Origin of the sequence: Pseudomonas sp. 37 R 15, from assembly GCF_900004865.1 — a bacterium.
GTDB classification, from domain to species: domain Bacteria; phylum Pseudomonadota; class Gammaproteobacteria; order Pseudomonadales; family Pseudomonadaceae; genus Aquipseudomonas; species Aquipseudomonas fluorescens_AM.
Map to the genome: position 1 here is coordinate 499628 of NZ_CVTV01000049.1, position 56742 is coordinate 556369.

The following is a 56742-nucleotide window of genomic DNA, read 5'->3' on the forward strand; positions in this document are numbered from 1 at the left end:
TTCGTCGAGTATTTCCGCCAGTCCACACCGGAGCAGGAGCTGGGCCGTTTGCCGTTGGGCAGCCGCCCGGCCAAGCGGCGTGCCGGCGGTATTGAAAGCCTGCGCGCGATTCCCTGGATCTTCGGCTGGACCCAGACCCGCTTGATGCTGCCCGCCTGGCTCGGCTGGGAAGCGGCATTGAGCAAGGCCCTGGAGCGCGGCGAGGGTGAGTTGCTTGGGCAGATGCGTGAGCAGTGGCCGTTCTTCCGCACGCGCATCGATATGCTGGAAATGGTGCTGGCCAAGGCCGACGCCGATATCGCCCGCCTCTATGATGAGCGTCTGGTGCAGCCGGACTTGCTGCCACTGGGCGCGCATTTACGCGACCTATTGTCGCAGGCCTGTGAGGTGGTGCTTGGCCTGACCGGCCAGTCGCAACTGTTGGCCCACAGTCCGGACACCCTGGAGTTCATCCGCCTGCGCAACACCTACCTCGATCCCCTGCATCTGTTGCAGGCTGAATTGCTCGCACGCTCGCGCCAACGCGAAGCGGCGCAAGACAGCCCTCTGGAACAGGCGTTGCTGGTGTCCGTCGCTGGTATTGCTGCAGGTTTGCGCAACACCGGTTGAGGTTTTTCGCGTGTTCTCAACGGCTTGCGAATGAACGGCGACGACCGCCCTGAAAAGGGCGGTCGTTGTTTGAGGGGCAGGGTTGCGCTCAGGCAAACCCGTTGGCCGACGCAGGCCTGGCGCGGGTTTCTCCTACTTTTGGCGGCTTGTGTGGCAAGGGCCTGCTGTGTATCTTGATCAGCCTTTGGCCGTTTGATCGGCCTGGAACCACATTTTTACGAGATTGGCCCCACGCGGCGAATCCGAGCGTCATCTCTATAAAAAATTGAGGAGCACATCGATGCGCGTCATTCTGCTGGGAGCTCCCGGGGCCGGTAAAGGTACTCAGGCTAAGTTCATCACTGAAAAATTCGGCATTCCACAAATCTCCACCGGCGACATGCTGCGCGCGGCCGTCAAGGCCGGCACCGAACTGGGCCTGATCGCCAAGAGCGTGATGGACAGCGGTGGCCTGGTCTCCGATGACCTGATCATCAACCTGGTCAAGGAACGCATCAGCCAGGAAGACTGCAAGAACGGTTTCCTGTTCGACGGCTTCCCGCGCACCATTCCCCAGGCTGAAGCCCTGGTCAAAGCCGGTGTCGAGTTGGACGCCGTGGTGGAAATCGCCGTTGAGGACGAAGAAATCGTCCAGCGCATTGCCGGTCGTCGCGTTCACGAAGGCTCGGGCCGCGTGTACCACGTCGTCTACAACCCGCCGAAGGTTGAAGGCAAGGACGATGTCACCGGTGAAGACCTGGTACAGCGCAAAGACGATACCGAAGAAACCGTGCGTCATCGCCTGTCGGTCTACCATTCCCAGACCAAGCCGCTGGTGGACTTCTACCAGAAGCTGTCCGCTGCCCAGGGCAAGCCGAAATACAGCCACATCCCTGGCGTCGGCTCCGTGGAGGCGATTACGGCCAAGGTGCTGCAAGCACTGAGCTGATGCGTTGATCGGCTGCATTGACAACGGCCCGCTTGCGGGCCGTTGTTGTTTATACTGGCGCACTTTTTTCGACTTGGACATCCACACCCATGAGCACCCTGCTGGCCCTGGACACCGCGACTGAAGCTTGCTCGGTTGCCTTGCTGCACGATGGCAAAGTAACCAGCCACTACGAGGTGATCCCGCGCCTGCACGCGCAGAAGCTGTTGCCGATGATCAAGCAACTGCTGGAAGACGCCGGCACCAGCCTGGCCGCCGTGGATGCCATCGCTTTCGGCCGTGGCCCCGGCGCGTTTACCGGCGTGCGCATTGCCATTGGCGTGGTGCAGGGCCTGGCGTTTGCGCTGGAGCGTCCCGTATTGCCGGTCTCCAACCTGGCGGTACTGGCCCAACGTGCGCTGCGTGAACATGGCGCCTCGCAAGTGGCGGCGGCGATCGATGCGCGGATGGATGAAGTGTATTGGGGCTGCTACCGCGAGACGGCGGGCGAGATGCGCCTGGTCGGCGTGGAAGCGGTGCAGGCACCGGAATCATCCGTACTGCCCGACGATGCGCTCGGTGATTGGTTCGGCGCTGGCACCGGTTGGGGATATGGGGCGCGGATCGGTGTCCAACTGGCTGGCCAGGACGCCACGATGCTGCCCCATGCAGAGGATTTGCTGACCTTGGCGCGCTTTGCATTCGAGCGTGGCGAGGCCATCGCGGCAGATCAGGCGGCGCCGGTGTACTTGCGCGACAAGGTCGCGCAAACCAAGGCGGAACGCGGGATTATTTGACGCCAAAGATGATGGCATTTTGAGTTAAATTTCGCCAATCGTCAGAATTCGCACCGGTTTTTAAACCTTTTACCAATTATGTGTTCTAGTTATCACCAGAGCATTTGCGCGCTACGGATCGCGCCACTAAAATGCCATTACTGATAGCGAGTTCGCGCCTATGCGTATTGATGGCTTTTCCTCACAGTCGTACCCGATCAAGCGTAAGCCGCGCAAGGCGAACGCTACGGTGGACGATTTGGTCGAGGACTCGCCGGACTTCATTGAAGTCCAATCCGACGCGCAGGCCGGTACCCAAGCTCGTATCAGCGGTCTTCCCGCCCGTCAGCAAGACATGGTCTTCCCCCGCTCCATGAGCAAAAGCGTAGCGACGGCCCTGGCCAGCTACCTGACCACCGCCGGTTTTGTCGAATGGGATATGGAAGTGCTGGGTCTCGATATCCACATCTGATGCGCCTGCCTTACTACATCGGCTGCCCGTCCTGGAGTGAAAACGCCTGGCGCGAGTACCTGTACCCCGCCGATGCACGTTCCAACGATTACCTCGGGCTCTACGCCCAGGTCTTCAACGCCGTTGAAGGCAACACCACTTTTTATGCTCGACCCTCGGCCGCGACCGTGCAGCGCTGGGCCGACATCATGCCCGATGACTTTCGCTTCACCGCCAAATTCCCGGGTGATATCAGCCATGCCGGTGACTTGCGCGAACAACTGCCGGCGGCGGAAAGTTTTATCGGCTTGATGAGCCCGCTGGGCGAGCGTGTGTCGCCGTTGTGGCTGCAACTGTCGAAGGGTTTTACCCCGCACCGCCTCGGTGAGTTGGCCGGGTTCCTCGATGGCATTGATCGTCCACTGGCGGTTGAAGTGCGTCACGATGAGTTCTTCGCCAAAGGCGAGGCCGAGCGCATGCTCAACCGCCTGTTGCGTGACCGTGGCGTCGAGCGCGTGTGTCTCGATCCGCGCGCGCTGTTCAGTTGCACCTCCACCTCGGCGGCCGTCCTGCATGCCCAATCGAAAAAGCCCAGGGTGCCCCCGCGTCCGGCGGCGTTGACTCAATGTCCCCAAGTGCGCTTTATCGGGCACCCCGAGCTTGAAGCCAACGATCCGTTCCTGATGCCCTGGGTTGAAAAGATCGCCAGTTGGATCGAAGAGGGGCGCACCCCCTACATGTTCCTGCACACCTCGGACAACCGCCTCGCTGCCCAATTGGCCTTGCGTTTCCATGACCAACTGATGGCACGTTTGCCGGGGCTTGCGCCGCTGCCGACCTTGCATCGAGAACCCGTGGCGGAGCAACTGGGGTTACTCTAGGGCTCTTTTCCCCGCCAGGAGCCCGTCATGGATGCCCAAACCCTTCGCGCCGAAAGCTTCAAAGCCCTGCACGCGCGTGACCGTGCCTTTGTGATGCCCAACCCGTGGGATGCCGGTTCCGCCATCATGCTTGCCAGCCTGGGCTTCGAAGCGTTGGCCACCACCAGCGCGGGCTTTGCGTTCAGCCTGGGGCGGCCGGATGCCGAAGGCGCGCTGTCGCTGGAGGACACCCTGGGCAATGCCGGCAGCATCGTCCGGGCGACTGCGCTGCCGGTCGCCGCTGACTTGGAAAACGGTTTCAGCGACACCCCCGAAGGCTGTGCCCAGACCATTCTGCGAGCTGCCGCCACCGGTATCGTCGGTGGCTCCATCGAAGACGCCACGGGCGTTGCCGCCGACCCAATCTACCCCTTCGACCTGGCCGTCGAGCGCGTCGAGGCTGCCGTTGCTGCCGCCCGCAGCCTGGCATTTCCCTTCACGCTGACGGCTCGCGCAGAAAACCTCCTGCATGGCCGCCTGGATTTGCCCGACACCATTCGCCGCCTGCAAGCCTACGCCGAGGCGGGCGCCGATGTGCTGTATGCGCCGGGCCTGCGCAGTGCCGAGCAAGTGCTGGCGGTGGTCAAGGCCGTCGCGCCCAAGCCGGTGAATGTATTGATGTCCGGTGGCTTGAACCTCAGCGTCGCGCAGTTGAGCGAACTGGGCGTGCGCCGCATCAGCGTGGGCTCGGCCCTGGCCCTGGCGGCCTACGGCGAGTTCTATCGGGCGGCACAGGAGGTCTACGGGTTGGGCACCTTCACCTTTACCGAGCGCAAGATGCCGTTCGATCAGGCCAACCAATTCTTCAAGGGCTAAGCCGTGCGATCGATCGGATGGATGGGCACGTTGCTGCTGCTCGGTGGCGCTGTTGCGGTGGGCGTATGGCGGGGCTGGGTGCCGGTGCCGGACGAGTGGAACCCCTGGGCACCGCTGGATGTGCGCGCCAGTCCGAACCTGTTGACGCGCTACAAGTTGGGGCGGCTGCAGGATGATCCGTTGCTGTGCGACCAGGTGCTGAAAACCTCGGGGTTGCGGGTGATCCGCCAGGCGGACTCAGCCCCCGACGCCGCCTGCCCGTTGCGCAACACGTTGCGGGTACAGGGCGGAGAGGTGGGCTTGAGCAGCAGTTTTCTGGCCAGTTGCCCGTTGGCCGTAGCCTTTGCGTTGTTCGAGCGGCACAGCCTGCAGCCGGCGGCTCAGGCGATCTATGGCGAAGCGGTGACGCGGGTCGACCACCTGGGCAGTTTTGCCTGTCGTAATATCTACAACCGCGCCGAAGGCCGCCTCAGTCAGCACGCCTCGGCCAATGCCCTGGATATCGCCGGGTTTCGCCTGGCCGATGGACGCCGTATCAGTGTGCTCAAGGATTGGCCGGGCGACGGCGCTGACGCACGGTTTCTGCGCCAAGTGCGTGACAGTGCGTGTAACGCTTTCAACGGGGTGTTGAGCCCCGACTACAACGCCGCACACCGTAACCATTTTCATCTGGATATGGGGCGCTGGTGGGTGTGCCGCTAAGCGTCAGGCGGCCAGGCGCAAGTTGTTGACGATCAACGGGCGTGCCCAGTGGTAGTCAAAATCCAGGGCCTTCTGTTGTTCGACCAGATCCTGTTCAGTGAACGGGGTCGCGGGCGGTGGCAGCAAGTCCAGCTCGAACTCGGCAATCGGCAGCTGCAGCGGGCGGGGTTGCGGCGCCGGGCCGGGTTCAGCGACGGGTTGGCCCGCGTTCAGGACAATCGGGCGTACCCAGCCGCTTTCGAAATGCTGCTGGCGTTGCTGGGCGATGATCTCTTCGTCAGGGAACGGCGCGGGCGCGGGGGGCAGCAGCTCGGTCTCGAATTCGGCAATCGGCAGGAACAGCGGCTCAGGCGGGGCGACCTCGGTGTCTTTCACGTCACACTCACGCTGGGTGAGGATCTGCGCCAGCAGGTCGGCGCCTTCGCTGGGTTCCACCGCCGAATCCTGCGGTGCAGGCGCCGTGGCGGCCAGCGCGCCCGGCGTAGCACCGAGCTGTTCGGCCAGGGCACGGGCGAAGAAGTCCTGCCACACATGGCTCACCCCGGCCAGCGCTTGAGTATTGCGCAGGCCGTAGTGGTTGTGGGTCGGCAGTACACCGATAGTTAGGGGAAGAATGTCTGACATTTTTCTCGGTCGACGCTCAGCTCTGGCAAAATACCTGACTGTTGTTTTTATCGGCCGGTATTGGCCGATCCTTAATATTTTCGAGCGTAGCGATTGATGAGCGAACAACCAGCGGCCAGCCGCATTCGGGTCGAGGCCTTGGCCGAAGAATTCCAGGCCCGCGCCGAGCAGTGGGCTGCGCTGCTGGGCTTGCCTGTGCAACTCGATGCGGCGGATTTTTCCCTGCAGGTCGGGGAACAGGGCCTGCAATTGCAACAGCTCGGGCCGGACGCGCCGGGCCCGGTGCGGGTCGACTTTGTCGAAGGTGGCGCGGCGCACCGGCGTTTATATGGCGGTGGCAGCGGGCAGATGATCGCCAAGGCGGTGGGCGTCGCCCAAGGCGTGCGTCCCCGTGTGCTGGACGCCACGGCGGGCTTGGGCAAGGATGCATTCGTATTGGCAAGTCTGGGCTGTGAGATGAGCCTGATCGAGCGTCAGCCGTTGATTGGTGCGCTGCTTGAAGACGGCCTGGCACGCGCCGCGCAGGATTTTGACGTGGCACCGATCGTGGCGCGCATGAAGCTGCACAAGGGCAATGCCATTGATGTGATGCTCAATTGGCAAGGCGAGCCGCCGCAAGTGATCTACCTGGACCCGATGTTCCCGCACCGCGAGAAAACCGCCCTGGTGAAGAAGGAAATGCGCCTGTTCCGGCCACTGGTCGGTGATGACCTGGATGCACCGGCCTTGCTCGCGGCGGCCCTGGCCCTGGCCAGCCACCGCGTGGTGGTCAAGCGCCCGCGCAAGGCACCGTGCATTGACGGGCCCAAACCGAGCCATGCGCTGGAGGGCAAGTCCAGTCGTTATGACATTTATCCCAAGAAGGCGCTCAAGGTTTAGGTTTCAAGCCTTAAGCCTCAAGCCTCAAGCCTCAAGCCTCAAGCTGCAAGCTGCAAGCTGCAAGCAAAGGCGCCTTTCACTTGCAGCTAAACGCTTGCGGCTGCCCCCCTCCCATACGCCCGCATGAACAACCCCACTACCTCCCGAACATGCTCTTCGGCAGCTTCTTCGCTCAGTTGCCCGCCGCAGCCATACAGCAAGCGGAAATTCGCCGTGCCCTTGAGCAGGCAAAAAAAGTGCTCCGCGGCCTTGAAGGGGTTGTCGATGCTCAGTGCGCCGCCCTGGTCAATCTTGCCGAGCAGGCGCTCCATGCCTTGCAGCATGCGCATGGGGCCGGCTTCAAAGAAGATTTGTGAGAGTTTTACGTCCTGATTGCCGGTGGTCATCATCAAGCGATGCAGGTTCACCGACTCCTCACTGTTGATCAACCGATGGAAGCCCCGCGCGATGTTCAGCAGCACGGTCTCCACAGGCATGCCTGCAGGCAGCTCGAAGTACATCACCGGCAATTGCTCTTCACACTTGGCCACCACCGCTGCGGTGAACAGGTTCTCCTTGTCGGTGAAGTGGCTATAGACGGTGAGTTTCGATACCCGGGCCGCAAGCGCGACGGCGTCCATGCTGGTATTCGCGTAACCCTTGCTCAGGAACAACGATTTGGCGGCCTCGAGGATTGCCTGGCGTTTTGCCATGTCCTTGGGGCGCCCGGGACTAGGGGTGTTCACAGGATTGTCGGACATTTTCACCTTTAATACTGGACTGGTGAGTTTGGTATTAATAACATACCGGCCAGTATAATTATTCCAAGCCTCATTTGCGAAAGGTCCCACAGCATGCGCAGCACTTTCCTGCCCTTTGCGTTGCCTGTCAGCCTGATCTTCCTGTTGGCCGCCTGCGGCCATGAAGAAGCGGCCCCCACTGCCCCCCGCCCGGCCATGGTGGTGCAACCCCAGCCCCTGGCGCAGTCGATGGACAGCTATCCCGGTGAAGTGCGCGCCCGCTATGAGCCGGACCTGGCTTTCCGCATCAGTGGCAAAGTCAGCAAGCGCCTGGTGGAAGAGGGCGAGCGGGTCAAGGCCAACCAGCCGTTGGCCGAGCTCGACCCCCAGGATGTGCGCCTGCAACTGGAAGCCAGCCGTGCCCAGGTGGCTGGCGCCGAGGCCAACCTGAGCCTGGTGCGCGCCGAGCGTGACCGCTACAAGACCCTGATGGACCGTCAGATGGTCAGCCGATCCCAGTACGACAATTCCGAAAATCTTTATCGAGCGGGTGTTGCGCGCCTCAAGCAGATCAAGGCTGAGTTCGACGTGTCCAGCAACCAGGCCGGGTATGCCGTGCTGCGTGCGCCCCAGGACGGTGTTGTCGCCAAGCGTGCGGTTGAAGTGGGCCAGGTCGTCTCCGCCGGCCAAACCGTGTTCACCCTGGCCACCGATGGCGAGCGTGAAGTACTGATCAGCCTGCCGGAGCAAGGCTTCGGCCGCTTCAAGATCGGCCAGCCGGTATCGGTTGAGCTGTGGAGTCAGCCGGATCAACGCTTTGCCGGACGCATTCGCGAGCTGTCGCCCGCCGCCGATCCGAAGTCGCGCACCTTCGCTGCACGGGTGGCGTTCACTGGCGGCAAAGTCCCTGCAGAACTCGGACAGAGCGCTCGGGTATTCATACCGATCAACGGTGTGATGCCTCTGTCGGTGCCGCTGTCTGCCCTGAGTGCGGAGAACGGCGCGTCTTATGTCTGGCGTGTGGCGCCGGACAACACCCTCAAGCGCACCCCCGTGCGCATCGGCGCATTTGGCGAGAAGAACGTGCCGGTACTCGAAGGCCTGGCGCCCACCGACTGGGTGGTCGCGGCGGGTGTGCATGTGCTCCATGAGGGCCAGCAAGTGCGCCCGGTGGATCGCGCCAACCGCGTGGTGAATCTGGCGGCCAAGGAGTAGTCCCCGATGGGTTTCAATCTTTCCGAGTGGGCGTTGCGTAATCGCCAGATCGTACTGTTCCTGATGATCCTGCTGGCGGTCGTCGGCACCTTGTCTTACACCAAACTGGGGCAAAGCGAAGACCCTCCCTTCACCTTCAAGGCCATGGTGATCAAGACCAACTGGCCAGGAGCAACCGCCCAGGAAGTGTCACGCCAGGTCACCGAGCGCATCGAAAAGAAACTGATGGAGACCGGCGAGTACGAGCGCATCGTCTCGTTCTCGCGGCCCGGCGAGTCCCAGGTGACCTTCATAGCCCGCGACGCCATGCACTCGGCGCAGATTCCCGAGCTGTGGTACCAGGTGCGCAAGAAGATCAGCGATATCCGTCAGACCTTGCCAGCGGATATCCAGGGGCCGTTTTTCAACGATGAGTTCGGCACCACGTTCGGCAATATCTACGCCTTGACCGGTGACGGTTTCGACTACGCCGTGCTCAAGGACTACGCCGACCGTATCCAGATTCAGCTGCAGCGGGTGCCGGACGTGGGCAAGGTCGAGCTGCTCGGCCTGCAGGATGAGAAGATCTGGATCGAGCTGTCCAACCTCAAGCTCGCCACCCTCGGCCTGCCATTGGCCGCTGTGCAGCAAGCCTTGCAGGAGCAGAACGCGGTGTCGACCGCCGGCTTCTTTGAAACCCCGAGCGAACGGGTGCAGTTGCGGGTGTCGGGCAACTTCAAGAGCGTGGAAGAAATCCGTAAATTCCCTGTTCGGGTGGGGGACCGAACCTTCCGGATCGGCGATGTCGCCGATATCCAGCGTGGGTTCAACGACCCACCGGCACCGCGCATGCGTTACATGGGCGCCGACGCCATTGGCCTGGCCGTGGCCATGCGTGATGGCGGCGACATTCTGGTGCTGGGCAAGGCACTGGAGCGTGAATTCGCACGCTTGCAGAAGAACCTTCCGGCAGGCATGGAGTTGCGCAAGGTCTCGGACCAGCCGGCAGCGGTGAAGACCAGCGTCGGCGAATTCGTCCAGGTACTGGCCGAAGCCTTGGCCATCGTGTTGCTGGTGAGCTTCTTTTCCCTGGGCGTCCGCACCGGCATGGTGGTGGCCCTGGCGATTCCGCTGGTGCTGGCCATGACCTTCGCCAGCATGTATTACCTCGGCATCGGCCTGCACAAAATCTCCCTGGGTGCCTTGGTGCTGGCCCTGGGCTTGCTGGTGGATGACGCGATCATCGCGGTGGAGATGATGGCGATCAAAATGGAGCAGGGCTTCGACCGGATCAAGGCCGCAAGTTTTGCCTGGACCAGCACCGCCTTCCCCATGCTGACCGGCACGTTGATCACCGCCGCGGGTTTTTTGCCGATTGCCACCGCGCAATCGAGTACCGGCGAGTACACCCGGTCGATCTTCCAGGTGGTGACCATTGCACTGCTGGCCTCATGGGTCGCTGCGGTGGTGTTTGTGCCGTATCTGGGCGAAAAGCTGCTGCCGGACCTGGCGAAAATACATGCGGCCAAGCACGGCACCGACGGTCCGGACCCCTATGGCACGCCCTTCTACCAGCGTGTAAGACGGTTGGTGCAGTGGTGTGTACGTCGGCGCAAGACCGTGATCGTCCTGACCCTGTTGCTGTTTGTCGGCGCGGTCGGGTTGTTTCGTTTCGTGCCGCAACAATTCTTCCCGGCCTCGGGTCGCCTGGAGCTGATGGTCGACCTGAAACTGGCCGAAGGTGCCTCCCTGAGCAACACCGCCGACCAGGTCAAACGCCTCGAGGCCTTGCTCAAGGAACACGCCGGCATCGACAACTACGTGGCCTACGTGGGCACCGGTTCGCCGCGTTTCTACCTGCCGCTCGACCAGCAACTGCCGGCTGCCAGCTTCGCGCAATTTGTGGTGTTGGCACACACCATCGAAGAACGCGAAAACCTGCGCACCTGGCTGATTGGAACCCTTGACGAACAGTTTCCTGACCTGCGTTCGCGCGTTACCCGCCTGGAGAACGGTCCGCCCGTGGGCTACCCGGTACAGTTTCGCGTGACCGGTGAGCACATCGAAGAAGTCCGCGCCCTGGCGCGCAAAGTCGCGGCCAGGGTTCGCGAGAATGCCCACGTGGTCAATGTGCACCTGGACTGGGAAGAGCCGAGCAAGATCGTCTATCTGAATATCGACCAGGACCGCGCCCGGGCGCTTGGCGTGAGCACCGCCAACCTGTCGAAATTCCTGCAAAGCTCCCTGACCGGCGCCACCGTCAGCCAGTACCGGGAGGACAACGAGTTGATCGAGATTCTTCTGCGCGGCACCGTCCATGAACGCACCGAGTTGTCGCTGCTGCCAAGCCTGGCGGTACCGACCGATAACGGTAGAAGTGTGGCCCTGGCGCAGATTGCAACCCTCGAGTATGGCTTTGAAGAAGGCATCATCTGGCACCGTAATCGCCTGCCGACAGTGACCGTGCGCGCCGATATCTACGGCAAGGAACAACCCGCGACCCTGGTCCAGCAGATCCTCCCGACCCTGGAAGACGTGCGCGCCGAGTTGCCTGACGGCTATTTGCTGGAAGTCGGTGGCACGGTTGAAGACTCTGCGCGCGGACAGAACTCAGTGAAGGCCGGCGTGCCATTGTTCATCGTGGTAGTGCTGACCTTGCTGATGCTGCAACTGCGCAGCTTCTCACGCACGGTGATGGTGTTTCTGACCGCGCCCCTGGGCTTGATTGGCGTCACGTTGTTCCTGCTGGTGTTTCGTCAGCCGTTTGGTTTCGTGGCCATGCTCGGCACTATTGCCCTGTCGGGGATGATCATGCGTAACTCGGTGATATTGGTGGACCAGATCGAACAGGACATCAAGGCGGGGCTGACGCCCTGGCAGGCGATTATTGAAGCCACGGTCCGCCGCTTCCGGCCGATCGTTCTGACGGCACTCGCGGCGGTACTGGCGATGATTCCACTGTCACGCAGTGTGTTCTTCGGGCCGATGGCGGTGGCAATCATGGGCGGGTTGATTGTGGCGACGGCGCTGACGCTGCTGTTTCTACCGGCGCTTTACGCGGCGTGGTTCAGGGTTAAACAGGAATGACGATGGTTATGGCGAGGAACGTTTCTTAAGGTTTCGCCACTCATGGACTACCTGATTACAGGTATCCGGCCCGTCGGACTTCACGCCGGCTGGCCGGATCTCAAATCTGATGATTCAAGGAGCAACCAATGGGACTATTCATCGGTAAATCGTTGAGCGTTTCGGTCAACAGCAGCTTTGGCGGGGGCAACTGCGCCAAACCCAAACCACCAGCAGATGACTGCAATGACAATTGCAAACCCAGGCATGACAGTCATGGCGGTGGCGGCTCGATCAAGTTCGGTTTGAGCGTGATGCCACTGGGCGCAGTGATCTTTGGCGGGCTGGCCGGCAAGTTGTTTTAACGGTGCAGTAAGTCAGTGGGCCCGGGCAGGTGATCTTTCCCCACCTGCTCGGGTGCCCACAGGTGTTTACAAGGCGCCAAACACTTTCTTGGCAAGGCTGGTGGCGGCAGCTGCCGGATTCTTGCGAATCGTTTCTTCCTGCTGCGCGATCATCTTGAACAAGCCGTCCAGTGCCTGTTCGGTCACGTAGTTTTCAACGTTGGCGCTTTTGGCATCCACTGCGCCGAACGCCGCTGCCTTGCCGGCGAGCGCGTTGTACTGCTGGGCCACGCCGACCTTGTCGGTTGCGGCCTTGACGATGGGCAGGAATTTGGCGCGGATTTGTTCGCGGCTGCTCGTGTTCAGGTACTGGGTGGCTGAATCCTGACCACCGCTGAGGATGCCTTTGGCATCGGTCACGCTCATGTTTTTCACGGCATTGACCAGGATCGGCTGGGCCTGGGTCACAGCGGTTTCCGCAGCTTTGTTCATACTGGTTTCCAGCTGGGTGACCTGATCGCCCATGCCGAACATCTTCAGCTTGTCAGCGACCTTGCCCAGCTTGCCCGGCAGGCCGATTTTCACCTCGGGGTTATTGCTGAAACCCCCGGGCGTGCCCAGTTGTTTCACCGCGATCTGTGCGCCTTGGGTCAAGGCATCCTTCAGGCCGCCGCTGGCGTCGCCCTGGGACAGGCTGCCAAGGTCCAGTGCCATGGCGTTGGCGCCCAGTAGCAGTCCGGCGAACAGGGCGGTGAGGCGAAGAGGGTTACGGAGCATGGGCGCTTCCTTATGGTTGAATTCAGTGGGCTGGCGCGTCGACACGCAAGCGCAGTGGCTGTGGGTCCTGGCCGTTGAGTTGAACTGCATGGCGCTGCGTGGTGATGAACAGTAGCTTGCCATCCACCTCGATGCGAGCGCTGACCGAGTAGCTGTGACCAGGCTTGACCTGCGCCGGGTCATAGCTCAGGTGAAACGGCAGCGGTACCTGGCCCTTGATCGGGCCTTTCTGTTCGGCCAGGACTACGGCGGGAGCATCCATCAAGGACACATCCTGCAGGCTGACGCTCAAGGTGGCGGTTGGCGGCAGTGCGATGCGTTGCAGGTAGAACACTTCGCCGTCGAGGCTGGCCTTTGGGGCGGGGGGCATGGATTGGCAGGCTCCGAGCAGGGCGGTGAGGCCCAGGAGGATAATCTTTTTCATGGTGCAGCTCCTTTTCAACGGCGCCGGAAACCGCCCGGCGCCTTGTTCAATCTAGCGGGTTTGCGCAGGTTCCACCGCTTGCTCGGCCACGCCATCGACGCGATGCAGCGCCACCTGGCGAATCGACAGGCGAATGTCCGCCGGCAGTACCCGTTTCGCCGCGCCTTCCGCCAGTTCGCCGAGCAGGTCGTGGTAACTCAGCTTGCCGGCTTCATCGCGGCGCAGCACATCTTGCTCCAGCAAGGTCTGGATGAAATGTCGGAAAAGGCTCTTGTCGAAGAATTCCGGGGCATTGAGGCCATGCAGGATCGACAGGCGCTGGGCCATGATTGTGCACAGGTCCTCCAGTTCTTCGGCGCTGATGCTGTTCCGGCCGCTGTTGAGCAGCAGCGAAATCGCCATGTAGAAGCGCTGCAAGGTTTGGGCGATGCTCTTGGACAGCAGGGTCAGCAGTACAAAGTGCCGCGAACTCGGCGCCGCGCGCAGATACACGTTGTTTTCAAAGCGCAGCAGGCCCTGTTCGACAAAGGCCTCCAGCCACTGGTCAACCACGCCATCCAGCTCTTCCAATGACCAGCGGATAAACAACTCCGATTGCAGGTATGGATAGAGCGCCTGGGTATAGCGCAGGATCTGCTCGCGGCTCATCCGCGAACTGCTCTGGAAAAAGCTCGCCAGCAGGGCTGGCAGGGCGAAGATGTGCAGCACGTTGTTGCGGTAATAGGTCATCAGGACGGCATTTTGCTCATCCAGATAGACAATCTTGCCCAGGGCATCGCTTTGCTCCGACAGCAGGTCCATGTCCTTGACGTGCTTGATCAGCGCCAGGCCATCGCCCTCCGGCAGGGTGGTGTGGGGTGAATAAGGCACGCGGCGCAGCAGCGCCAGGTATAGGTCCAACTGGCGGGCCATGGCTTGTTCATCCAGGGCCAGGCGGGTGGTCGACAGCAGTGCCAGTGCCACCAGGTTCACCGGGTTCACCGCGGCGGCTTCGTTGAGGTGGCGGGCCACCTTTTCGCTGAGGCGGTGGGTGGTTTCATTCAGCCACGCCGGCTTGAAGTTCGGGCCCAGTTCCTGGGCGCGCCAGTCCGGTTGCTCGTGGTCGAGAAACTCCGCCAGCTTGATCGGCTCGCCGAAGTTGACCGCGACCTGGCCGAAGCGCTGCTTGAGCGCGCCGACGACTTTGAAGATATCGAAGATCGACTCTTTCTTCTTGCTCGCACCGCGCAGTTCGCCAAGATAGGTGCGGCCTTCGAGCACGCGTTCGTAACCGATGTACACCGGCACGAACACGATGGGCATGCGCGAAGAGCGCAGGAAACTGCGCAGGGTGATGGCCAGCATCCCGGTTTTCGGCTGCAGCATGCGACCGGTGCGCGAGCGGCCGCCTTCAACGAAGTACTCCACCGGGAAGCCCTTGGTAAACAGGGTGTGCAGGTATTCGTTGAACACCGAGGTGTACAGCGGGTTGCCCTTGAAGGTGCGGCGCATGAAAAACGCACCGCCACGGCGCAGCAGGCTGCCGATCACGGGCATGTTCAGGTTGATGCCGGCGGCAATGTGCGGCGGGGTCAGGCCGTTCTTGAACAGCAGGTAGGACAGCAGCAGGTAGTCGATATGGCTGCGGTGGCACGGCACGTAGATTACTTCGTAGCCTTGGGCAACCTGTTGCACGCCCTCGATGTTATTGACCTTGATGCCGTCGTAAATCTTGTTCCAGAACCAGCTCAGCACCACTTCCAGAAAGCGGATCGCCGTGTAGGTGTAGTCCGAGGCGATTTCGTTGCCATAGCGCAGGGCCAGGGCCTTGGCTTTTTCCGGCGATATCTTTTCGCGCTCGGCTTCATCGGCAATGGCCTGGCGCACCAAGGGCATATTGACCAAACCCTTCACCAGATTGCGCCGGTGGGACAGGTCGGGGCCGATCACGGCGGTCTTGAGGTTACGAAAGTGCACACGCAGGATGCGCTGGGCCATTCTTACGGTGCGTTCGTGCCCTTTATTGTGCTCGATCAATTCACGCAGGTTGATGGGCGCGGAGAATTGCACGCGGGTCTTTCGGCCGAGGATCAGGATGCTCAACAACCGGCGCAGACGCCCGGTGACCGCCCAACTGTCGGCGAACAACAGCTTCCAGGGGCTGGACTCGCTTTCGGGGGATTGGCCCCAGAACACGCTGACCGGAATGATTTGTGCATTCTCTTCGGCATGTTCGCTCAGGGTGTTGACCAGGCGCGTCAGGGTTGGCGGTGCGCCGCGCTTGTCCTGGCGCCCGAGCCAGTCCGGCTCCGGCGTGAGGTAGAAGAACGCCGCAGGTTCCATCAACGGGCCTACCGATACCGGCAGCACCGGGCGCGGCAGGCCAGCCTTGGTGCACTCGGCATCGACCACGGCCAATTCGGTCAGGGAGGGCGATTGCAGGACGTAAAACACCGGCCGGCTGCGGTCCAGGTTAAGGGTTAGGGACGACTGGTTGATCGTCTCCGAGCGAACCCAGAGGTACAACAGTCGGCGCAAGGTGCCAAACACCAGACGGCGGAACGGGGAGCGGGTCATAGGCGAACTGCTTCAAGTGGAAAAAACCGAGCAGGCGCTCGGGCGGGTAGTGTGCCGTATTCGCCGAAAATCGGCAAAAAAGCAGCGATGTAAAGTTGAGTTGATGGTTTTTGAGCGTGTCTTATACTCGGCAGTTCAACGCCAGCGACTCAATAATAAAAACCAGTGGGAGTGAACAGATGACAACGCGCGAAACCGGCAATGTGAAGTGGTTCAACGATGCAAAGGGCTACGGCTTTATCCAGCGTGAAGATGGCAAGGATGTGTTCGTGCACTACCGCGCCATTCGCGGTGACGGGCACCGCTCGTTGGCCGAGGGCCAGCAGGTGGAGTACGCCGTGGTGACGGGCGAGAAAGGCTTGCAGGCCGAGGATGTGGTCGGCCTGTAAGGCCGAGCTGCAGGTAACAAGCTTCGAGCTGCAAGCTTCAAGCTTCAAGCTTCGAGCTGCAAGCTGCAAGCAGATTGGCTTCAGCTTGCAGCTTGCAGCTTGCAGCTTGCAGCTTGAGGCTTGAGGCTTGAGCCTTGCAACCGCCTTAAGCCGTTTTCCAGGTGATTTCTTCTTCACCGTCCGCACTGATGCGCATCCAGCGGTCAGCACTTTCCTCGCCTTCTTCCTCAACCCAGGTCCCCGGTGCGCAGCGCACTTCAACGTTCAGCGCGGCAAACGCGGCGCGGGCGCAGGCGATGTCGTCGTCCCACGGGGTCTGGTCGCTTTCCAGGTACAGGCTGTTCCACTTGCCGACGGCTTTTGGCAGCCAGGTCACTGGTACGTTGCCGGCCTTGCACTTGTAGGTCTGGCCCTTCTGGACCCAGTCGGTGCATGGGCCCAGGGCGGCGCCCAGCCAGGCGGCGATGGCCCTGTAGTCGACGTCGGCGTCCTTCAGGTAAATCTCGATATCGGGTTGGCGCATGGATGTTCCTCGTTGCGGGATTCGAAAATCCATTCGCGGATGCTGAAAAAAGTTTATTGAAGCACGAAATAATCGTAGCGCATCGACACTGTGACCTGCAGCGGCTCGGCGGCCTCGATGACCTCGCTGCGTCGCTCTGCACTGGCACGCCAGCCGTGTGGGGTCATGGCCAGCAGGTTGGCGCGGTCCCTGGGTTCGGCCAGGCTCAGTGTGAACTCAAGGGTTTCGCTGTGTGCCAGGTGCATGCCATCCGGCACCAGGGCCAGATGCTTGTCGTCGGTGTACGCGCGCACTTCGTCGTACAAGCGCTCGCGCAGCTCCATCAGATGGCCACGTGTAGGACCGACCTTCATCAGGCCGCCGCCCGGGCTGAGCAGGCGCTTGGCTTCCTGCCAGTCCAACGGGCTGAACACGCTGGCGAGAAACTGGCAACTGGCGTCGGCCAACGGTACACGGGCCATGCTGGCGATCAACCAGGTCAGCGCCGGGTTGCGCTTGCACGCACGCTTGACCGCTTCCCTGGAAATATCCAGGGCGTAGCCGTCGGCGTGGGGCAGGGCGTCGGCGATCTGCGCGGTGTAGTAACCCTCGCCGCAGCCGATGTCCACCCAGCGTTGCGGCGCGCGTTCAGCGGCCAGCTCGGCCAGGCGCCTGGCGACCGGGGCGTAGTGGCCGGCGTTGAGGAAATCACGGCGTGCCTCGACCATGGCGAGATTATCACCTGGGTCGCGGCTGTTCTTGTGCTGCACCGGCAGCAGGTTGAGGTAACCCTGGCGGGCGCGGTCGAAACGGTGCCCGGCGGGGCAGGCCACGCCATTGTCCACCGCACTGAGCGGGGCATTGCAAAGGGGGCAGGCCAGCATCAGGCGAGCAACTTGATCAGGGTCTGGTAGTAGATTTCGGTCAACACATCGAGGTCGCTGGCAAGGATGCGCTCGTTGACCTGATGGATCGTCGCATTCACCGGGCCCAGCTCGACCACCTGGGTGCCCAGGGTGGCGATGAAGCGCCCGTCGGAGGTACCGCCACTGGTGGACGCCTTGGTCTCACGCCCGGTGATCGCCTTGATGCTGGCCGATACCGCGTCGAGCAATGCGCCCGGCTCGGTGAGAAAGGGCAGGCCCGACAGCGCCCAGTCCACATGCCAGTCCAGGCCGTGTTTATCCAGAATCGCGGCGACTCGCTGTTGCAAACCTTCCACGGTGGACTCGGTGGAGAATCGGAAGTTGAACACCGCCGTCAGGTCGCCGGGAATCACGTTGGTGGCGCCGGTGCCGGAATTGAGGTTGGAGATCTGGAAACTGGTCGGCGGGAAGAAGCTGTTGCCGTCATCCCAATGCTCGGCGGCCAATTCAGCCAGGGCCGGCGCGGCGAGGTGGATCGGGTTCTTCGCCAGGTGCGGGTAGGCCACGTGGCCCTGTACGCCGCGTACGGTCAAGGTAGCGCCGAGGGAGCCGCGACGGCCGTTCTTGACCACGTCGCCCACCAGGGTGGTGCTCGACGGTTCGCCGACGATGCACCAGTCCAGGCGCTCCTTGCGCGCGGCCAGGCGTTCGATCACGGCCTTGGTGCCATGGTGCGCCGGGCCTTCTTCATCGCTGGTGATCAGGAAAGCCACCGAACCCTTGTGGTCCGGGTAATCCCTGACGAAGCGCTCCGACGCCACCAGCATCGCGGCCAGGCTGCCTTTCATGTCCGCCGCGCCACGTCCGCACAGCATGCCGTGTTCGTCGATCAGCGCGTCGAACGGATCGTTCTGCCAGGCCTGCACCGGGCCGGTGGGGACCACGTCAGTGTGGCCGGCGAAGCACAGCACCGGGCCGTCATGTTGGCCATGGGTGGCCCAGAAGTTATCCACGTCCTCGATGCGCATCGGCTCGAGCGCAAAACCGGCGTCGCCCAGGCGCTGCATCATCAGCTTCTGGCAATCGGCATCGATCGGCGTGACCGATGGGCGACGGATCAGGTCGATGGCGAGTTGAAGGGTCGGCGAAAGGTCGGCATGGGCCGTCATGGGGAAACTCCGGAAAGCGTGTAATGGGCGCAGGACGAATGTGCTGAAACGGCGCAGATTCAATGTGGGAGGGGGCTTGCCCCCGATGGCGGTTTATCAGCAACAAATTAGCTGACTGACACGCTGCTATCGGGGGCAAGCCCCCACCCACATGAAGCAATCGGTGCTTGCCTGATCCAACAAAACGGCCGTTATCTTATAGCAAAACGGCGGCCAGAGGCCGCCGTTTAGTGCATTACGCAAGTTTTTACACCGCAGTGACTGGCTCGGCCTTCGGTGCCGGTTTGGGCAGCGACGACAGGAACGCCATGATCAAGGCGGCCACATACGGCAGCGACTGCACCAGCAGCATCACCACCCAGAAGCGCATGTCATTGCTCGGCAGGCCTTGCACCAGGTAGATACCCAAGGCCGCGCCCCACAACAGCAGCATGATGAACATTTCTTCGCGAGCCTCGGAAATCGCCACCCAGAAGCCATGGTTGTCGGCGTTTTTCGGTGTACGAAAAAACGGAATGCTGGTGGTGAAGAAACCGTACAGCACCGCCTTGGCGATGGTGTGCGATAACGCCAGGCCGGCCAGGGCCGCGCAGAATGCATCCTTGAGGTTCACCCCGACCGCACGGCGGTACAGGAAGATGATCTTGCCCACCTTGAACACGAACAGCGCCAGCGGCGGGATCGCGAAGATCAGCAACGGCGGATCGACGCGGGTCGGCACGATGATCATCGCCGCCGACCACAGCAGCGCGCCGACGGTGAAGAAGATGTTCATGCCATCGGCCACCCACGGCAGCCAGCCCGCGAGGAAGTGATAGCGCTGGCCACGGGTCAGCTCGGTATCTTTGCCGCGCAACAGGCTGGCGGTGTGGCGCTTGATGATCTGGATCGCACCGTAGGCCCAGCGGAAACGCTGTTTCTTGAAGTCGATAAAGGTATCCGGCATCAGGCCCTTGCCATAGCTGTCGTGGTAATACGCCGCCGACAGACCCTTTTCGAACACGCGCAGGCCCAGTTCGGCATCTTCACAGATGCACCAGTCGGCCCAGCCCAGTTCTTCGAGCACCGAGCGACGGGTCATGGTCATGGTGCCGTGCTGGATAATCGCGTCGCGGTCGTTACGGGTGACCATGCCGATATGGAAGAAACCCTTGTATTCCGCGTAGCAGAGCTTCTTGAACGTGCTTTCGTTCTGGTCGCGGTAATCCTGCGGCGATTGCACCACGGCGATTTTCGGGTCGGCGAAGTGCGGCACCATGTGCTTGAGCCAATTGGGCGACACGCAGTAGTCGGAGTCGATCACCGCGATCACTTCGGCGTCCTTGGCGGTGTGCGGGATCAGGTAGTTCAACGCGCCGCCCTTGAAACCGGCCAGGGGCGCGACGTGGAAGAACTTGAAGCGCGGGCCGAGGGTCTGGCAGTAGTCGCGCACCGGCTCCCACACCGCCGGGTCCTTGGTGTTGTTGTCGATGATCAGGACTTCGTAGTCCGGGTAATCGAGCGCCGCGAGGGCATCGAGGGTCTGTTTGACCATGTCCGGCGGCTCGTTGTAGCACGGCACATGGATCGACACTTTGGGCCGGTAGTCCGATTCCCCCTCGACCGGCAGGAATTCACGCCGGCGCTTGTGGGTCCACACCGCTTCCGCCAGTTCGTGGGCTTCGGTCAACAGCACGATAAACACGCCCAGGGCGCCGAGGGCCAAGAGGATGCCGACGGTGACGCTGAACCAGGTGCTGTATTGCTGGCTGTAGTCGTAGCCGATCCACACCAGCACCGAACCGCACAGGAACGCGATAAACGTGAGGAAAGTGCGGCCACGCTGGCGCAGGGCAGAGCCGTCGATCATCAGCAGGGTCAGGGACAGCAGCGCCAGCACCACCGAGCCGATGGCCAGTACCCGCCATTGCGGGATCGCGACCACCGGGCCTTCAAAGTTGAATTTCTGCTGGCGTGCGGCGTTGAATACGCCCCAATAGGCGCCGGCCGAGCCTTCGTCGCTGACCTTCCAGGGCTGATCGAAGGCTTCGATCACGAAATAGTTGAACCCTTGGCGGTTCAGTTTGTTAACCAGGGTGCGCAGGTAAACCGCCTGGTCCGCTGGCGACGTTTCATTGCCACCGCGCATGCGCCCGTTGCTCGGCCAGCCAACCTCCGACAGCAGCAGCGGCTTTTTCGGGAACAGTTTCTTCAGATCCCTGGCGCGGTCGAGTACGTACTGGCCGGCCTTGTCCATCGGAATGAATTCCCAGAACGGCAGGATGTGCGCGGCGATCAAGTCGACGTGCTTGGCCAGTTGCGGGTTCTTTTCCCAGATGTGCCATTGCTCGGAGGTGGTCACCGGCACTTTTACCGCAGCGCGCACCCGGTCCAGCAACACGATCAGCGCTTCGGGGGTGATTTCCTCGCGGAACAGCGCCTCGTTACCGACCACCACCCGCACCACACTGCGCGAGCTGTTGGCGATTTCGATGGCGCGCTGGACTTCGCGCTCGTTACGCTCCAAGTCCGGGCTGATCCAGATCCCCAGGGTGACGCGCAGGCCGAACTCTTCGGCCAGCTTGGGAATGTCCCCCAGCGTGCCGTCGACCGAGTAGGTGCGGATGTTATCCGTCAGCTTGCTCATGATCGCAAGGTCCTGACGCATCTGCTCGTCGGTGGGGTACTGGTCTTTCTGAGGGTACTGGCCTTGCTGGAACGGCGAGTAGGAAAAACCGGAGATCTGCTCGGGCCAGTTGGGGGCGGTAACCGGGCGGTTGATCAGCGCCCAGAAACCCGTGAACAGCGCGGCAATTGCCAGCACGATCACCAGGTTGAGTCCAAATTTACGCGATGCCATGGTTATGTCGGGTTCCAAAGGGTGTGGAACGAAAAGAGGTGTCGGCCTACGCCAACCGGCGCGCATCCTACACTGGCCTTTCCCTGAGCGTACAGCAAGCCGAGAAAAACCGGACATTGGGCAGCGAAAGTGTCTCTAAGTTCTTAACGTGTAGCTTGTGGCTTAAAACTTATCGCTGCGTAGCCCATAATGCGCGCCGGTTTTTAGGGTAATGGTCATGAGCACAGAAGATCCGCGGTTTGCAGGCGTCGCCCGTTTGTATGGCATTGAAGGCCTGGAACGCTTGAAAGCGGCCCATGTGGCGATCGTCGGTGTCGGCGGCGTGGGCTCGTGGGCGGCGGAAGCCGTGGCCCGTTGCGGGGTGGGCGAGATTTCGCTGTTTGACCTGGACGACGTCTGCGTCAGCAACAGCAACCGCCAGTTGCATGCACTGGACAGCACCGTAGGCAAACCCAAGGTTGAAGTAATGGCCGAACGCCTGCGTGGCATCAACCCTGCGTGCACGGTGCATGCGGTGGCGGACTTCGTTACCCGCGACACCATGGCCGAATACATCACGCCAGACATCGATTGCGTGATCGACTGCATCGACGCGGTCAACGCCAAGGCGGCGCTGATTGCCTGGTGCAAGCGCCGCAAGATCCAGATCATCACCACCGGTGGCGCCGGCGGGCAGATCGATCCGACGCTGATCCAGGTGTGCGACCTCAACCGCACCTTCAACGACCCGCTGGCCTCGAAAGTGCGCTCCACCCTGCGCCGTGACTATGGTTTTTCACGCACGGTGACCCGCCATTACAGCGTGCCGTGCGTGTTTTCCACCGAGCAGCTGCGCTATCCCAAGCCGGACGGCAGCATCTGTTTGCAGAAGAGTTTCGTCGGCGATGGCGTGAAGCTGGACTGCGCCGGAGGGTTCGGTGCGGTGATGATGGTCACCGCCACGTTCGGCATGGTGGCGGCGACCAAGGCGGTGGACAAGATTGTGGCAGGGGTGCGCCGGCCGTCGGAGCGCATCAAGCCCACCTGAATCTCAGGACTTTACACAGTTCAAAATGTGGGAGGGGGCTTGCCCCCGATAGCGATGGATCAGCCAATAAATTTTTGGCCGACACACCGCATCGGGGGCAAGCCCCCTCCCACATTTAGTACTTTATCTGGCTCAATGCCCGCATGCGCTGCAAGACGGCATTCAAGCCATTGCTGCGCGACGGTGATAACTGGCGCGACAGACCCAGTTGATTGAACCACTCCGGCAGATCAACCGCCTGCAATTCAGCGGCCGACAGCCCATTGACCCGCACCAGCAGCAACGCCACCAACCCACGAATCATCCGCGCATCGCTGCTGGCGGCAAACTGCCAATGGCCGTCCTGCAAGCGGCCGACCAGCCACACCAGGCTTTCGCAACCGTGTACCAGGTTGGCGTCGACCTTGTCTGCGTCCGCCAGCGCCGGCAGTCGCTCGCCCCATTGCATCAACAGGCGCGCACGTTGCTCCCAGCCGCCTACGGCTTGAAACGCCTCAAGTGCAGTTGCTGCCTGTTCCGGCAAGCTCATCGCAGCATGTCCAGCGCCTGGTCAAGCGCTTCAAAAAAGCGCTCCAGGTCATTGGAGTCGTTATACAGCGCCAGTGACACGCGAATCGCTCCTGATAACTGCAGTGTCTTGAGCAACGGCATCGCACAGTGATGACCGGCACGCACGGCAATCCCCTGCTCGGTCAGCAGATGCGCGAGGTCGGCGTTGTGCACGCCTTCGACCACAAAACTGGCCAGTGCCACCTGCGGCGCACCCAGTACGCGCACACCATTGCGTGCTTTCAAGCCGCGCAATAAATAGTCGTGCAGCGCCGCTTCATGGCTGACCACCGCCTGTTGATCCAGCGAAGCCAGGTAATCCAGCGTCGCCCCCAGGCCGATCACACCGGCAATCGGCGGCGTGCCGGCTTCAAAACCCAGCGGGGCAGGGCGGAAGCTGGCGCTGTGGTAGTCCGCCTGTTGCACCATCTCACCGCCAAACTGCCAGTGGCGCAGGTGATGCAAGGCGTCGTGGCGACCGTATAGCACGCCGACACCGTCCGGGCCGTACAGCTTGTGGCTGGAAAATACGTAGAAGTCGCAGCCCAGGGCCTGCACGTCGTGGCGCCCATGCACGATGCCCTGGGCGCCGTCGACCACCGTCAGCGCGCCGTGCAGGCGAGCCAGCCCCAGCAAGGCGTCGAGGGGCTGCCAGGCGCCGAGTACGTTGGATAACTGGCTTACCGCCAACAGTCGCGTGCGCGGGCCGATCAGTCGGGCGGCGGCCTCGAGGTCAATCAAGCCGTGACCGTCCAGTGGCAATACCACCAGTGTCAGTGCGCGACGCTTGGCCAGTTGCTGCCAGGGCAGCAAGTTGGCGTGGTGCTCCAGGGCGCTGATGGCAATCTCATCGCCCGCATTGAATAAGTGCTCCAGGCCATAGGCCAGGAGGTTCAGCGCAGAGGTTGCGCCGTGGGTAAACACCACCTGCCCGCTGTCGCCCGCATTCAACCACTGCGCCACCTTGCTGCGACTGTCTTCAAACGCTTGGGTCGCATGGGCCCCCGGCAAATGCTGGGCACGGTGCACATTGGCTGCGCCATTGGCGTAGTAATGGCTGATCGCGTCCAACAGGGCTTGAGGTTTCTGCGTGGTGGCGGCGCTGTCCAGGTAGGTCTGGTCTTGCCGTTGCAGGTTGGCGATGGCTGGAAAGTCAGCGCGCCAGGGGGAGGGCACAAGCATGATGTTCAAAACTCGTATAGGCGAGCCGCAACCGAAGGTACGACCCGCCAGGGGGCATCGAGTGGCTGCTTAGTTGTGAGCGTGCAGCGCTTCGTTCAGTTCGATGGCCGATTTGTGGGTTTTGCACTCCACGGCACCGGTCTCGGAGTTGCGGCGGAACAGCAGGTCCGGCTGGCCGGCCAGTTCACGCGCCTTGACCACTTTGACCAGTTGGTTCTTCTCGTCCAGCAACGCAACTTTGGTCCCGGCGGTCACATACAGGCCGGACTCCACGGTGTTGCGGTCGCCCAACGGGATACCGATACCGGCATTGGCGCCGATCAGGCAGCCTTCGCCGACCTTGATCACGATGTTGCCGCCACCCGACAGGGTGCCCATGGTGGAACAGCCGCCGCCCAGGTCGGAACCCTTGCCGACGAACACGCCCGCCGATACGCGGCCTTCGATCATGCCCGGGCCTTCGGTGCCGGCGTTGAAGTTGATGAAACCTTCGTGCATCACGGTGGTGCCTTCGCCGACGTAGGCGCCCAGGCGCAGGCGGGCTGCGTCAGCGATACGCACACCGCTCGGCACCACGTAGTCGGTCATTTTCGGGAATTTGTCCACCGAGAACACTTCCAGCAGCTCGCCACGCAGGCGCGCTTCCAGCTGGCGTTCGGCCAGTTCAGCGATATCGATGGCGCCCTGGCTGGTCCATGCCACGTTCGGCAGTTGCGGGAAGACACCGGCCAGGCTCAGGCCGTGAGGCTTGACCAGGCGATGGGACAGCAGGTGCAACTTGAGGTACGCCTCAGGCGTGGAGGTCAGTGCGGCGTCTTCGGCCAGCAGCGTCGCGACCAGCGGGGTGTGGCTCTCGGCGAGTCGGTTGAGCAGTGCTGCTTGGGTAGCATCGACATTTTTGAGCGCATCAGCCAGTTGCAGCGCTTGGCTGATGGTAAAAGTGATCGCTTGATTACCTTCGGTGTAACCCAGGATCGGCGCGATGGCCGCGACGATTTCAGCCGACGGGTTGAGCAGGGGCTGTGCGTAAAACACTTCCAGCCAAGCACCTTGGCGGTTCTGAGTGCCGACGCCGAAGCCCAGGCTGAACAGGGAATGGGACATGCTGTTACCTCTACAAAAATGGAAGGGCTGGCCTACTTGAGGGCCGCCGAATAACTATCTGGCTTGAAGCCAATCAGGGTTCTGTCACCGAGATCGAGCACCGGGCGCTTGATCATCGAGGGTTGTGCGAGCATCAACTCAATGGCTTTCGACTGATCGAGATCGGCTTTGCGTTCGTCTTCGAGTTTGCGAAAGGTGGTGCCCGCACGGTTCAACACCACCTGCCAACCGTGCTCGTTGCACCATTGGGTCAAGTGTTCGCGATCAATACCGGCTGTTTTGTAATCATGGAACTCATAAGTCACCGCGTGCTCATCGAGCCAGGTGCGCGCCTTTTTCATGGTGTCGCAGGCTTTGATGCCGAAAAGGTGCAAGGTTTTGCTTGAAGCAGTCAAGGAATTGCCCCCCTTTGGACGAATGAAAAATGGAAGATCGCGGATTATGCCACGCTCAGCGCGTTTCGGCGTCGCCCGTCAGCAGGGTGCGACTTTTGTGTAAACGCCAGTGCGCGGCACAGACGGGTAACATAGCCGGGCAACATAGCCGAGTAAGATAGCCGGGTTATATGGCACTTCAACGGCCAGTTGTTGCCTGATGCCTGTCATTGCAAGTCGATTGTCCGGGAAATCCGCGTTATGCAAACCGCTTACACCGTTCTGATCCTGCTGATGCTGGTCAGCGTTTCGCGCCTGGTCGGGCGCATCATCCCACTGCCGTTGCCGTTGTTGCAGATTGCCGCCGGGGCCCTCCTGGCCTGGCCCACGTTGGGCCTGCACGTGGCGCTGGACCCGGAGCTGTTTCTGTTTCTGTTCTTGCCGCCGCTGCTGTTTTCCGATGGCTGGCGCATGCCCAAGCGTGAATTGTGGCGCTTGCGCGGGCCGATCCTGACACTGGCGGTGGGGTTGGTGCTGTTCACCGTGGTCGGTGCCGGCTACTTCATTCATTGGCTGTTGCCCTCGATTCCCTTGCCGGTGGCTTTTGCCCTGGCAGCGGTGCTGTCGCCCACGGACGCCGTGGCGGTGTCCGCCATTTCCCAGAACCGTTTGCCCAAGCCGCTGATGCACATGCTTCAGGGCGAGGCCTTGATGAATGACGCATCGGGCCTGGTGACCTTCAAATTTGCCCTGGCGGCGGCGTTGACCGGTGTGTTCTCGCTGGCCGATGCCAGTTTGACTTTTGTACTGGTGGCGGTGGGCGGCCTGGCGATCGGGGTGGCGCTGAGCTGGCTGGTCGGCCGCCTGCGCGCCTGGATGATTGCGCGGGGCTGGGATGACCCGGCGACCCATGTGGTGTTCATGTTGTTGCTGCCCTTTGCTGCCTATGTACTGGCCGAACGCCTGGGCGCGTCCGGCATTCTCTCGGCGGTGGCGGCAGGCATGATGCAAAGCTGGCTCGACCTGTTGCCGCGCCAGACCAGCACGCGCTTGCTCAACCGCAGCGTGTGGTCGTTGCTGGAGTTTGCCTTCAACGGTTTGATTTTCCTGCTGCTCGGTCTGCAACTGCCGGACATCATCAAGGCGGTGGTCAGCCATGAAACCACGCTGTGGCCCACCTTGATGTATCGCTGCCTGGAAGTGGTGGCGATCTTCCTGGTGCTGGTGGTATTGCGCTTTATCTGGGTGCAGAGCATCTGGCGGCTGTCGGGTCTGCTGCGCAGGCTGCGCGGCAAAAATGCGCTGACCCTGGTGCCGACGGCCCGTTCCTGCTGGTTGTTGACCGTCGGCGGTGTGCGCGGTGCGGTGACGTTGGCGGGGGTCATGTCGGTGCCCTTGCTGCTGGCGCCGGGGCAGGACTTCCCCGAGCGTGACCTGCTGATCTTTATCGCTGCCGGGGTCATCTTGTTGTCCCTGGTCGCTGCCTGTATTGCCCTGCCATTGCTGCTGCGGGGTGTCGAGAAAGGCCCGGATGAGAAGCGCCACAACGAAGTGCGCGAGGCCTGGAAAAAGACCGCCGTGGCGGCGATCCACGCGCTGGAGGTCGAAGAACCCGCCGAAGCCGAAACGCCGGACGCCGCTCAAGCGGCATTGGCCACCGAGCTCAAGGCGCGGCTGATGGCGGAGTATCGTCATCAGTTGGACGTATTCAATGACTCGGCCGAGGCTCAGGCACTGGCGCTGCAAATGGATCAGTTGGAGCGCAGGCTGAGGCTCAAGGCGCTACGCGCGCAGCGTCTGGAACTCTACCGTTTGAGTCGCCAGCACCAGATTGGCGACGATGTACTGCGCGAAGTGTTGGCGGACCTGGACATGAGTGAAGCGAACTTGGGTAGTGTTAAGTAGTGGCGTGGCTGATCATTGCCCGGATACCTGAATTGAGCACTTTACCCAAGAGTGTTTTGTCTTCTGGATAAAGCGACTGAATGAACGTTTTATCGCCTTCAGACAGGTTGAAGTTGCGCGGGATGGGGTTACCGGTGTTGAGTCTTGAGGCGGAAAAGCCATAGTGCATGATGGATTTGTCATCATAGTTTTCAGAGGCCGTTACTTGAGGGCGTGAAAAAGTGCGGATGATATTGTCATCGGCGTGGTAGCGGAATTCCCCCCGCAATTCGTACTCGTCGTAGATGTTCTGGTTGTTCAAGTCCAACGTCCGGTCAGGGTGCTGATGCTCATGTCTGAGGCCCAAAGCATGGCCGAACTCATGCTGGATCGTGGCGGCTATGCTATCGGGAGAGCGTGTGAAGCCGATGCCCATGGTGGGCTTGGACAGTGGAACGTTTTTGGCGTCGGTACCCACTTTTGACCATCCAGGGCCATTGTCATTGTCTGCCGTGATGCGTATGTCGCCGTTGGGGCTGTCAATGAACTTGAAATAGAGATTGGTGTGCGGCGCCCATTTATTGATGTTGTGCTTTACCAGATCCTTTTGTTCTTGTGTCATGTTCAGTCGCGAGATGGTCAGCACCGAATGTTGAGGCCATAGTTTGTTCGGCGTGGCGACGCCGCGTTTAGTTCTACTGAGAGGTGCGCTCACGGAGTGCGCAGGAACGGGATGGGTGGGGATCGTGAGGGTCATGTCGTTCACCTGAGCGTTTGTACCAGATGAACGTGGGTGGAACATTTAAGAGGCTTTGTTCCCATTTATGGGTTGCAAGATACATCCGTCATGGCCGCTCCCACGGTATGGGAGCGGCGTGAACCTCAACTGCGGCGCTGAATGAAAGCGCGTATCCGCTCAGCCGCTTCGACGCATTCGGCCAATGGCGCAACCAATGCCAGGCGTACACGGCCGGCACCGGGGTTGAAACCGTCCACTTCGCGAGACAGATAAGAGCCCGGCACCACCGTCACATGCTCTTGCACAAACAAATCGCGGCAGAAGTCCGCGTCGTCACCGTTCACATTCGGCCACAGATAAAAGCCGCCGTCCGGGCTTTGCACATCCAGCACCGGCTTGAGGATCGCCAGCACTGCGTCGAATTTTTCGCGATACAGGTCGCGGTTGGCCAGTACGTGGGCCTCGTCCTGCCAGGCTGCGATGCTGGCCAACTGGGTTTGCACCGGCATCGCGCAGCCATGGTAGGTGCGGTACAGCAGGAATGCCTTGAGGATATCCGCGTCACCCGCCACGAACCCGGAGCGTAGGCCCGGCAGGTTGGAGCGCTTGGACAGGCTGTGGAACACCACGCAACGCTTGAAGTCCTGGCGACCCAGTTCGACGCAGGCGCTCAGCAGGCCCGGCGGCGGGGTTTGTTCGTCAAAGTACAGCTCGCTGTAGCATTCGTCGGCGGCAATCACGAAGTCGTGCTCGTCGGCCAGGGCGATCAGCTTTTTCAGGGTGTCCGCCGGAATCAGCGCGCCGGTCGGGTTGCCCGGGGAGCACAGGAACAGGATCTGGCAACGTTTCCAGATGTCCGGCGACACGGCATCGAAGTCCGGGTTGAAACCATTGGTGTCCAGGCACGCCAAGTAATGCGGCTTGGCCCCGGCGAGGAACGCGGCGCCTTCGTAGATCTGGTAGAACGGGTTCGGGCTCACCACCAGCGCGTCGTCACCGCGATTGACCACGGTCTGGGTAAAGGCGAACAACGCCTCTCGCGTACCGTTGACCGGCAGGATGTTGCGCGCCGGGTCCAGCCAGCCTTGCGGGACGTTGAAGCGGCGCTCGCACCAGGCTCCAATCGCCTCGCGCAGTGCGGGGATGCCCAGTGTGGTCGGGTACACGGCCATCTGATCGAGGTTGTTACTCAACGCTTCGGCGACGAAGGTCGGGGATTTGTGCTTGGGTTCGCCGATGGACAGCGCAATCGGGCGTTTGTCCGGGTTCGGTGTGACGCTGCCGAGCAGGGCGCGCAGTTTCTCGAACGGGTAAGGCTGCAGCTGGTTCAGAGCGTTGTTCATCGCAAGTCTCGTCAAATTCAGTTGTCGGCACGCGGTCTGGTTGCCGGCGAAAATTCAATGTGGGAGGGGGCTTGCTCCCGATTGCGTTGTGTCAGTCAGCTGATCTTTATCTGATCCACTGCTATCGGGAGCACGCCCCTCTCACATAAGCCTGTGTTCATAGGGTCAAGCGTGTCAGCTCGACGCCCGGTTCCTGGGTCACGCTCAATTGCTCCACGATCGCCTCCTGCAAGCGGCGGCACAGCTCAGGGTCGGACAGCGGCTGGTTGTCGGCGTCGGTGATGAAGAACACGTCTTCCACGCGCTCGCCGAGGGTCGCGATCTTGGCGTTTTGCAGCGACAGGTCGAATTCCAGGAAAATCCCTCCGATCCGTGCCAGCAGGCCCGGGCGATCCGGCGCGCTGAGCTCCAGTAAGGTGACCGGGCGCTGGGCGTCGTTGGAAATAGTCACTTGGGGGGCAAAGGCAAAGTGCTTGAGCTGGCGCGGTACGCGGCGCTGGATGATGGTCGGATAATCATCCGGGTTGCGCAGGGCTTCGGTCAGGCCTTCGCGGATCTTCTTCACACGCACCGGATTATCGCCGATCGAGTCGCCATCGGTGTCGAGCACAATATAGGTGTCGAGGGTGAACTGGCTGCTGGAGGTGATCACCCGGGCATCATGAATGTTCAGGTTGAGCTGGTCCATGGCCGCCACGGTTACGGCGAAGAAGTCGTGCTGGTCCGGCGCGTAGATGAAGATCTGCGTGCCGCCTTCGAATTCGCGCTGGGTGGTTTCCTTGATCAGTACCAGCGGGCCACCATCGGCCGGCTGTTGAAGGATGGCGTCAGTGTGCCAGGCGACGTCGCCGGCGGTGTGGCGCAGGAAATAATCGTCACCCAGTTGCGACCACAATTGTTCGACGTCATCCGGGTCGTTGCCCCCGCGCACCAGGATATCCAGGGCCGCGCTTTGGGTGCGACGGATCTGCTCTTCACGGTCCACCGGGTTTTCCAGGCCGCGGCGCAGGGCGCGCTTGGTCTCGGTGTACAGCTGGCGCAACAGGCTGGCGCGCCAGGAATTCCAGAGCGTAGGGTTGGTGGCGTTGATGTCGGAGACGGTCAGCACGTAGAGGTAGTCGAGGCGGGTCTCATCGCCCACGATCTGCGCGAAGTCGTGGATGACTTGCGGGTCGGACAAGTCCTTACGCTGGGCAGTGGTCGACATGACCAGGTGGTTCTGCACCAGCCAGACAATCAGGCGGCTGTCCCACAACGGCAATTGGTGACGCTGGCAGAACGCTTCGGCATCGACTGCGCCGATCTCCGAGTGATCGCCGTGCCGGCCTTTGCCGATGTCGTGGTACAGGCCGGCCAGGTAAATCAGTTCCGGCTTGGGCAGCTTGGCCATGAGCTTGCTGGCCAGTGGGAATTTCTCTGACACCTGGGTGTACTGCAACTTACGCAAATGCTTGATCAGGTTCAGGGTGTGCGCGTCCACGGTATAGATGTGGAACAGGTCATGCTGCATCTGCCCGACGATAAAGCCGAACTCGGGCAGGTAGCGCCCGAGGATGCCGTAGCGGTTCATCCGCCGCAGGTTGCGGTGGATGCCGATCTTGCACTTGAACAGTTCGATAAACAGGCTGGTGTTGCGGATGTCGTGACGAAATGCCTCGTCGATCAGATGGCGGTTTTCCCGCAGCAGGCGGATGGTGTCGGCGCGCACGCCTTTGATTTCCGGCTGCTGGGCCATCAGCACGAAGATTTCCAGCATGGCGAACGGCGTGCGGCGGAACACGTTGTCGTTGCGCGCCTCGATATAGCCATCATGCAGTTGGAAGCGTGCGTTGATCGGCTGCGGCGGCGCTTCGTCTTCGGGCGCCAGGATCACTTCTTCGAAGTGCTGGATGATCAGGTCGCTGAGCTGGGCGATGCTCATCACCACCCGGTAATACTGCTGCATGAAGCTTTCGATGCTGGTCTTCGCATCTTCGCCTTCGAAACCCAGCAAGGTGGCGATGGAGCGCTGGTGGTCGAACAGCAGGCGGTCCTCGGAGCGCCCGGCGAGCATGTGCAGGGCGTAGCGCACCTTCCACAGGAACTCCTGGGACGAGGCCAGCAGCGCGTTTTCACTTTCCACCAGAAAGCCCTCGCCGGCCAGGGCGCGCAGGTTCAGGGTGCCGTACTGACGACGGGCGACCCACAAGATCGTCTGGATATCGCGCAACCCGCCCGGCGAACCTTTGACGTTGGGTTCCAGGTTGTATTCGGTGTCGTTGTATTTGTGGTGCCGTGCCTTTTGCTCGGCGTGCTTGGCCAGGAAAAACTCCTTGCTTGGCCACATGTGCGCGGTGCTGGTGACCTCGAGCATGCGCTGGCGCAGGCGCTCGGGGCCACAGATGGTGCGGCTTTCCATCAGGTTGGTGACGACCGTCAAGTCGGCGCGGGCCTCTTCGGCGCACTCTTGGACCGAGCGTACGCTCTGGCCGACTTCCAGGCCGATGTCCCACAACAGCGTCAGAAAGCGCTCGATGGAATCGCGAAAAATCTCATGGTCGGCGCTGTCCAGCAGGATCAGCAGGTCGATGTCGGAGTAGGGGTGCAGCTCGCCACGCCCGTAGCCGCCGACCGCCACCAGGGCGATATCCGCCTCGGTGCTCCAGCTGAACTGTTCCCAGGCTTTTTGCAGGATATTGTCGACGAACCAGGCGCGGTCCTCGATCAGCCTGCGTATGTCGCGGCCGCTGCGAAAGCGCGCGTCGAGCACGTCGCGCGCCTGGCGGATCGCTTTCTTGAACGCGGCGATGGGGCTTGCCTTCAACGCCAGTTCGGCCTGGAACTGGCCACGGTCGAAGAGTTCGGGATCCACCTGGGGCATCGATCGGCTTTCCTTTCTATCTGTCAGTCAGTCATTACACCGTTGGGAAAACCTGCCCGGCCTCTACGCCGAAACGCGTGGAATCGTGTCATCGGCGCGCAGGGTGAAGATCTCGTAGCCGGTCTCGGTGACCAGCAGGGTGTGTTCCCACTGCGCCGAGAGCTTGCGGTCCTTGGTGATGGCGGTCCAGCCGTCGCCCAGCACCTTGGTATCGGCCTTGCCCTGGTTGATCATCGGCTCGATGGTAAAGGTCATGCCAGCCTTGAGTTCCATGCCGGTGCCGGCGCGGCCGTAGTGCAGGATCTGCGGTTCTTCGTGGAAGACGGTGCCGATGCCGTGGCCGCAGAACTCGCGTACCACCGAGAAACCGTTCTTTTCGGCGTGTTTCTGAATCACTTCACCGATATCGCCCAGGCGGCAGCCGGGCTTGACGATCTCGATGGCCTTGTACATGCATTCCTGGGTCACCTGGGATAGGCGTTCGGCCCAGGGCGCCACGGTGCCGACATGGAACATGCGACTGGTGTCGCCGAAGTAACGGTCCTTGATCACGGTGACGTCGATGTTCAGGGTGTCGCCATCCTTCAGCGGCTTGTCACCCGGAATCCCGTGGCAGACCACGTGGTTGACCGAGGTGCAGATCGACTTGGGGAAGCCCTTGTAGTTCAGCGGAGCAGGGATGGCGCCTTGCACGTTGACTATATAGTCGTGGCAGATCTGGTTCAGTGCTTCAGTGGTGACGCCGGGCTTGACGTGTTCGGCGATCATTTCCAGCACGTCGGCAGCCAGCTTTCCGGCAATGCGCATGCCGGCGATGTCTTCGGCGGTTTTCAAACTCACGGTCATACAGGCTCTCTCTAGCGCAATACGCTGAAATCAATTCGGTTGACGGGCGTGCGACAAAAAGCTTGCAGGATTCGCACAAGCCACAAAAAACGCGATTCTAACAGACGATGGCGTCAAATCATGAGCCTCTGATGATCGCTTCTCTCTATAAGGTAGGGGTAGGTCGGCTCTGTTCAAGGGCTTGCGCGAGCGCGGCGCGCGGCAAACGTGAATGCGTGTTCCGTTTTTGCCGATGCTGTGGTATAAAATGCGCCGCTTTCCGGGGATACCCCGCAGAGCTTAAATCCACACACGTGTCGACACGATGACTTGGGTGCCGGAGGCCTTGATGCCGCTGGTTGGTCATTGGGATACGTGGAGGCCAAACCCGACTTATTAAGGAACTATCATGTCCCAAGTCAACATGCGCGATATGCTGAAGGCCGGTGTGCACTTCGGTCACCAGACCCGTTACTGGAACCCGAAAATGGGTAAGTACATTTTCGGCGCACGTAACAAGATCCACATTATCAACCTTGAAAAAACCCTGCCTATGTTCAACGAAGCGCTGACCTTCGTAGAGCGCCTGGCTCAGGGCAAAAACAAGATTCTGTTCGTCGGCACCAAGCGTTCCGCTGGCAAGATCGTTGCTGAAGAAGCAGCACGTTGCGGTTCGCCGTACGTCGATCACCGCTGGTTGGGCGGCATGCTGACCAACTTCAAAACCATCCGTGCTTCCATCAAGCGTCTGCGTGACCTTGAAGTGCAAGCCGAAGACGGTACTTTCGCCAAGCTGACCAAGAAAGAGGCGCTGATGCGCACTCGCGACCTGGAAAAGCTCGATCGTTCCCTGGGTGGTATCAAGGACATGGGCGGTCTGCCTGACGCACTGTTCGTTATCGACGTTGATCACGAGCGCATCGCGATCACCGAAGCCAACAAGCTGGGCATCCCTGTTATCGGCGTAGTCGATACCAACAGCAGCCCGGAAGGTGTTGACTACATCATCCCAGGCAACGATGACGCAATCCGCGCTATCCAGCTGTACATGGGTTCGATGGCTGACGCTGTAATCCGTGGTCGTAACCACGTTGCTGGTGGTACCGAGCAGTTCGTTGAAGAAGCTCCGGTCGCTGCCGCTGAGTAACTGACGCCCTGGCGTTGACTCAGTAAGCAAAAAGGGGGCTTGGCCCCCTTTTTGCCACCTCGAAAACCGTTTGTCGGCGCCCATTTGTAGCAGCGCAACATTGCGACTGTAACGTGCAGCAGCTAACAACGGTGGTTCGGGAAGAATTGATCCCCCGTTCGATCGGGTGGAATGGTTGAAAACCTATCCAAGAGGAATTTGAAAATGGCAGCAATTACTGCAGCGTTGGTTAAAGAACTGCGTGAGCGTACCGGCGAAGGCATGATGGATTGCAAGAAAGCCCTGGAAAAGGCTGACGGCGACATTGAAAAAGCCATTGATGACATGCGTGCTTCCGGCGCGATCAAGGCTGCCAAGAAAGCAGGCAACGTAGCTGCTGAAGGCGCTATCGCTCTGAAAGAAGACGGCAAATCCGCCGTTCTGCTGGAAGTGAACTCGCAGACCGACTTCCTGGCTCTGCAGGACGACTTCAAGGCATTTGTTGCTGCCAGCGTTGATAAAGCGTTCGCCGACAAGCTGACTGATGTCGCTCCGCTGATCGAGGCTCAAGAAGCTGCACGCCTGGTTCTGGTTGGCAAGGTTGGCGAAAACGTCAACATTCGTCGCCTGACCCGTGTGGAAGGTGATGTTGTTGGTGGTTACCTGCACGGCAACAAAATCGGTGTAGCGGTTGTTCTGAAAGGCGGCGACGTTGAGCTGGCTAAAGACATCGCCATGCACGTTGCTGCAAGCAACCCTGAGTTCCTGCTGCCTTCGGAAGTGTCTGCCGAAGCGATCGAGCGTGAGAAAGCTGTGTTCCTGCAGCTGAACGAAGAAAAAATCAAAGGCAAGCCAGAAAACATTGTTGAAAATATGGTCAAGGGCCGTATCAGCAAGTTCCTGGCTGAAGCAAGCCTGGTTGAGCAGGCGTTCGTCAAGAACCCTGAAATCAAGGTGGGCGAACTGGCCAAGAAAGCCGGTGCTGAAATCGTTTCCTTCACCTACTTCAAAGTAGGCGACGGCATCGAGAAGCCGGTCGACAACTTCGCTGAAGAAGTTGCTGCCCAGCTGGCTGCCGCCAAGCAATAAGACAGTTTTCAACTGTCGCCCGAAAGAGGCTGCCCGCTCACGCGCGCAGCCTCTTTTCAAATGGGAAGGCTAATTTTATTTGGCTTCCCCTTGGAACTGGCTTACAAAGCCGTGTTCCGATGGCGCTGTGATAGCGTCCAGCTAGAGTGAACGCAAGCCGTAAACGGCTCGCCAAGAATTTTTTAAGAAAATACGCCGCAGGAGAGATTCGCAATGGCTCAGCAGGGCAGTGGTTATCAGGCTCGCTATAAACGCATTCTACTCAAGCTCAGCGGCGAGGCCCTGATGGGCTCGGAAGAGTTCGGGATCGACCCCAAGGTGCTTGACCGCATGGCGCTCGAAGTCGGCCAATTGGTCGGTATCGGTGTTCAAGTGGGCCTGGTGATCGGCGGTGGCAACCTGTTCCGCGGTGCGGCGCTGAGTGCTGCCGGCATGGATCGGGTCACTGGCGACCACATGGGCATGCTGGCCACTGTGATGAACGCCCTGGCCATGCGTGACGCCCTGGAGCGCGCCAATATCTCGGCCATCGTGATGTCGGCGATTTCCATGGTCGGCGTGACCGATCACTACGATCGCCGCAAAGCCATGCGCCACCTGAACTCCAAGGAAGTGGTGATCTTCGCCGCAGGCACCGGTAACCCGTTCTTCACCACCGATTCGGCCGCGTGTCTGCGCGCTATCGAAATCGACGCCGACGTGGTGCTGAAGGCGACCAAGGTGGATGGCGTATACACTGCAGATCCATTCAAAGACCCGCATGCCGAGAAGTTCGATCATCTGACCTACGATGAAGTACTGGATCGCAAGCTGGGTGTGATGGACCTGACGGCTATCTGCCTGTGCCGCGACCACAAGATGCCGCTGCGCGTATTTAACATGAACAAGCCCGGCGCCCTGCTGAATATCGTACACGGCGGCGCGGAAGGGACTCTGATCGAGGAAGGCCAACAATGATCAACGAAATCAAGAAAGACGCTCAAGAGCGTATGCACAAATCCCTGGAGTCGCTCAACCATGCGTTCGGTCAGATTCGTACCGGCAAAGCGCACCCGAGCATCCTGGGCAGCGTGATGGTGCCGTACTACGGCACGGACACGTCCATCACCCAGGTGGCCAACATCACCGTAAAAGACTCGCGCACCCTGCAAGTCGTGGCCTTCGAGCGCAACATGCTCGGTGCTGTCGACAAGGCCATCCAGAGCGCCGGCTTGAACCTCAACCCGACCAACCTGGGCGAGTTGCTGCTGATTTCCATGCCTGCCCTGACCGAAGAAACCCGCAAGGGCTTCACCAAGCAGGCGCGCAGCGCGGCTGAAGATGCACGCGTGGCCGTGCGCAATATCCGTCGCGATGCTTTGGGTGATCTGAAGAAGCTGGTCAAGGACAAGGAAATCAGCGAAGACGAAGAACGTCGCGCCGTTGCCGATATCGATAAGCTGACCAAGGATGCGGAGGCCCAGATCACCAAGGCCACCGAAGAAAAAGAAAAGGACCTGATGGCCGTATAAGGGGTCAGGACGCCTTCATGGAAAAGACCAAGCAGACTGTGCCCTCTGTGGTGCCGCGCCATGTCGCGATCATCATGGATGGGAATAATCGCTGGGCGAAGAAACGCTTTATGCCGGGTGTTGCCGGGCATAAAGCGGGTGTCGATGCGGTGCGCGCTGTCATCGAAGTGTGTGCCGAAGCCAAGGTCGAAGTGCTGACGCTGTTTGCCTTTTCCAGTGAGAACTGGCAGCGGCCTGCCGAAGAAGTCAGCGCCTTGATGGACCTGTTCTTCAAGGCGCTGCGTCGCGAGGCCAAGCGCCTCAATGATAACAACATCAGCCTGCGTATCATTGGGGATCGCTCCCGGTTCCACCCGGAGCTGCAAGCGGCCATGCGTGAAGCCGAGGCGATCACTGCCGGCAGCAACCGTTTTGTGCTGCAGATCGCAGCCAACTACGGCGGCCAGTGGGACATTGCCCAGGCTGCGCAGCGACTGGCCCGCGAAGTGCAGGCCGGTCATCTGCGGCCCGACGACATCACGCCCGAACTGTTGCAAACCTGCCTGGTGACCGGCGACTTGCCGTTGCCGGACTTGTGCATCCGTACCGGTGGCGAGCATCGCATCAGCAATTTCCTGCTGTGGCAGCTAGCCTATACCGAGCTGTACTTCTCCGACCTGTTCTGGCCGGACTTCAAACACGATGCCATGCGCAATGCGCTGGCTGATTTCGCTTCCCGTCAGCGTCGCTTCGGTAAAACGAGCGAGCAGATCGAAGCTGGAGCCCGGGTTTAAATGCTTAAACAACGAATCATCACGGCACTGATCCTGCTGCCGATTGCCTTGTGCGGTTTTTTCCTGCTCGAGGGTTCCGGGTTTGCGCTGTTCATCGGCCTGGTCGTCACGCTCGGCGCATGGGAGTGGGCGCGCCTGGCGGGGTTCAGCGACCAATTGCCCCGTATGGCATATGCCGCAATCGTCGCGCTGTTGCTGTTCCTGATGTACATCCTGCCCGATATCGCGCCCTGGGTGCTGGGGGCGGCGGTACTGTGGTGGGCCACGGCGACGTTCCTGGTGCTGACCTATCCGCGTACCAGCGGCCAGTGGTCCAGTGTGGCGTGCAAGTTGGTGATTGGCTTGCTGATCCTGCTGCCGGCCTGGCAAGGACTGGTGGAGATCAAGCGTTTCCCGAACGGCAACGAATTGATCCTGGCCGTCATGGTGCTGGTCTGGGGGGCTGACATCGGCGCCTACTTTTCGGGCCGTGCCTTTGGCAAGCGTAAACTGGCGCCTGCGGTCAGCCCGGGCAAGAGCTGGGAAGGCGTATACGGGGGCCTGGCCTTGACGCTACTGATTGCGTTGGTGGTCGGTGTGCTGCGTGACTGGTCGGTGAAGCAGATTATCCTGGCCTTGCTGGGGACTGCCGTGGTCGTATTCATTTCGGTGGTGGGCGACCTCACCGAAAGCATGTTCAAGCGTCAGGCCGGGATCAAGGACAGCAGTAACCTGCTGCCAGGTCACGGTGGCGTGCTGGACCGTATTGATAGTCTCACCGCTGCGTTGCCGATCTTTGCCGTGTTGCTGTGGATGATCGCTTCGTGAGCCGCTTGCAACAGGTCACCGTGCTGGGAGCGACGGGCTCGGTCGGGCTGAGCAGCCTGGATGTAATCGCCCGTCATCCTGACCGTTATCAGGTATTTGCCCTGACTGGCTTCACGCGTATGAGCGAACTGCTGGCGCTGTGCGTGCGTCACTCGCCGCGTTTTGCGGTGGTGCCGCAGGCAGCTGCTGCGCGAGGGCTGCAGGATGACCTGCGCGCTGCCGGCCTTGCTACCCAAGTGCTGGTGGGCGAGGAAGGTCTGTGCCAGGTGTCGGCGGATGCCGAAGTGGATACGGTCGTGGCGGCGATAGTCGGGGCGGCGGGTTTGCGTCCCACACTGGCCGCAGTCGACGCGGGCAAAAAGATCCTGCTGGCCAATAAAGAAGCCCTGGTCATGTCCGGCGCGCTCTTCATGCAGGCTGTGCGCAAGAGCGGTGCGGTCCTGTTGCCCCTCGACAGTGAGCACAACGCGATTTTTCAGTGCATGCCCGCCGATTTTGCCCGCGGCTTGAGCCAGGTGGGTGTGCGTCGGATTTTGCTCACGGCTTCCGGTGGACCTTTCCGGCAAACTCCGCTGGATGAGCTGGAGTATGTATCGCCGGACCAGGCGTGTGCGCATCCGAATTGGTCCATGGGGCGCAAAATCTCCGTGGACTCGGCAAGCATGATGAACAAAGGGCTGGAGCTGATCGAGGCGTGCTGGTTGTTCGATGCGCGGCCCGACCAGGTGGAAGTGGTGATTCACCCTCAAAGTGTGATTCATTCCCTGGTCGATTACGTAGACGGCTCGGTACTGGCGCAATTGGGTAACCCCGATATGCGCACACCGATCGCCAATGCCTTGGCTTGGCCGGAACGGATTGACTCCGGTGTGGCGCCGTTGGACCTGTTTGCGATTGCGCGCCTGGACTTTCAAGCGCCGGACGAGCAGCGCTTCCCGTGCCTGCGTCTGGCCCGGCAAGCGGCCGAGGCGGGTAACAGTGCGCCAGCCATGCTTAATGCAGCCAATGAAGTGGCCGTGGCAGCGTTTCTCGAACGGCGCATCCGCTTTCCGCAGATCGCGAGTATCATCGAGGACGTTCTGAATCTTGAGCCGGTAGTGGCTGTGAATGATCTGGGAGCAGTGTTCGAGGCGGATACCAAGGGTCGGGCCCTGGCCGAGCAATGGCTGGACCGCAACGCGCGTCAGGTTGTGGGCGGGTGAGCGCCTTCAGGCATCGGATTGAAATGCGGAGAAATTAGATGAGTGCGCTCTACATGATTGTCGGCACCCTGGTTGCTCTGGGCGTGCTGGTTACCTTCCACGAATTCGGCCACTTCTGGGTGGCGCGTCGTTGCGGCGTCAAGGTATTGCGCTTTTCCGTCGGTTTCGGCATGCCGCTGGTTCGCTGGCATGATCGTCGTGGCACTGAGTTCGTGATCGCAGCTATCCCGTTGGGTGGCTATGTGAAGATGCTCGATGAGCGAGAAGGCGAAGTGCCTGCGGATCAGTTGGACCAGTCCTTCAACCGCAAGACCGTTCGTCAGCGGATCGCCATCGTGGCTGCCGGCCCGATCGCCAACTTCCTGCTGGCGATGGTGTTTTTCTGGGTCCTCGCCATGCTGGGCAGCCAGCAGGTGCGCCCGGTCATCGGTGCGGTCGAGTCGGGCAGTATTGCGGCCAAGGCCGGGTTGGTGGCAGGGCAGGAAATTGTTTCCATTGATGGCGAGCCCACCACCGGTTGGGGCGCGGTCAATTTGCAGTTGGTGCGTCGACTGGGCGAGAGCGGTACTGTCAATGTGGTGGTGCGCGAGCAGGACTCCAGTGCCGAAAGCCCGCGTGAGCTGGCGTTGGACCGTTGGCTTCAAGGCGCTGACGAGCCGGATCCGATCAAATCCCTGGGCATTCGTCCCTGGCGTCCGGCGTTGCCGCCAGTACTGGCCGAGCTGGATCCCAAGGGCCCGGCCCAAGCCGCGGGTCTTAAGACCGGCGATCGGCTGTTGGCCCTTGATGGCCAGGCACTGGGTGACTGGCAGCAAGTGGTCGATCTGGTGCGTGTACGTCCTGATACCAAAATTGTGCTGAAAGTTGAGCGTGAAGGTGCTCAAATCGACGTCCCCGTGACCTTGTCGGTTCGTGGGGAGGCCAAGGCCGCCGGGGGTTACCTGGGTGCCGGGGTCAAAGGTGTCGAGTGGCCGCCATCGATGGTGAGAGAGGTCAGCTTCGGGCCGTTGGCCGCGATTGGCGAGGGTGCTAAACGCACTTGGACCATGAGCGTGCTGACCCTCGAATCCCTCAAGAAAATGTTGTTCGGCGAGCTCTCGGTAAAAAACTTGAGTGGACCGATAACCATTGCTAAAGTGGCGGGCGCTTCTGCCCAGTCGGGTGTCGCGGATTTCCTGAATTTCCTGGCTTATCTGAGTATCAGCCTTGGAGTTCTGAATTTGCTGCCCATTCCAGTATTGGATGGGGGGCATCTGCTGTTTTATCTGGTCGAGTGGGTGCGTGGTCGCCCCTTGTCGGATCGGGTGCAGGGTTGGGGGATACAGATCGGTATCAGTTTGGTGGTCGGAGTGATGTTGTTAGCTCTGGTCAACGATCTGGGACGACTGTAACGCTTCGCTGAATTGCGAATCTGCCGCATTTTGCGGCAGTTTGTTTATTGCCAGTTGGAATAAGAAAGGACTTCATGAAACGTCTGCTGCTAACTGCGGTTCTCACCGTATTGATGATCGCCGAAGTTCACGCCGAGTCCTTCACCATCTCCGATATTCGCGTCAACGGCCTCCAGCGGGTTTCCGCGGGTAGCGTCTTTGGTGCCTTGCCGTTGAACGTCGGGGAACAGGCTGATGATCGTCGCCTGGTGGAATCCACTCGTGCGCTGTTCAAAACCGGGTTCTTTCAAGATATCCAACTGGGTCGCGAAGGCAATGTCCTGGTCATCACCGTCGTCGAGCGGCCTTCCGTCGCGAGTATCACGATCGAAGGCAACAAGGCCATCTCCACTGAAGACCTGATGAAAGGGTTGAAGCAGTCGGGCCTGGCCGAGGGCGAAATCTTCCAGCGCGCCACCCTTGAAGGTGTGCGTAACGAACTGCAGCGCCAGTACGTTGCCCAGGGCCGCTACTCGGCGAGCGTGGAAACGGAAGTGATCCCGCAGCCGCGTAACCGGGTAGGCCTGAAGGTCAACATCAACGAAGGCACCGTGGCGGCCATCCAGCATATCAACGTGGTGGGCAACACCAAGTTCGCTGATCAAGACCTGATCGACCTGTTCGAACTCAAGACCACCAACTGGTTGTCGTTCTTCAAGAACGATGACAAGTACGCCCGTGAAAAATTGTCCGGCGACTTGGAACGCCTGCGCTCCTACTACCTGGACCGTGGCTACATCAATATGGACATCGCTTCGACCCAGGTGTCCATCACCCCGGACAAGAAGCACGTCTACATCACTGTCAACGTCAACGAAGGCGAGAAGTACAAGGTTCGTGACGTCAAGCTCAGCGGTGACTTGAAAGTGCCTGAAGACCAGGTCAAGTCCCTGTTGCTGGTCCAGAAGGACCAGGTGTTCTCGCGCAAGCTGATGACCACCACCTCCGAGCTGATCACCCGTCGCCTGGGTAACGAAGGCTATACCTTCGCCAACGTCAACGGCGTGCCGACCCCGAACGATGAAGACCACACCGTGGACATCACGTTCGTCGTCGATCCAGGCAAGCGTGCCTACGTCAACCGCATCAACTTCCGTGGCAACACCAAGTCCTCGGACGAAGTGCTGCGTCGTGAAATGCGCCAGATGGAAGGCGGTTGGGCGTCGACTTACCTGATCGACCAATCCAAGACCCGACTTGAGCGCCTGGGCTTCTTCAAGGAAGTCAACGTTGAAACCCCGGCCGTACCGGGTGTGGATGACCAGGTCGACGTGAACTACGCCGTTGAAGAACAAGCCTCGGGCTCGATTACCGCCAGCGTCGGTTTCGCCCAGAGCGCCGGTTTGATCCTGGGGGGTTCCATTACCCAGAACAACTTCCTCGGTACCGGTAACCGTGTCTCCATCGGTCTGACCCGAAGCGAATACCAGAGCCGATACAACTTCGGCTACACCGACCCCTACTGGACTGCAGATGGTGTGAGCCTGGGCTACAACGCCTTCTATCGCACCACCGATTACAAAGACCTCGACGTTGACGTTGCAAGCTATGCGATCGACAGCCTCGGTGCCGGTGTGAACGTGGGTTACCCGATCAGCGAGACCTCGCGTCTCACCTTCGGCCTGACCGCGCAGCAGGATGAGATCAAGACCGGTGTGTACACCGTGGATGAGATTTTCGACTTCACCCGCCGTGAAGGCGACAAGTTCCTGAACTTCAAGGCGTCTGCCGGCTGGTCCGAGTCGACCCTGAACAAAGGTGTACTGGCAACCCGTGGCCATTCCCAGAGCCTGACTGCGGAAGTCACCACGCCGGGCAGCGACCTGTCGTTCTTCAAGCTCGATTATCGCGGCCAGTTGTTCCAGCCGTTGAGCGACAACTACACCATGCGCCTGCACACCGAGCTGGGCTATGGCGACGGCTATGGTTCGACCAACGGCTTGCCGTTCTATGAAAACTACTACGCGGGTGGCTTCAACTCGGTACGTGGCTTCAAGGACAGCACCCTGGGTCCTCGTGGTACGCCGAGCCGTGGCGAGGCGCTTACTGGTAACCGGGGCACTGTAGCTGACTCGGACAACGACCCGCTGCCGTTCGGCGGTAACGTACTGATCCAGGGTGGTGCGGAAATTCTGTTCCCGCTGCCATTCGTGAAAGATCAGCGTTCCCTGCGTACTTCGGTCTTCTGGGACGTGGGTAACGTGTTCGACTCCAAATGTGAACAGGTCACCAACCCGAACGGTTCGCGGTCCAACACCCAGTGCAATGACGTGAGCCTCAGCAATCTGGCGAGCTCCGTGGGTGTGGGTGTGACCTGGGTGACCGCGCTTGGCCCATTGAGCTTTGCTCTGGCCATGCCGATCAAGAAACCGGATAACGCTGAAACCCAGATTTTCCAATTCTCCCTTGGCCAGACGTTCTAAGCGTCTGACCTAAGATAACGACAACGGATTCTGTAGGAGTACATCGTGCGTAAGTTGACTCAATTGGTCTTGCTGGCCACTGTGCTGGTAACCACCCCGGCCTTCGCCGAAATGAAAATCGCCGTGCTGAACTATCAGATGGCCCTGCTGGAATCTGACGCGGCCAAGCGTTATGCCGTGGATGCCGAGAAGAAATTCGGTCCGCAACTGACCAAGCTCAAGACCCTGGAAAGCAGCGCCAAGGGCATCCAGGACCGCCTGGTTGCCGGTGGCGACAAGATGCAGCAAGGCGAGCGCGAGCGTCTGGAGCTTGAGTTCAAGCAAAAGGCCCGTGACTACCAGTTCCAATCCAAGGAGCTGAACGAAGCCAAGGCGGTTGCCGACCGCGAAATGCTCAAGCAGCTCAAGCCCAAGCTCGACAGCGCTGTGGAAGAAGTCATCAAGAAGGGTGCCTTTGACCTGGTGTTCGAGCGCGGCGCCGTGATTGACGTCAAGCCTCAATACGACATCACCCGCCAGGTGATCGAGCGCATGAACCAGCTGAAGTAAACCATGACTGCGACTATCAAGCTCGGCGAGTTGGCCGAGTTCCTGGGGGCCACCTTGCGTGGCTCCAAGGAGAAGGAAATCACTGGGCTAGCCACCTTGCAGGAGGCTGGCCCAGCTCAGTTGAGCTTCCTCGCAAACCCTCAATACCGTAAATACCTGGTCGATTGCCAAGCCGCAGCCGTGTTGCTCAAGGCCGCTGACGCCGAAGGGTTTATCGGGGATGCGCTGGTGGTGGCTGATCCCTACCTGTGCTACGCGAAAGCATCGCACCTGTTCGATCCCAAGCCGAAGGCGGCGGGTGGTATCCATCCGTCAGCGGTGATCGCGCAGGATGCGCAGGTCGATCCTGCGGCCAGCATTGGCGCTTTCGCGGTCATCGAGAGTGGCGCGCGTATTGGCGCTGGCGTCACCGTAGGCGCGCATTGCTTTATCGGTGCGCGCTGCGAAATCGGCGCCGATGGCTGGCTGGCGCCTCGCGTTACTCTTTACCACGATGTGCGTATCGGGCAGCGGGTGGTCATTCAGTCAGGTGCAGTGATCGGCGGTGAAGGCTTTGGCTTTGCCAATGCCAAAGGTATCTGGCACAAGATTGCCCAGGTCGGCGGCGTATTGATCGGTGACGACGTGGAAATCGGTGTCAACACCGCGGTCGATCGCGGGGCCCTGGCCGACACCGTGATAGGCAATGGCGTGAAGCTCGACAACCAGATCCAGATCGCCCACAACGTGCAGATTGGCGACCATACCGCCATGGCTGCCTGCGTGGGGATTTCCGGCAGCACTAAAATCGGCAAGCATTGCATGCTTGCCGGTGGCGTGGGGCTGGTGGGGCATATCGATATTTGCGACAACGTCTTCATCACTGGCATGACCATGGTCACTCACTCGATTACCGAGCCAGGGGCTTATTCATCCGGTACCGCCATGCAGCCTGCGGCTGAATGGCGCAAGAGTGCGGCGCGTCTGAGACAGCTCGACGACATGGCTCGACGTCTCAAACAGCTGGAAAAGCGTGTTGGGGACGTGACCCCTGGCGGTGATGCTTCATCAGAAGGCTGATACCATTTCCATATCAAGTGTGCACAGCCGATAGACTGCCTCCTTGATTTGCTAGCGGGGCGTGCTTTTAGTCCGCCCGCCCCCAATCTTTATTACAGGCTTCCCCCCGAAATGATGGACATCAACGAGATTCGCGAATACCTGCCTCACCGTTATCCGTTCCTGCTGGTGGATCGTGTAGTGGACCTCAATGTTGAGGAAAAGCGCATTCGTGCCTACAAGAATGTCAGCATCAACGAACCGTTTTTCAATGGTCACTTTCCTGCGCATCCCATCATGCCGGGCGTGTTGATCATCGAAGCAATGGCCCAGGCTGCCGGTATCCTTGGTTTCAAAATGCTTGACCTCAAGCCTGCCGACGGCACGCTTTACTATTTCGTGGGTTCCGACAAGTTGCGTTTCCGCAATCCGGTCACTCCGGGTGACCAGTTGATCCTGGAAGCCAAGTTCATCAGTTGCAAGCGCCAGATCTGGAAGTTCGAATGCCAGGCTTCGGTGGATGGCAAGCCGGTGTGCTCTGCCGAGATCATCTGTGCGGAACGCAAACTATGAGTTTGATTGACCCTCGCGCAATCATCGATCCGTCGGCCGTACTGGCCGCCGACGTTGAGGTCGGCCCCTGGTCGATCGTCGGCGCAGGTGTGGAAATCGGCGAGGGGACTGTCATCGGGCCACACGTGATCCTCAAGGGTCCGACCCGCATTGGCAAACACAATCGTATCTACCAGTTTTCCTCGGTAGGCGAAGACACCCCGGACATGAAGTACAAGGGTGAAGAAACACGCCTGGTCATCGGTGACCACAACATCATCCGTGAAGGCGTGACCATTCACCGTGGCACCGTGCAGGATCGAGCCGAGACCACGCTGGGTGATCACAACCTGGTGATGGCCTATGCGCATATCGGCCACGACAGCGTGATTGGCAACCATTGCATCCTGGTCAACAACACCGCGTTGGCCGGGCACGTGCATGTGGATGATTGGGCGATCCTGTCCGGTTTCACCCTGGTGCATCAATATTGCCATATCGGCGCCCACAGCTTTTCCGGCATGGGCACCGCCATCGGCAAGGATGTCCCTGCATTCGTCACGGTGTTCGGCAATCCTGCCGAAGCCCGCAGCATGAATTTCGAAGGCATGCGCCGTCGCGGTTTCAGCGACGACGCAATCCAGGCCCTGCGCCGCGCCTACAAGACGGTTTACCGTCAAGGGCTGACGGTTGAGCAGGCCCTGATCGAACTGGCCGAGCCGGCAGCGTCGTTCCCGGAAGTCGCGGTGTTTCGTGACTCGATCCAGGCGTCGACTCGCGGCATTACCCGCTGATCATGGCCAAGTTGCGTATCGCATTGGTCGCCGGGGAAGCTTCCGGCGATATCCTCGGCGCCGGCCTGATGCGGGCTCTGAAAGTCCGGCACCCCGCAATCGAATTTATCGGCGTGGGTGGCCCCTTGATGCAGGCCGAAGGCCTCACCTCCTACTTTCCGATGGAGCGCCTGTCGGTCATGGGGTTGGTCGAGGTGCTGGGGCGCCTGCGTGAATTGCTTGCTCGGCGCAAGCTACTGATCAAGACGCTGATCGATGAAAGGCCCGACGTCTTTATCGGTATCGATGCCCCGGACTTCACCCTCAACATTGAACTCAAGTTGCGCCAGGCCGGGATCAAGACCGTGCACTATGTCAGCCCGTCCGTATGGGCGTGGCGACAAAAGCGTGTGCTGAAGATTCGCGAAGGCTGCGACTTGATGCTGACCCTGCTGCCATTCGAGGCCAGGTTCTACGAAGAGCAGGGCGTGCCGGTGCGGTTTGTCGGCCATACCCTGGCCGATGCCATTCCTTTGCACGCTGACCGTGACGCGGCGCGTACCGAACTGGGGTTGGCCGCCGGCCCGCTGGTCGCGTTGATGCCGGGTAGCCGGGGAGGGGAAGTCGGACGTCTTGGCAGCCTGTTTTTTGATGCCGCCGAACGCCTGCAAACACTCAAGCCGGGCGTTCGTTTTGTGCTGCCGTGCGCCAGCCCGCAGCGTCGCGCGCAAATTGAAACATTGCTGGAGGGGCGCAACCTGCCGCTGACCCTGCTCGACGGCCAGTCGCACCTGGCCCTGGCCGCCTGCGAAGCTGTATTGATTGCGTCGGGTACCGCAACCCTGGAGGCCCTGCTGTACAAACGTCCGATGGTGGTGGCCTATCGTCTGGCGCCGCTGACCTTCTGGATTCTCAAGCGCATGGTCAAAAGCCCGTACATTTCCTTGCCTAACCTGCTGGCTCAACGGTTGCTGGTGCCGGAGTTGTTGCAGGACGATGCTAAGCCCGAAGCGCTTGCGCAAACGCTACTACCCTTGATTGATGGCGGCGAAGAGCAGACCCGTGGTTTCGACGCTATTCACCGCACCTTGCGCCGTGATGCCTCGAACCAGGCGGCGGATGCCGTGCTGAACCTGATCGGCCAAAAACAGGAAGCTTTATGAGTACGCAGATGGGCCTGGATTTCAGCCTGGTTGCACAGGCCCACGAACTGGTGGCGGGTGTCGACGAAGTCGGGCGCGGCCCGTTGTGCGGTGCGGTCGTAACGGCGGCGGTGATCCTCGACCCGAACCGTCCGATCCTGGGCCTTAATGATTCGAAAAAACTCACTGAAGCCCGTCGTGAAAAACTCTATGACGAGATCTGTGAAAAGGCCTTGAGTTGGCATATCGCCCGGGCGGAAGTCGAAGAAATCGACGAACTGAACATCCTGCACGCCACCATGCTTGCCATGCAGCGTGCAGTTGAAGGGCTGCATATCACCCCCAGGCTGGCGATGATTGACGGTAACCGTTGCCCCAAACTGGCGATGCGCGCCGAGGCCGTGGTCCAGGGTGACAGCAAGGTGCCGGCCATTGCGGCGGCGTCGATCCTGGCCAAGGTCAGCCGCGACCGCGAAATGGCGGCTTTCGATCTGGTTTACCCGGGCTACGGCATGGGCGGCCATAAAGGCTACCCGACGCCCGTTCATCTGGAAGCCCTGGCGCGACTCGGTCCTACGCCGATCCACCGCCGCTCGTTCGCCCCGGTGCGCCAGGCTTATGAGCTGCGCGAGAGCCTCAGCGAGGTGTAGTCGCGAGGCTGATGTTTTGCTCCAGGCCCGGTACAATCCCGGGCCTTGTCGTTTCCAAGTTACTGCACAGGATCACTATGCCGGCTTCATTCGTTCATCTACGCCTGCACACTGAATACTCCCTGGTCGACGGCCTGGTACGGATCAAACCGCTGGTCAAGACCCTGGTGGGCATGAACATGCCGGCGGTGGCGGTTACCGACCAGAACAACATGTGCTCCCTGGTCAAGTTCTACAAAAACGCCATGGGCGCAGGTATCAAGCCGATCTGTGGCGCCGACCTGTGGCTGTCCAACAAAGACCCGGATAATCCGCTGAGCCGCATCAGCCTGCTGGCGATGAACGGCGTGGGTTATCGCAACCTGACCGAGCTGATTTCCCGTGGCTTTATCGATGGTCAGCGCAATGGCTCGATCATCATCGAGCGCGAGTGGGTGGCCGAAGCCAGCGAAGGCGTGATCATGCTCTCGGCCGCCAAGGAGGGCGAGGTTGGTATCGCGCTGCTCGGTGGCAACCCGCAGGAAGCCGAAGTGCTGGCCCGCGAATGGATGCAGGTGTTCCCCGACCGCTTCTACCTCGAAGTGCAGCGCACCAACCGCCCCAACGATGAAGAGCATCTGCACGCCGCAGTGGCCCTGGCCGATAAGCTGGGCGCGCCGCTGGTGGCGACCAACGATGTGCGCTTTATCAAGAAGGAAGATTTCGAAGCCCACGAAACCCGCGTGTGCATCGGCGAAGGCCGCGCCCTGGATGACCCGCGCCGTTCGAAGAACTACAGCGAAGAGCAGTACCTCAAAAGCGCCGAGGAAATGGCCGAACTGTTCAGCGACTTGCCCGAGGCCCTGGAAAACTCGGTCGAAATCGCCAAGCGCTGCAACATCGAAGTGAAGCTGGGCAAGCACTTTTTGCCCAACTTCCCGATTCCCGATGGCATGACCATCGACGAGTACTTTCGCAAGGTGTCGTTCGATGGCCTGGAGGATCGCCTGCGCGTCCTGTTGCCGAAGGACACCACCGAAGATTACGAAGCCAAGCGCCAGGTCTACGTCGATCGGCTGAATTTCGAGCTGGATATCATTATCCAGATGGGGTTCCCCGGTTACTTCCTGATCGTGATGGACTTTATTCAGTGGGCCAAGAACAACGGCGTACCGGTAGGTCCGGGCCGTGGGTCAGGTGCGGGCTCGTTGGTGGCCTACGTGCAGAAGATCACCGACCTTGACCCGTTGGAATATGACCTGCTGTTCGAACGCTTCCTGAACCCGGAACGTGTATCCATGCCCGACTTCGACGTCGACTTCTGCATGGACGGCCGCGATCGCGTGATCGAATACGTGGCCGAGAAGTACGGCCGCAATGCGGTGAGCCAGATCATCACCTTCGGTTCCATGGCCGCCAAAGCTGTAATCCGCGACGTGGCCCGGGTGCAGGGCAAGTCCTACGGGCTGGCTGACCGCCTGTCGAAGATGATCCCGTTCGAAGTCGGCATGACCCTGGAAAAAGCCTACGAGCAGGAAGAAATCCTGCGCGACTTCATCAAGGTCGATGAAGAAGCCGCCGAAATCTGGGACATGGCGCGCAAGCTCGAAGGCGTGGTGCGTAACGTCGGTAAACACGCCGGCGGCGTGGTGATCGCGCCGACCAAGCTGACTGACTTCTCGCCGATCTACTGCGACGAAGAAGGTGACGGCCTGGTTACCCAGTTCGACAAGGATGACGTGGAGGCGGCCGGCCTGGTGAAGTTCGACTTCCTCGGCCTGCGCACCCTGACGATCATCGACTGGGCGCTCAAGACCATCAACCGCGACCGCGCCAAGGTGGGCGAGGAACCGCTGGATATCGCGTTCATCCCGCTGGACGACAAACCGACCTACAGCCTGCTGCAAAAAGCCGAAACCACGGCAGTGTTCCAGCTTGAATCCCGGGGCATGAAGGAGCTGATCAAAAAGCTCAAGCCCGACTGCCTGGAAGACCTGATCGCACTGGTGGCCCTGTTCCGTCCGGGGCCGTTGCAATCGGGCATGGTGGATGACTTCATCAACCGTAAGCACGGCCGCGCCGAGCTGGCGTACCCGCACTCCGACTATCAGTACGAAGGCCTCAAGCCGGTACTGGCGCCAACCTACGGCATCATCCTGTATCAGGAACAGGTGATGCAGATTGCCCAGGTCATGGCGGGCTACACCCTCGGCGGCGCGGACATGTTGCGTCGCGCCATGGGTAAAAAGAAACCCGAAGAAATGGCCAAGCAGCGCGGCGGTTTCATTGAGGGCTGTGCCACCAACAATATCGACGCCGACCTGGCCGGTAACATCTTCGACCTGGTGGAGAAATTCGCCGGTTACGGCTTCAACAAATCCCACTCCGCCGCCTATGGCCTGGTGTCGTACCAGACCGCCTGGCTGAAAGCCCACTATCCGGCGCCGTTCATGGCGGCGGTACTCTCGGCGGATATGCACAACACCGACAAGGTCGTGACCTTGATCGAGGAAGTGCGCACCATGAAGCTGCGCCTCGACGCGCCGGACGTGAACGCCTCGGAGTTCAAGTTCACGGTGAACGACGAAGGCCGCATCATTTATGGCCTCGGCGCGATCAAGGGGGTCGGTGAAGGCCCGGTGGAAGCCATCACCGAAGCGCGCCAGGACGGGCCCTTCAAGGATCTGTTCGACTTCTGTGCGCGGGTCGACCTCAAGCGTATCAACAAACGCACCCTTGACGGCCTGATCCGCAGCGGCGCGCTGGACCGCCTTGGCCCGTATTTCCATGACGAGCCGAAGGCTTACCAGGCCAGTATCGACCGCAATCGCGCGGTGTTGCTCACCGCTATGGAAGAAGCGATCAAGGCTGCCGAACAGACTGCCCGTACCCATGACAGCGGCCACGCCGACCTGTTTGGCGGGTTGTTCGTCGAAGAAGACGCGGATGTGTATGCCAACCATCGCAAGGCCAAGGAACTGACCCTCAAGGAACGTCTCAAGGGCGAGAAAGACACCTTGGGCCTGTACCTCACCGGTCACCCGATTGACGAGTACGAAGGCGAAATCCGCCGTTTTGCCCGCCAGCGCATCATCGACCTGAAACCGGCCCGGGACACCCAGACCGTCGCCGGCATGATCATCGCCCTGCGCGTGATGAAGAATAAGAAGGGCGACAAGATGGGCTTCATCACCCTCGATGACCGCTCGGGCCGGATCGAAGCCTCGCTGTTTGCCGACGCGTTCCACTCCGCCCAGTCGCTGCTGCAGACCGACGCCATGGTGGTGGTGGAGGGGGAGGTCAGCAACGACGATTTCTCCGGCGGCCTGCGCCTGCGCATCAAGCGGGTGATGAGCATGGAAGATGCACGCACCAATCTGGCCGAAAGCCTGCGCCTGAAAGTCAAGACCGAGGCACTCAAGGGCGATCAGCTACGCTGGTTGGGTGACCTGCTCAAGCGTCACCGTGGCGCGTGCCCGGTGACCATGGAGTACACCGGCAACGACGCCAAGGCCATGCTGCAGTTTGGCGAGACCTGGCGAATTGATCCGGCTGACGGCTTGATTCAAGCTTTGCGTGACCAGTTCGGGCGAGACAACGTCTTCCTCCAATACCGTTGACGGTCAGCGCCCCTGACCTCGGCTGAATATTTAATCTCGACCTAACCGCGCCTCTCCCTTAAGGTAGGGCGCGAATAGACAACCGGCTGGCCAGGCACTCCTTGGCCGTCGACCCAAGACGGACGCTTATGAACCCGAATTTTCTTGATTTCGAACAGCCGATCGCTGACCTGCAAGCCAAGATCGAAGAGCTGCGCCTGGTCGGCAACGATAATTCGCTGAACATCGGCGATGAGATCGCCCGCCTGCAAGACAAGAGCAGCACGCTCACCGAAGACATCTTCGGCAAGCTGACCAGCTGGCAGATCGCGCGCCTGGCCCGCCACCCGCGCCGTCCGTACACCCTGGACTACATTCAGCACATTTTCACTGAATTCGACGAGCTGCATGGCGACCGCCACTTCTCGGACGACGCGGCCATTGTGGGCGGTATCGCTCGCCTGGACGACCAGCCGGTAATGGTGATCGGCCATCAGAAAGGCCGTGAAGTGCGCGAAAAAGTGCGTCGCAACTTCGGCATGCCACGTCCGGAAGGCTACCGCAAGGCGTGCCGCCTGATGGAAATGGCCGAACGCTTCAAGATGCCGATCCTGACCTTCATCGACACGCCGGGTGCCTACCCTGGGATCGACGCCGAAGAGCGCAACCAGAGCGAGGCGATTGCCTGGAACCTGCGCGTCATGGCGCGCCTGAAAACCCCGATTATCGCGACTGTGATCGGTGAAGGCGGTTCCGGCGGTGCGTTGGCCATTGGCGTCTGCGACCAGCTGAACATGCTGCAATATTCGACCTACGCGGTGATTTCGCCGGAAGGTTGCGCTTCGATCCTGTGGAAAACCGCCGAAAAGGCGCCGGACGCAGCTGAAGCCATGGGCATCACCGCTGATCGCCTCAAAGGCCTGGGGATCGTGGACAAAGTGATCGCCGAGCCACTGGGCGGCGCACACCGTGACCCGGCTGCCGCTGCCGCAACCATCCGTGCCGAACTGGGCTCGCAACTGGCGATGCTCAAGAAGCTGGATAACGAAGCGCTGCTGGCCCGTCGTTATGAGCGCTTGATGAGTTACGGCCTCTAAGTCGACACCGTAACTTGATGTGGGAGGGGGCTTGCTCCCGATTGCCGAGTATCAGTCACCGTATCGGGTGACTGGCACACGGCTATCGGGGGCAAGCCCCCTCCCACATTTGCTTTGTGTATGCTTGACGAACGTATTTCAGATTTGCGGCGGTAACCTGTGATGAAATCAGTCCTGCCGGCCCGACTTCTGAAAACCCTGGCCCCCTGGCGCAATGCCCCGGCCTGGCACATCGCATTCTCCGGTGGCCTGGATTCCACCGTCCTGCTGCACCTTCTGGCCTCCCTGGCAAAAACCGAAGCGCTTCCGCCGCTCAGTCCCGTGCATGTTCATCATGGCCTGCAAGCGGCCGCCGATGCGTGGCCCGCTCATTGCCAGTCGGTCTGCGACAGCCTCGGCGTGCCCTTGCGCATCCTGCGCGTGCAGGTACAGCCCGGTGCCAGCCTTGAGCGCGCGGCTCGTAACGCACGTTATCTGGCCTTCGCCGGGGTGATCGGGGCAGGGGAGGTGTTGCTCACCGGTCAACATCGCGACGATCAAGCCGAAACCCTGTTGTTCCGCCTGCTGCGCGGTGCGGGCGTGCGTGGGCTTGCCGCAATGCCTGCGCATCGTACGTTGGCGGCAGGTCATCTGGTGCGCCCGCTGCTGGATGTCGGGCGTGTCGAGCTGCAGGCCTACGCCCACGAACATCACTTGAAGTGGATCGAAGACCCTTCGAACGCCGATCCACGCTTCTCCCGTAATTATCTTCGGCACCATGTCTTTCCAGGGCTGGCGCAGCGCTGGCCGCACGTGGTTTCAAGCCTGGCCCGCACGGCTGGGCATTTGGGAGAAGCCCAGGGTTTGCTCGATGAGCTGGCCGTTATGGACCAGCAGCGCGCCGATCAACCCTCACCGTTTCCCTGGTTGCCTTTGCGCTCTTTGCTTCTTGCGCCTTTGCGCGAGCTTTCCGACGCCCGTCAGCGCAACGCACTGCGCCATTGGCTGGCGCCACTGACCCGCCTACCCGACAGCGAGCACTGGGCCGGCTGGTTTTCCCTGCGCGATGCCAAGGGTGATGCACAGCCGGTATGGCGTCTGGCCGACGGCGAGTTGCACCGCTGTGGCGAGCGCATCTGGTGGTTGCCCTTTATGTGGTCGGAATTTTCCGACGCATCGGTGAGCTGGCCCGATGCGCATAAAACACTCGAGTTACCTGGAAACGGTCGGTTGAAACTGATCGGCGAGGTGCCTGGAGGTCCGCTGGAGGTCCGCTATCGGCAGGGTGGCGAAATCATCGAAGTGCCAGGTCGCGGCCGACGCGACCTGAAGCGTCTGTTCAATGAGTGTGGTGTGCCCGGGTTCGTCCGTGGCAGATTGCCGCTGCTGTATCGGGGCGAGCGATTGCTGGCTGTGCCAACGCTTGCGGGGTTATGGCGCGGCTCGTCGGATGGCTGGCAATTACATTGGTTGCCACAGACCTGCGATCAAGGTTTGAGCTGATAGCGCCTTTCCGGTAGACTACGCTCCCTTCTTGATACAACTTCTGTGGATTCGCCTGAATCGCAGCAGTTGCCGATTACCAAGCAGTCTTTGCTGGGCGATTCCAAAAAATGTGTAGCGATCAACGTACCGGTGTTCCATTGCTGGTCTGTCACAACGCGGCGGTTTTTTTGAAAGGTGCACTGTGATTAATGCAGGTGATCGGGGGCTTCGGCCTCTCTTCGCTTTCCCCGGCGGCTCGGACCGCTTTAACGCAGACTTCTAGGGTTTTTCATGACGCGCTACATATTCGTCACGGGCGGTGTTGTTTCTTCATTGGGGAAAGGCATTGCCTCCGCTTCATTGGCGGCCATCCTGGAGGCGCGGGGGCTTAAAGTCACCATGCTCAAGCTGGACCCGTACATCAACGTCGACCCGGGCACCATGAGCCCGTTCCAGCACGGTGAAGTGTTCGTCACGCATGACGGCGCCGAGACCGACCTGGACCTGGGCCACTACGAGCGGTTCATCCGCACGACCATGACCCAGAACAACAACTTCACCACCGGCCGTGTCTACGAGCACGTGCTGCGCAAGGAGCGCCGTGGTGACTACCTGGGTGCAACCATCCAGGTGATCCCGCACATCACCGACGAAATCAAACGCCGCATCATCAAGGGCGCGGGCGATGCCGACGTGGCGATGGTCGAGATCGGTGGCACCGTGGGTGACATCGAATCCCAACCGTTCCTCGAAGCCATCCGCCAGTTGCGTTTCGAAGTCGGTGCCAAGCGCGCAATGCTGATGCACCTGACATTGGTGCCCTACATCGCGACCGCCGGCGAAACCAAAACCAAGCCTACCCAGCACTCGGTCAAGGAACTGCGTTCCATCGGCCTGCAGCCGGATGTGCTGGTGTGCCGCTCCGATCACCCGATCGATATTTCCTCGCGTCGCAAGATCGCGCAGTTCACCAACGTTGAAGAACGTGCGGTGATTGCCCTGGAAGACGCCGACACCATCTACAAGATCCCGGGCATCCTGCATTCGCAAGGCCTGGACGATTTTGTGGTCGAGCGTTTCGGCCTGCAATGCAACGGCGCGGACCTGTCCGAGTGGGAGGCCGTGGTCGACGCCAAGCTCAACCCTGAGCACGAAGTCACCATCGCCATGGTCGGCAAGTACATGGAACTGCTGGATGCGTACAAGTCGCTGATCGAAGCGATGAGTCATGCCGGCATCAGCAACCGTACCAAGGTCAACCTGCGCTACATTGATTCCGAAGACATCGAGAATCAGGGCACCGCGCTGCTTGAAGGCGTGGATGCGATCCTGGTTCCCGGCGGTTTCGGCCTGCGCGGCGTGGAAGGCAAGATCACTGCCGTGCAATACGCTCGCGAGAACAAGGTGCCTTACCTGGGTATCTGCCTGGGCATGCAAGTGGCCGTTATCGAATTCGCCCGTAACGTGATGGGCTGGAAAGACGCCAACTCCACCGAGTTCGATCACACCAGCGGCCATCCGGTCGTGGGCCTGATCACCGAATGGGAAGACGCCACCGGCGCCGTCGAAACCCGTACCGAAAGCTCCGACCTGGGCGGCACCATGCGCCTTGGCGCACAGGACTGCCTGCTGGAACCGGGTTCCCTGGTTCACGATTGCTACGGCAAGGACGTGATCGTCGAGCGTCACCGTCATCGCTACGAAGTGAACAACAATTTGCTGCCGAAAATCATGAACGCCGGCCTGAAAATCTCCGGTCGCTCCGGTGATGGCGCGTTGGTTGAAGTGGTCGAGGCGCCGGATCACCCGTGGTTCGTGGCCTGCCAGTTCCACCCTGAGTTCACCTCGACGCCGCGCGACGGTCATCCGTTGTTCAGCGGTTTCGTCAAAGCTGCACTGACGCAACATCAGAAGAAGGCATAACCCTGATGGCCCAGAAGATCATTCGCTTAGGCGACATCGAAATTGCCAACGACAAGCCCATGGTGCTGTTCGGCGGCATGAACGTACTGGAAAGCCGCGACATGGCGATGCAGGTCTGTGAAGAGTACGTGCGGGTTACCCAGAAACTGGGTATCCCTTACGTGTTCAAGGCCAGCTTCGACAAGGCCAACCGTTCGTC

At 60.6% G+C, this 56742-nt stretch carries 51 protein-coding genes (2 of these 51 only partly in view); 34 read left to right on the top strand and 17 right to left on the bottom strand.

Annotated elements, in window-relative coordinates; all coding sequences use genetic code 11:
• The 7 genes from ppc to BFQ04_RS17680 form a co-directional block, all read left to right on the top strand.
• On the top strand, window positions 1–609 hold the 3' portion of the coding sequence (gene ppc, locus BFQ04_RS17650) for a phosphoenolpyruvate carboxylase (protein WP_065951909.1). It extends 2019 nt beyond the left edge of the window; 609 of the gene's 2628 nt are visible here — the last part of the coding sequence; its start codon lies off the left edge, out of view; it ends in the stop codon at window positions 607–609.
• A 280-nt stretch (window positions 610–889) separates the two neighbouring features.
• Entirely contained in the window at window positions 890–1537 is a 648-nt protein-coding gene (adk, locus tag BFQ04_RS17655) for an adenylate kinase (RefSeq protein ID WP_003172225.1), read from the top strand.
• An 89-nt stretch (window positions 1538–1626) separates the two neighbouring features.
• Window positions 1627–2313, top strand: coding sequence for a tRNA (adenosine(37)-N6)-threonylcarbamoyltransferase complex dimerization subunit type 1 TsaB (gene tsaB / locus BFQ04_RS17660; RefSeq protein WP_065951910.1), 687 nt, complete (start codon window positions 1627–1629; stop codon window positions 2311–2313).
• 160 nt (window positions 2314–2473) lie between these two features.
• On the top strand, window positions 2474–2764 hold the full coding sequence (locus tag BFQ04_RS17665; RefSeq protein ID WP_065951911.1) for a hypothetical protein: 291 nt from the start codon (window positions 2474–2476) through the stop codon (window positions 2762–2764).
• The gene (locus BFQ04_RS17670; RefSeq protein WP_065951912.1) at window positions 2764–3624 is read left to right on the top strand and encodes a DUF72 domain-containing protein; all 861 of its coding nucleotides are present in this window, start codon (window positions 2764–2766) and stop codon (window positions 3622–3624) included. The genes BFQ04_RS17665 and BFQ04_RS17670 overlap by 1 nt, the downstream gene beginning before the upstream one ends.
• 27 nt (window positions 3625–3651) lie before the next feature.
• Window positions 3652–4479 (top strand): isocitrate lyase/PEP mutase family protein, encoded by an 828-nt coding sequence (locus BFQ04_RS17675; RefSeq protein ID WP_065951913.1) that lies wholly within the window; start codon window positions 3652–3654, stop codon window positions 4477–4479.
• Window positions 4480–4500: 21 nt separating this feature from the next.
• Window positions 4501–5181 carry an extensin-like domain-containing protein gene (locus tag BFQ04_RS17680; protein ID WP_065951914.1) on the top strand — a complete coding sequence of 227 codons (681 nt, stop codon included), beginning with the start codon at window positions 4501–4503 and terminating at the stop codon, window positions 5179–5181.
• 3 nt (window positions 5182–5184) lie between these two features.
• Here BFQ04_RS17680 and BFQ04_RS17685 read toward each other — a convergent pair whose 3' ends face one another.
• The gene (locus tag BFQ04_RS17685; protein ID WP_065951915.1) at window positions 5185–5805 is read right to left on the bottom strand and encodes an energy transducer TonB; all 621 of its coding nucleotides are present in this window, start codon (window positions 5803–5805) and stop codon (window positions 5185–5187) included.
• 96 nt (window positions 5806–5901) lie between these two features.
• Here BFQ04_RS17685 and BFQ04_RS17690 point away from each other — a divergent pair, with 96 nt between their 5' ends.
• Window positions 5902–6684, top strand: coding sequence for a class I SAM-dependent methyltransferase (locus BFQ04_RS17690; protein WP_065951916.1), 783 nt, complete (start codon window positions 5902–5904; stop codon window positions 6682–6684).
• An 86-nt stretch (window positions 6685–6770) separates the two neighbouring features.
• On the opposite strand, the gene BFQ04_RS17695 is transcribed toward BFQ04_RS17690, so the two are convergent.
• Window positions 6771–7424 (bottom strand): TetR/AcrR family transcriptional regulator, encoded by a 654-nt coding sequence (locus BFQ04_RS17695; protein WP_065951917.1) that lies wholly within the window; start codon window positions 7422–7424, stop codon window positions 6771–6773.
• Window positions 7425–7517: 93 nt separating this feature from the next.
• Between BFQ04_RS17695 and BFQ04_RS17700 the strand changes: the two genes are divergently transcribed.
• From BFQ04_RS17700 to BFQ04_RS17710, 3 genes are all read left to right on the top strand, one after another.
• Window positions 7518–8618: an efflux RND transporter periplasmic adaptor subunit gene (locus BFQ04_RS17700; protein ID WP_065951918.1), complete on the top strand. Its 1101-nt coding sequence runs from the start codon at window positions 7518–7520 to the stop codon at window positions 8616–8618.
• A 6-nt stretch (window positions 8619–8624) separates the two neighbouring features.
• The gene (locus tag BFQ04_RS17705; protein ID WP_065951919.1) at window positions 8625–11684 is read left to right on the top strand and encodes an efflux RND transporter permease subunit; all 3060 of its coding nucleotides are present in this window, start codon (window positions 8625–8627) and stop codon (window positions 11682–11684) included.
• 128 nt (window positions 11685–11812) lie between these two features.
• Complete coding sequence (locus BFQ04_RS17710; protein WP_065951920.1) at window positions 11813–12028, top strand: hypothetical protein; 216 nt, start codon at window positions 11813–11815, stop codon at window positions 12026–12028.
• Window positions 12029–12094: 66 nt separating this feature from the next.
• Here BFQ04_RS17710 and BFQ04_RS17715 read toward each other — a convergent pair whose 3' ends face one another.
• The 3 genes from BFQ04_RS17715 to plsB are packed head-to-tail and all read right to left on the bottom strand — an operon-like array spanning window position 12095 to window position 15764.
• Window positions 12095–12784, bottom strand: coding sequence for a DUF4197 domain-containing protein (locus tag BFQ04_RS17715; protein ID WP_065951921.1), 690 nt, complete (start codon window positions 12782–12784; stop codon window positions 12095–12097).
• A gap of 22 nt (window positions 12785–12806) precedes the next feature.
• Window positions 12807–13208, bottom strand: a complete 402-nt coding sequence (locus BFQ04_RS17720; RefSeq protein WP_065951922.1) for a YbaY family lipoprotein — start codon at window positions 13206–13208, stop codon at window positions 12807–12809.
• A gap of 51 nt (window positions 13209–13259) precedes the next feature.
• Entirely contained in the window at window positions 13260–15764 is a 2505-nt protein-coding gene (gene plsB / locus BFQ04_RS17725; RefSeq protein WP_065951923.1) for a glycerol-3-phosphate 1-O-acyltransferase PlsB, read from the bottom strand.
• A gap of 179 nt (window positions 15765–15943) precedes the next feature.
• Between plsB and BFQ04_RS17730 the strand changes: the two genes are divergently transcribed.
• Window positions 15944–16153, top strand: coding sequence for a cold-shock protein (locus tag BFQ04_RS17730; protein WP_065886074.1), 210 nt, complete (start codon window positions 15944–15946; stop codon window positions 16151–16153).
• 145 nt (window positions 16154–16298) lie between these two features.
• Here BFQ04_RS17730 and BFQ04_RS17735 read toward each other — a convergent pair whose 3' ends face one another.
• The 4 genes from BFQ04_RS17735 to BFQ04_RS17750 form a co-directional block, all read right to left on the bottom strand.
• Window positions 16299–16676 (bottom strand): hypothetical protein, encoded by a 378-nt coding sequence (locus BFQ04_RS17735; RefSeq protein WP_065951924.1) that lies wholly within the window; start codon window positions 16674–16676, stop codon window positions 16299–16301.
• 53 nt (window positions 16677–16729) lie between these two features.
• Window positions 16730–17539, bottom strand: coding sequence for a putative RNA methyltransferase (locus BFQ04_RS17740; protein ID WP_065951925.1), 810 nt, complete (start codon window positions 17537–17539; stop codon window positions 16730–16732).
• Window positions 17539–18690, bottom strand: a complete 1152-nt coding sequence (gene dapE, locus BFQ04_RS17745; protein ID WP_065951926.1) for a succinyl-diaminopimelate desuccinylase — start codon at window positions 18688–18690, stop codon at window positions 17539–17541. The genes BFQ04_RS17740 and dapE overlap by 1 nt, the downstream gene beginning before the upstream one ends.
• 247 nt (window positions 18691–18937) lie before the next feature.
• On the bottom strand, window positions 18938–21529 hold the full coding sequence (locus BFQ04_RS17750) for a glycosyltransferase (protein ID WP_065951927.1): 2592 nt from the start codon (window positions 21527–21529) through the stop codon (window positions 18938–18940).
• A 217-nt stretch (window positions 21530–21746) separates the two neighbouring features.
• Here BFQ04_RS17750 and tcdA point away from each other — a divergent pair, with 217 nt between their 5' ends.
• The gene (tcdA, locus tag BFQ04_RS17755) at window positions 21747–22556 is read left to right on the top strand and encodes a tRNA cyclic N6-threonylcarbamoyladenosine(37) synthase TcdA (RefSeq protein ID WP_162515418.1); all 810 of its coding nucleotides are present in this window, start codon (window positions 21747–21749) and stop codon (window positions 22554–22556) included.
• Window positions 22557–22671: 115 nt separating this feature from the next.
• On the opposite strand, the gene BFQ04_RS17760 is transcribed toward tcdA, so the two are convergent.
• The 4 genes from BFQ04_RS17760 to BFQ04_RS17775 form a co-directional block, all read right to left on the bottom strand.
• Entirely contained in the window at window positions 22672–23085 is a 414-nt protein-coding gene (locus BFQ04_RS17760; RefSeq protein WP_065951929.1) for a SufE family protein, read from the bottom strand.
• Window positions 23082–24287 (bottom strand): aminotransferase class V-fold PLP-dependent enzyme, encoded by a 1206-nt coding sequence (locus BFQ04_RS17765; RefSeq protein ID WP_065951930.1) that lies wholly within the window; start codon window positions 24285–24287, stop codon window positions 23082–23084. Before BFQ04_RS17765 ends, BFQ04_RS17760 begins: the two co-directional genes overlap by 4 nt.
• 69 nt (window positions 24288–24356) lie before the next feature.
• On the bottom strand, window positions 24357–25391 hold the full coding sequence (dapD, locus tag BFQ04_RS17770) for a 2,3,4,5-tetrahydropyridine-2,6-dicarboxylate N-succinyltransferase (RefSeq protein WP_065951931.1): 1035 nt from the start codon (window positions 25389–25391) through the stop codon (window positions 24357–24359).
• A 32-nt stretch (window positions 25392–25423) separates the two neighbouring features.
• A complete protein-coding gene (locus BFQ04_RS17775; protein WP_232790536.1) occupies window positions 25424–25732 on the bottom strand; it encodes an arsenate reductase in 309 nt (102 codons plus the stop codon).
• Window positions 25733–26026: 294 nt separating this feature from the next.
• Between BFQ04_RS17775 and BFQ04_RS17780 the strand changes: the two genes are divergently transcribed.
• Complete coding sequence (locus BFQ04_RS17780) at window positions 26027–27670, top strand: Na+/H+ antiporter (RefSeq protein ID WP_065951932.1); 1644 nt, start codon at window positions 26027–26029, stop codon at window positions 27668–27670.
• Here the strand turns inward: BFQ04_RS17780 and BFQ04_RS17785 are convergent.
• The 4 genes from BFQ04_RS17785 to map form a co-directional block, all read right to left on the bottom strand.
• Window positions 27663–28406, bottom strand: a complete 744-nt coding sequence (locus BFQ04_RS17785; protein WP_065951933.1) for a M12 family metallopeptidase — start codon at window positions 28404–28406, stop codon at window positions 27663–27665. The genes BFQ04_RS17780 and BFQ04_RS17785 overlap by 8 nt on opposite strands.
• A gap of 125 nt (window positions 28407–28531) precedes the next feature.
• A complete protein-coding gene (gene dapC / locus BFQ04_RS17790; protein WP_065951934.1) occupies window positions 28532–29731 on the bottom strand; it encodes a succinyldiaminopimelate transaminase in 1200 nt (399 codons plus the stop codon).
• 157 nt (window positions 29732–29888) lie between these two features.
• Window positions 29889–32591 (bottom strand): [protein-PII] uridylyltransferase, encoded by a 2703-nt coding sequence (locus BFQ04_RS17795; RefSeq protein ID WP_065951935.1) that lies wholly within the window; start codon window positions 32589–32591, stop codon window positions 29889–29891.
• A gap of 63 nt (window positions 32592–32654) precedes the next feature.
• The gene (map, locus tag BFQ04_RS17800) at window positions 32655–33437 is read right to left on the bottom strand and encodes a type I methionyl aminopeptidase (RefSeq protein WP_057723204.1); all 783 of its coding nucleotides are present in this window, start codon (window positions 33435–33437) and stop codon (window positions 32655–32657) included.
• Window positions 33438–33825: 388 nt separating this feature from the next.
• Between map and rpsB the strand changes: the two genes are divergently transcribed.
• The 20 genes from rpsB to kdsA all read left to right on the top strand — a co-directional run.
• Window positions 33826–34563, top strand: a complete 738-nt coding sequence (gene rpsB / locus BFQ04_RS17805) for a 30S ribosomal protein S2 (RefSeq protein WP_003219330.1) — start codon at window positions 33826–33828, stop codon at window positions 34561–34563.
• A 204-nt stretch (window positions 34564–34767) separates the two neighbouring features.
• A complete protein-coding gene (tsf, locus tag BFQ04_RS17810) occupies window positions 34768–35631 on the top strand; it encodes a translation elongation factor Ts (RefSeq protein WP_065886087.1) in 864 nt (287 codons plus the stop codon).
• A gap of 213 nt (window positions 35632–35844) precedes the next feature.
• Window positions 35845–36588, top strand: coding sequence for a UMP kinase (gene pyrH / locus BFQ04_RS17815; protein ID WP_003189161.1), 744 nt, complete (start codon window positions 35845–35847; stop codon window positions 36586–36588).
• Window positions 36585–37142, top strand: a complete 558-nt coding sequence (gene frr / locus BFQ04_RS17820; protein ID WP_065886088.1) for a ribosome recycling factor — start codon at window positions 36585–36587, stop codon at window positions 37140–37142. The genes pyrH and frr overlap by 4 nt, the downstream gene beginning before the upstream one ends.
• 17 nt (window positions 37143–37159) lie before the next feature.
• Window positions 37160–37915, top strand: coding sequence for a polyprenyl diphosphate synthase (gene uppS / locus BFQ04_RS17825; RefSeq protein ID WP_017137143.1), 756 nt, complete (start codon window positions 37160–37162; stop codon window positions 37913–37915).
• Window positions 37916–38722 (top strand): phosphatidate cytidylyltransferase, encoded by an 807-nt coding sequence (locus BFQ04_RS17830; protein WP_065951936.1) that lies wholly within the window; start codon window positions 37916–37918, stop codon window positions 38720–38722.
• Window positions 38719–39924 carry a 1-deoxy-D-xylulose-5-phosphate reductoisomerase gene (gene ispC, locus BFQ04_RS17835; RefSeq protein ID WP_065951937.1) on the top strand — a complete coding sequence of 402 codons (1206 nt, stop codon included), beginning with the start codon at window positions 38719–38721 and terminating at the stop codon, window positions 39922–39924. Before BFQ04_RS17830 ends, ispC begins: the two co-directional genes overlap by 4 nt.
• Before the next feature lie 38 nt (window positions 39925–39962).
• Window positions 39963–41315: a sigma E protease regulator RseP gene (rseP, locus tag BFQ04_RS17840; RefSeq protein ID WP_065951938.1), complete on the top strand. Its 1353-nt coding sequence runs from the start codon at window positions 39963–39965 to the stop codon at window positions 41313–41315.
• Window positions 41316–41389: 74 nt separating this feature from the next.
• Window positions 41390–43777, top strand: a complete 2388-nt coding sequence (gene bamA / locus BFQ04_RS17845; protein WP_065951939.1) for an outer membrane protein assembly factor BamA — start codon at window positions 41390–41392, stop codon at window positions 43775–43777.
• A gap of 45 nt (window positions 43778–43822) precedes the next feature.
• Window positions 43823–44326, top strand: coding sequence for an OmpH family outer membrane protein (locus BFQ04_RS17850; RefSeq protein WP_003189173.1), 504 nt, complete (start codon window positions 43823–43825; stop codon window positions 44324–44326).
• Window positions 44327–44329: 3 nt separating this feature from the next.
• Entirely contained in the window at window positions 44330–45385 is a 1056-nt protein-coding gene (gene lpxD, locus BFQ04_RS17855) for a UDP-3-O-(3-hydroxymyristoyl)glucosamine N-acyltransferase (RefSeq protein ID WP_065951940.1), read from the top strand.
• Window positions 45386–45496: 111 nt separating this feature from the next.
• On the top strand, window positions 45497–45937 hold the full coding sequence (gene fabZ / locus BFQ04_RS17860; RefSeq protein ID WP_003172281.1) for a 3-hydroxyacyl-ACP dehydratase FabZ: 441 nt from the start codon (window positions 45497–45499) through the stop codon (window positions 45935–45937).
• Window positions 45934–46710 carry an acyl-ACP--UDP-N-acetylglucosamine O-acyltransferase gene (lpxA, locus tag BFQ04_RS17865; RefSeq protein ID WP_057723196.1) on the top strand — a complete coding sequence of 259 codons (777 nt, stop codon included), beginning with the start codon at window positions 45934–45936 and terminating at the stop codon, window positions 46708–46710. The genes fabZ and lpxA overlap by 4 nt, the downstream gene beginning before the upstream one ends.
• Window positions 46711–46712: 2 nt before the next feature.
• Window positions 46713–47852, top strand: coding sequence for a lipid-A-disaccharide synthase (lpxB, locus tag BFQ04_RS17870; RefSeq protein WP_065951941.1), 1140 nt, complete (start codon window positions 46713–46715; stop codon window positions 47850–47852).
• Window positions 47849–48481 carry a ribonuclease HII gene (rnhB, locus tag BFQ04_RS17875; RefSeq protein WP_065896980.1) on the top strand — a complete coding sequence of 211 codons (633 nt, stop codon included), beginning with the start codon at window positions 47849–47851 and terminating at the stop codon, window positions 48479–48481. Before lpxB ends, rnhB begins: the two co-directional genes overlap by 4 nt.
• Before the next feature lie 77 nt (window positions 48482–48558).
• Complete coding sequence (dnaE, locus tag BFQ04_RS17880) at window positions 48559–52080, top strand: DNA polymerase III subunit alpha (RefSeq protein ID WP_065951942.1); 3522 nt, start codon at window positions 48559–48561, stop codon at window positions 52078–52080.
• A gap of 128 nt (window positions 52081–52208) precedes the next feature.
• Window positions 52209–53156, top strand: a complete 948-nt coding sequence (locus tag BFQ04_RS17885) for an acetyl-CoA carboxylase carboxyltransferase subunit alpha (protein ID WP_016976871.1) — start codon at window positions 52209–52211, stop codon at window positions 53154–53156.
• Between the two features lie 162 nt (window positions 53157–53318).
• Window positions 53319–54638 (top strand): tRNA lysidine(34) synthetase TilS, encoded by a 1320-nt coding sequence (gene tilS / locus BFQ04_RS17890; RefSeq protein ID WP_065951943.1) that lies wholly within the window; start codon window positions 53319–53321, stop codon window positions 54636–54638.
• A 273-nt stretch (window positions 54639–54911) separates the two neighbouring features.
• Window positions 54912–56543, top strand: coding sequence for a CTP synthase (locus tag BFQ04_RS17895; RefSeq protein ID WP_065951944.1), 1632 nt, complete (start codon window positions 54912–54914; stop codon window positions 56541–56543).
• A gap of 5 nt (window positions 56544–56548) precedes the next feature.
• Window positions 56549–56742, top strand: partial view of a 3-deoxy-8-phosphooctulonate synthase gene (kdsA, locus tag BFQ04_RS17900; RefSeq protein ID WP_065951945.1) — the 5' portion only. The gene runs 652 nt beyond the window's last position; the window shows 194 of its 846 coding nt (coding positions 1–194); the start codon lies at window positions 56549–56551; its stop codon lies beyond the right edge, outside the window.

Coding starts and splice junctions, on each gene's coding strand:
- adk (WP_003172225.1), top strand. CDS start 890: ATGCGCGTCATTCTGCTGGGAGCTCCCGGGGCCGGTAAAGGTACTCAG.
- tsaB (WP_065951910.1), top strand. CDS start 1,627: ATGAGCACCCTGCTGGCCCTGGACACCGCGACTGAAGCTTGCTCGGTT.
- BFQ04_RS17665 (WP_065951911.1), top strand. CDS start 2,474: ATGCGTATTGATGGCTTTTCCTCACAGTCGTACCCGATCAAGCGTAAG.
- BFQ04_RS17670 (WP_065951912.1), top strand. CDS start 2,764: ATGCGCCTGCCTTACTACATCGGCTGCCCGTCCTGGAGTGAAAACGCC.
- BFQ04_RS17675 (WP_065951913.1), top strand. CDS start 3,652: ATGGATGCCCAAACCCTTCGCGCCGAAAGCTTCAAAGCCCTGCACGCG.
- BFQ04_RS17680 (WP_065951914.1), top strand. CDS start 4,501: ATGGGCACGTTGCTGCTGCTCGGTGGCGCTGTTGCGGTGGGCGTATGG.
- BFQ04_RS17685 (WP_065951915.1), bottom strand. CDS start 5,805: ATGTCAGACATTCTTCCCCTAACTATCGGTGTACTGCCGACCCACAAC.
- BFQ04_RS17690 (WP_065951916.1), top strand. CDS start 5,902: ATGAGCGAACAACCAGCGGCCAGCCGCATTCGGGTCGAGGCCTTGGCC.
- BFQ04_RS17695 (WP_065951917.1), bottom strand. CDS start 7,424: ATGTCCGACAATCCTGTGAACACCCCTAGTCCCGGGCGCCCCAAGGAC.
- BFQ04_RS17700 (WP_065951918.1), top strand. CDS start 7,518: ATGCGCAGCACTTTCCTGCCCTTTGCGTTGCCTGTCAGCCTGATCTTC.
- BFQ04_RS17705 (WP_065951919.1), top strand. CDS start 8,625: ATGGGTTTCAATCTTTCCGAGTGGGCGTTGCGTAATCGCCAGATCGTA.
- BFQ04_RS17710 (WP_065951920.1), top strand. CDS start 11,813: ATGGGACTATTCATCGGTAAATCGTTGAGCGTTTCGGTCAACAGCAGC.
- BFQ04_RS17715 (WP_065951921.1), bottom strand. CDS start 12,784: ATGCTCCGTAACCCTCTTCGCCTCACCGCCCTGTTCGCCGGACTGCTA.
- BFQ04_RS17720 (WP_065951922.1), bottom strand. CDS start 13,208: ATGAAAAAGATTATCCTCCTGGGCCTCACCGCCCTGCTCGGAGCCTGC.
- plsB (WP_065951923.1), bottom strand. CDS start 15,764: ATGACCCGCTCCCCGTTCCGCCGTCTGGTGTTTGGCACCTTGCGCCGA.
- BFQ04_RS17730 (WP_065886074.1), top strand. CDS start 15,944: ATGACAACGCGCGAAACCGGCAATGTGAAGTGGTTCAACGATGCAAAG.
- BFQ04_RS17735 (WP_065951924.1), bottom strand. CDS start 16,676: ATGCGCCAACCCGATATCGAGATTTACCTGAAGGACGCCGACGTCGAC.
- BFQ04_RS17740 (WP_065951925.1), bottom strand. CDS start 17,539: ATGCTGGCCTGCCCCCTTTGCAATGCCCCGCTCAGTGCGGTGGACAAT.
- dapE (WP_065951926.1), bottom strand. CDS start 18,690: ATGACGGCCCATGCCGACCTTTCGCCGACCCTTCAACTCGCCATCGAC.
- BFQ04_RS17750 (WP_065951927.1), bottom strand. CDS start 21,529: ATGGCATCGCGTAAATTTGGACTCAACCTGGTGATCGTGCTGGCAATT.
- tcdA (WP_162515418.1), top strand. CDS start 21,747: ATGAGCACAGAAGATCCGCGGTTTGCAGGCGTCGCCCGTTTGTATGGC.
- BFQ04_RS17760 (WP_065951929.1), bottom strand. CDS start 23,085: ATGAGCTTGCCGGAACAGGCAGCAACTGCACTTGAGGCGTTTCAAGCC.
- BFQ04_RS17765 (WP_065951930.1), bottom strand. CDS start 24,287: ATGCTTGTGCCCTCCCCCTGGCGCGCTGACTTTCCAGCCATCGCCAAC.
- dapD (WP_065951931.1), bottom strand. CDS start 25,391: ATGTCCCATTCCCTGTTCAGCCTGGGCTTCGGCGTCGGCACTCAGAAC.
- BFQ04_RS17775 (WP_232790536.1), bottom strand. CDS start 25,732: ATGAAAAAGGCGCGCACCTGGCTCGATGAGCACGCGGTGACTTATGAG.
- BFQ04_RS17780 (WP_065951932.1), top strand. CDS start 26,027: ATGCAAACCGCTTACACCGTTCTGATCCTGCTGATGCTGGTCAGCGTT.
- BFQ04_RS17785 (WP_065951933.1), bottom strand. CDS start 28,406: ATGACCCTCACGATCCCCACCCATCCCGTTCCTGCGCACTCCGTGAGC.
- dapC (WP_065951934.1), bottom strand. CDS start 29,731: ATGAACAACGCTCTGAACCAGCTGCAGCCTTACCCGTTCGAGAAACTG.
- BFQ04_RS17795 (WP_065951935.1), bottom strand. CDS start 32,591: ATGCCCCAGGTGGATCCCGAACTCTTCGACCGTGGCCAGTTCCAGGCC.
- map (WP_057723204.1), bottom strand. CDS start 33,437: ATGACCGTGAGTTTGAAAACCGCCGAAGACATCGCCGGCATGCGCATT.
- rpsB (WP_003219330.1), top strand. CDS start 33,826: ATGTCCCAAGTCAACATGCGCGATATGCTGAAGGCCGGTGTGCACTTC.
- tsf (WP_065886087.1), top strand. CDS start 34,768: ATGGCAGCAATTACTGCAGCGTTGGTTAAAGAACTGCGTGAGCGTACC.
- pyrH (WP_003189161.1), top strand. CDS start 35,845: ATGGCTCAGCAGGGCAGTGGTTATCAGGCTCGCTATAAACGCATTCTA.
- frr (WP_065886088.1), top strand. CDS start 36,585: ATGATCAACGAAATCAAGAAAGACGCTCAAGAGCGTATGCACAAATCC.
- uppS (WP_017137143.1), top strand. CDS start 37,160: ATGGAAAAGACCAAGCAGACTGTGCCCTCTGTGGTGCCGCGCCATGTC.
- BFQ04_RS17830 (WP_065951936.1), top strand. CDS start 37,916: ATGCTTAAACAACGAATCATCACGGCACTGATCCTGCTGCCGATTGCC.
- rseP (WP_065951938.1), top strand. CDS start 39,963: ATGAGTGCGCTCTACATGATTGTCGGCACCCTGGTTGCTCTGGGCGTG.
- bamA (WP_065951939.1), top strand. CDS start 41,390: ATGAAACGTCTGCTGCTAACTGCGGTTCTCACCGTATTGATGATCGCC.
- lpxD (WP_065951940.1), top strand. CDS start 44,330: ATGACTGCGACTATCAAGCTCGGCGAGTTGGCCGAGTTCCTGGGGGCC.
- fabZ (WP_003172281.1), top strand. CDS start 45,497: ATGATGGACATCAACGAGATTCGCGAATACCTGCCTCACCGTTATCCG.
- lpxA (WP_057723196.1), top strand. CDS start 45,934: ATGAGTTTGATTGACCCTCGCGCAATCATCGATCCGTCGGCCGTACTG.
- lpxB (WP_065951941.1), top strand. CDS start 46,713: ATGGCCAAGTTGCGTATCGCATTGGTCGCCGGGGAAGCTTCCGGCGAT.
- rnhB (WP_065896980.1), top strand. CDS start 47,849: ATGAGTACGCAGATGGGCCTGGATTTCAGCCTGGTTGCACAGGCCCAC.
- dnaE (WP_065951942.1), top strand. CDS start 48,559: ATGCCGGCTTCATTCGTTCATCTACGCCTGCACACTGAATACTCCCTG.
- BFQ04_RS17885 (WP_016976871.1), top strand. CDS start 52,209: ATGAACCCGAATTTTCTTGATTTCGAACAGCCGATCGCTGACCTGCAA.
- tilS (WP_065951943.1), top strand. CDS start 53,319: ATGAAATCAGTCCTGCCGGCCCGACTTCTGAAAACCCTGGCCCCCTGG.
- BFQ04_RS17895 (WP_065951944.1), top strand. CDS start 54,912: ATGACGCGCTACATATTCGTCACGGGCGGTGTTGTTTCTTCATTGGGG.